Raw genomic sequence first — 53,941 nt, 5'->3', positions numbered from 1 at the left:
TGCTGACCATGATCACCTGCATCGTGCTCGGCATGGGCATTCCGACCATTCCGAACTACATCATCACCTCGTCGATCGCCGGCCCGGCGCTTCTGGCGCTTGGTGTGCCGCTGATCGTCAGCCACATGTTCGTCTTTTATTTCGGCATTCTGGCAGACCTGACGCCGCCCGTTGCGCTTGCATGCTTCGCAGCCGGTCCCATCGCCAAGGAGAACGGCCTCAAGATTTCCATGGAAGCGATCAAGGTGGCTGCCGCCGGCTTCGTGATCCCTTTCATGGCGGTCTACACGCCGGCGCTGATGCTGCAGGATGGCGGGCCGCTGGCGGAGGCCTGGGGCTATTATCCGGCAGTCGTCTATATCGTCTTCAAGGCGCTGCTCGCCATTGCGCTCTGGGGCGCGGCGGTGATCGGCTTCCTGCGCTCGAAGCTTGCCGTCTGGGAGCGCATTCTTGCAGCCGCAGCGGCCTTTACGCTGATTGCCGCGCTGCCGATAACCGATGAACTCGGCTTCGCGCTTGCCGCCCTGTTCCTCGGCCAGCACTGGTATCGCACGCGCACGGCGCACGCTTCGGAAGAAACAAAGGCCGACGCATGAGCATATGCGTTCTGGCAGGCGGAAAAGCACTGACCCTCGGGGCAGCGCTTTTCACCCTGTCATGGACGCACTCGGTGGAGAAAATCCGCTGGGAGGAAGACTGGCGGGCGACGCCCGCCGGGCTGGAGATTGTCGAGGCGCGCGTTCAAGGGTCAGGAGCGGGCATGGAGCCGCCGCCTGACGCGCACTTTGAAGATGGCTGGTGGCGCTATCGCCCGCCCCTGCCACCGCAGAGCGAACTCGCCCTTGCCGCTTCAGGCGCAACAGGCTCCGGCTGGCAATTGTGCGCAGCAGATGAATGCCACGAACTGGGCGCGTCAGCCGGAAAGCCGGTGATCGTCAGATATTGTGAGTGAGCGCTGCCGTCAGGCTGCCGTGGCCGAACCGCCGCCACGCTTCTGGCAGGCAGGGCCGGGGCCACGCATATAGTGACGCTCGGGGTGATAGCGCGGGGCGAAGAAATCGCGAAGAACGGCAACGAGGCGAATAATCAGAGCCATGGGTCATGTCCAACCGGTGGCGGCTCCTCCAAAACCGCCTGTGTGAAGTATCGGGCCAAAAGTACACGCACGAAGTGAACGCTCCGTGAATGCCGGTCGGATTTCGCCGGGATTTGCGCCGCTTTGATGGCGTAAATCGGGTCTTGTTGCGGAAGAGCGCGCAGTGTGGCCGCCGCGCCACAGTTTTATGCAGCGCGGCGGCGCTTCAGCTTTACAGCGCCGCGCGTCTTATAAGACGCGCGGCGCTGTAACACTTTCAAATGATGCATGTTCGTTGTCTTTCAAATGAATTCATTTGAAAGCGACATGCATTAGTTTTCGCCGAGATAGGCGACGATGATGTCGAGCGCGGCCTGAAGGTCGTTGCGGTCGATCATTTCGGTCACGGTGTGGATGTAGCGGGTGCCCACCACGATGCCCACGGCGCGCGCGCCGGCGGCCGCCTGCTGGGCTGCCGCGCCATCCTGCCCGCCACGGGCCAGAATCGTGCGCTGATAGGGGATCGCCTTTTTCTTTGCCAGTTGCTCGACCTCGCGCACCAGCGCCTGATCGGCGATGAAGGAAGAGTCCTTCACATGAAGACCGAAGCCTTCTCCCTGCTTCGTCACCGCCTCGTGCTCGCCGATGCCCGGCGTGTCGCATGAGAGCGTCGTGTCGATGCCGAGGCCGATGTCGGGCTTCACCGCATAGGCGGCCGTGCGCGCACCGCGCAGCCCCACCTCTTCCTGAGCGGTAAACGCCACATGGATCTCGCACGCATGCTTTTCGCCCGCTTCTTCCAGCGCGCGGATCGCCTCGATGCCGAGCCAGCAGGCGACGCGATTGTCGAGCGCCTTGGAGACGAATTTTTCTCCCATTTCCAGGAACGGCTCGTCCATGACCACGAAGTCGCCAACCTGCACCAGATCGCGCGCTTTCTCTCCAAGCCCCATATCGACGATGAATTCGCCGGGCTCGGGCACCTTCTTGCGCTCTTCCGCGCTTTGAATGTGGATGGGCTTGCCGGCGGGATTCATCACGCCCTTGTAGTCGCCACTCTCGGTGCAGACGAGCACGCGGCGGGAGAACAGGTTCCGCGGGTCGAAGCCGCCCACCGGGTCGAGATGGAGGAAACCCTTCTCTGTCACATGGGTGACGAGAAAGGCGATCTCGTCCATATGGCACAGAAGCATGATCCTGAGCGGATCGCCCTTGGCCTTCTTCCGCGGCTTGCGCACGCACAGGAGCGAGCCCATCGGATCGGTCCGCACCTCATCGAAAAGACCCTCGATCTCCTTTTCGATCAGGGCGCGGACGCGTGTTTCGTGGCCCGGCGCACCCGGCGTCTCGCAGAGCCTGCGCAGCAGTTCGGTGTTCATCAGAGTCCCCGGCAGAGCTTAGTTGGAATCATTCGTGAAGCGCGACCATGGCGCAAAGCAGCGCGGAAAGAAATGGCCACGCCACTGCTTCGGACTGGCTCACACTCCCGCCGGGCCATGATCGGCGCGTAGCAACTTTTCGAAGGCGGCGCGCCCGGGCGGCGTGAAGCGGATGACGCGGCTGTTCTTTTCCCGCCGTGCCCATTTCAGCGCAATGAACCGGTCGAGCACGCCAGCGCCCAGGCTGCCCGCCAGATGCGAGCGCCGCACGCTCCAGTCAAGGCAGGAGCGGCATACCGGGCGGCGCTTCCCGCGCATCGCCTCAATGTCGAGACCGAAATCGCTGAAGAATCCGGCCCCTTTGTCCGTGAGGGTCACGTCGTCTCCATCGATGGCGATCAACCCGCGCCCGGCAAAGGCATCGAACATGGCGACGCCTGCCTCGCCCGCCAGATGGTCGTAGCAGATTCTGGCTTCGCGCATGGCCGTGTCGCGCGGGCCGGGCAACACCTTTCGCGGCCCCAGCGCCGCCGCCACGCCCATGATGGATTCGAGCATGGCGGCCACCTGATGATCCGCCAGTGCGTAATAGCGGTGGCGGCCCTGCCGCGTCATGCGCAGCAATCCGCCATCTGACAGCCTGGCAAGATGCGCACTGGCTGTGGGCAGGGTGACACCGGCCTCCATCGCCAGTTCACTGGCCGTGAGGGCCGTGCCCCCCATCAATGCCGCCAGCATATTGGCGCGCGCCGGGTCGCCGACGAGGCTTGCGATCTGGGCGAGGTCCGTTCCTGCTTTCATAGTTCGATGCTAACCAAAGTATGAATGTTCGACAAGCGCTATTCTCGGATCATCGAACAGGGAGAGAAGCGATGCGGGCATATGAGAGATCGATCATTCCCCCCGTGGGAAAGGCCAAAAACCGCCGAACCTCGATCCTGTCGTGGTTCTACCGGCTCGCGCTTGCTTCGGAGCGATACCGCCAGCGGCGCGACCTCGCCGATCTCACCGACGAGCAACTCCGCGATGTCGGCCTCACCCGCCGTGACGTGGAACGCGAATGCGCAAAGCCCTTCTGGGACGTCTGACACAGAAAACAGGAAAACGCTTCCATGCTCATCGAAGCATGCCAGCAGAAAGGGATCATACCCGTGACCATCACATGCTTCATCCGCTACGAGATCGACCCGTTCAAACGGGATGCCTTTGAAGAGTATTCCCGCAACTGGGGGCAGGCGATCCCACGCGCCGGCGTCGACCTCATCGGCTATTTCGCGCCATATGAGGGGTCGGCAACGACCGCCTATGGCGTCTATAATGTCGACAGTCTCGCAGCCTACGAGGCTTATCGGACACGGCTTGCGGCGAGCCCCGAAGGTCGCGCGAATTACGCGTTCGCAAAGCGCGAGCGTTTTATTCTCAAGGAGGATCGCTTGTTCCTGAAACGCGCTTCCGCGCCCCATGCCGAATGGGTGCGGCCATGATCGCAGTCATCTTTGAAGTTCAACCTGCAGAGGGCAGGCGTGATGCCTATCTTGGCATCGCCGCCGACCTGCGCCCGCTGCTCGACGGGATCGACGGCTTCATTTCCATCGAACGCTTCCAGAGCCTCAACGATGAAAGCCGCATTCTTTCACTGTCGTTCTGGCGCGACGAGGAAGCGGTCAAAGCCTGGCGCAACACGGAGGAACACAGGCAGGCCCAGCGCGCGGGTCGCGGCGGGATATTTGCCGGCTATCGTCTGCGCATCGCCCATGTCCTGCGCGACTATGGCATGGCCGAGCGCGCGGAAGCGCCGGAAGACAGCCGCGCGCTGCATGACGCATGAGCGGCGTCAGGCATTGCCGATGAGCATGCCCGCGGCAAACACGAGAGCGCCGCCAAGCACCACCTGAAAGGTGGCGCGGCTCCACGGGGTCTCCATGTAGCGGTTCTGGATCCAGGCGATCGCCCACAGCTCGATGAAAACGATGACGAATGCAATGACCGTCGCGGTCCAGAAATGCGGGATCAGATAGGGCAGCGCGTGGCCAAGGCCGCCGACGGTCGTCATGATACCCGTGGCAAGACCGCGCTTGATCGGAGAGCCACGCCCCGAGATCACACCATCGTCGGAGGCCACTTCCGTGAAACCCATGGAGATGCCGGCGCCGATGGACGCGGCCAGACCGACGAGAAAGGTCTGCCATGTATCGCCTGTGGCAAATGCGGCAGCGAAAATGGGCGCAAGCGTCGAGACCGAGCCGTCCATCAGACCGGCAAGGCCAGGCTGCACATAGGTGAGGATGAACTGCTTGCGCTCGGTCTGCTCTTCCTCGGCGCGTTCGTCTTCGCCCAGATGCTTCTCGGAAAGCCGGTGCGCCAGAGATTCATGTGTCTTTTCGGCTATGGCCAGATCGCCAAGCAGTTTGCGGATGCCGGCGTCCTCGGTCCGCTTGGCCGCTTCCACGTAGAAGCGATGCGCCTGCTCCTCCATCTGCTCGGCCTGCGAACGCACCGTGTCGAGCCCGAGCGGGCGCACCAGCCAGTCGGGCTTGCGGTCGTAATAGCCGCGCACATGCTCGCGGCGGATCAGGGGGATGCGCTCGCCGAAGCGCTCCCTGTGCGCCTCGATCAGCGCCGCACGGTGTCCGTCCTCTTCCTCTGCCATGTCATCGAACACGGCCGCCGAATGCGGGTATTCGTCGCGCAGCCCGTCCGCATAGGCGCGATAGATGCGCGCGTCGTCCTCTTCCGAAGAGATGGCAAGAGCGAGAATCTCCTGTTCATCGAGTGAGGAGAATGGACGGCGGTGGGAACCGAAAAAGCGAGAAAACATGACAGAGGCAATCCGTTATTTAGAATAATTCTAAGATAAGAGTCGACTCGATCGCCGTCAATAGATTAGAACCATTCTAAAATGTGAATTCACACATGGCTCCAACCGGCGATCTCAATCCAGCGTCCGGCGGAAGCGCAGCAGCGCAAACCCGGCATAGACGAAGATGAACAGTACCAGAATGCCTGTCTCGAAGGCGACTGCCGGCAGGTCCGCCCCCTTCAGCATGACGGCGCGGATGACGCGCAGGAAATGGGTGAGCGGAAAGATCTCTCCCAGCCATTGCGCCCAGTCGGGCATGCCGCGAAACGGAAACATGAAACCGGAGAGAAGCAGCGATGGCAGGAAGAAAAAGAAGGTGAGCTGCATCGCCTGCATCTGCGTGCGCGCCACGGTGGAGATCGTATAGCCGAGCAGAACCAGCGACAGCACGAAGATGAGCACCGCCGCAAGCAGCAGCCACAGGCTGCCAACGAAGGGCACACCGAAAAGCAGCTTCGCCGCACCGAGGATGACGGCAACCTGCACGGCGCCCACGACGAGATAGGGCAGCACCTTGCCCAGCATGATCTCCAGCGGGCTGGCGGGCATGGCGAGCAGGTTTTCCATCGTGCCACGCTCGCGCTCGCGCGTCAGCGCGATGGAGGTCATCATCACCATGGTCATCTGCAGGATGACGCCAAGCAGCCCCGGCACGATGTTGTATTGCGAAAGCCCTTCGGGATTGTAGCGGCGGTGGACGATAACCTCCAGCCGGTCTGTCGGATTTGCCTCCGAAGCCGGCACGCCGCGCTCACGCAAAAGCGCCTCCGAAGCAACCGTTCCGAGTGTGGAAATCGCTCCTGATGCGACGGACGGATCGGTCGCATCCGCCTCGATCAGGATCTGCGGCCGCTGCCCCCGGTCGACACGGCGGGCGAAATCCGAGGGGATGGTGACGACAAAGACCACCTCACCGCTCGCCATGAGCTTCTCGGCCTCCGCCGCGCTCTCCACCACATGATCGAAGCGGTAATAATCGGTGTTTTCGAGCGCCGAGACCATCGCCCGGCTGTAGTGATCCTGGCTCAGCGAAACGAGCGCCGCCGGCAACGCCTTCGGGTCGCTGTTGATCGCGTAGCCGAACAGCACGAGCTGCATGAGCGGAACGCCGAGCATCATGCCGAAGGTGATGCGGTCGCGCCGCATCTGGATGAACTCCTTGATAAGCAGCGCCATGAGCCGGCCAAGAGAAAAGATGCGGTTCATTGCATGTTGTCCGTGGAATTGGCCATGAACTGGATGAACACATCCTCGAGGCTCGTTTCGCCGCGTGATACGCTCACGCCCTCGCGCCCGTCGAGATCCTGTAGCGCCGCCTTGAGCGCTTCTTCATCCGATCCCACCACATGAAGGCTTGCGCCGAAGGGTGCCACCTGCTCCACGCCAGGCCGCTCCCGCAACTCGGCGGCGAGCTTCTCCAGCTTCGGCCCGTCAACGAGATAGGTGACGAGCCCGGCGTCGCGCACCACATCGGCCACGGATCCCGTGGCCAGCATGGTGCCGTAGGAAATGTAGGAGATGCGGTGGCAGCGTTCGGCCTCATCCATGTAGTGGGTGGAAACCAGAACCGTCAGCCCGTCGGCAGCAAGACGGTGGATCTCGTCCCAGAAATCGCGCCGCGCCTTCGGGTCGACACCCGCCGTCGGCTCATCAAGCAGGAGAAGCCTGGGCTGATGCATGATGCAGGCCGCCAGCGCCAGCCGCTGCTTCCAGCCGCCCGAAAGCGTGCCCGCCAGCTGGTTCCGGCGCGAAGAGAGGCCGAGATCCTCAAGCGTCCGGTCCACATGCGCGCCTACCGGTTTGAGATCATAGAGCCTTGCGACGAAGGCCAGATTCTCCGCGATGGTCAGGTCTTCATAAAAGGAGAAGCGCTGGGTCATGTAGCCGACTTCGCGCTTGATCTTCAGCCCCTCAGTTCGCAGGTTGAAGCCCAGAACCGTGCCATCGCCCTCATCCGGCGTCAGAAGCCCGCACATGATGCGGATCGTCGTCGTCTTGCCGGAACCGTTCGGGCCGAGAAAGCCGACGATTTCCCCCCTGGCCACCTGCATCGTCACATTGTTGACGACCGTCTTGTCGCCGAAGCGTTTCACAAGGCCGTGGACATCGATCGCGTTCATGGCGCGTCGGCTTTCAGGCGTACATCCACGATCTGCCCCGGCTGCAGGCTGCGCGCGTCGCCCTCCGGCCGCGCCTCGACCAGATAGACAAGCTTCTGGCGCGTCTCCAGCGAATAGATCACCGGCGGGGTGAATTCCGGATCGGGAGAAATATAGGTGATGCGCGCTGTCAAACCCGCATCGCAACCATCGCAGTTCACGGCCAGAAGCGCATCGGGTTTCAGGCTGGAGAACGCCGCTTCCGGCACATAGACCTTCAGCTTCACGCCGCCCTCCGGAAGCAGCGAGACGACCGGTGCCGAGGGTCCTGCCACATCGCCCGCATTGCGGATCACATCGTCGATGCGACCGGCGGATGGGGCTGTGATGGCGCGTTCCGAAAGGCGCCAGCGCGCCTGTTCCAGTGCTGCCTCCATCTGGTCGCGGCGCCTGGCGGCAGCCCTGATCGCTTCAGCACGGGCAGGCAGTCTTGCCACCGACAGATTGGCCTCGGCCTGGCCGACCCGCGTGTCGGCCAGTTCCTTTGCCGTGCGCGCCTTGTCGAGCTCGGCCTGCGTGGCAATGCCCCGGCGGGAGAGGCCTTCCGTCCGCGAGAGCACGCGGCCGGCTTCCGCCGCCTCGGCCTTTGCCGATGCAAGGGCAGCCTCCAGAACGGCGATCTCTTCGGGTCGCTTCGGCTCCTTGAGGTCGGCAAGCTGGGCTTCCGCTTCCGCCAGCCCCGCCTCAGCCTGCCGCACGGCGATGCGTGCATCCGTATCATCCATCACGGCAACCGTCGCCCCTGCTTCCACGATCGCACCGCGCCGCACCGGAACGGCACTCAACTGCCCTACTTCCGTGGGTGCAAGCAGCACATAATCGCCTTCTACATAGCCCACGGCCAGTGGCTCCGCGGAACCGCAACCGGAAATCAGCCCGGCGAGAACCGGTATGGCGCAGAGCATGCTCATGATGTTTCCTTTCCACGCGTCCGCGCGGCGAGTATGGCGTCGAGGTTGCCCCCGGCTATGGCCGTGATGGCCGCTGCTTCGCGTGCACCGATTTCGCTCCAGCCCATGCGCCGCTGCACCGCTTCACTGGCGATGCGGAAATAGACGAGCTGGCCGATCAGCGTGAACACGGTCAGCCGCGTCTCGTCGCTCTCCGCCGGTTCCCCGGTCGCCGCCTCCCAGACCGCGCAGAGGCGCTTGTGAACCGGGGCGAATATGCCTTCATAAATGCGGTCGAGTGCGACCGTGGGGTGGGAGAGTTCCCGCAGCACGAATTTGACGATGAGCCCGGCTTCGGGCCGTGCTGCGATGAAGCCGGTCATCGTATCGAGCACCTGCATCAAGACGGCGCGGGCCTCGGATGGCGTCAGGGTTGCGCCGTCATCCGGCTTGAGATTGAGGGCACTGCCGGCAATCCTGCCGATCAGTTCGACGATGTAATCGGCACAAGCCGCGCGCAGGCCTTCCTTGCCGCCGAAATGATAGGAGATCGAGCCTATATTCGCACGAGCCGCGCGCGCGATCTCGCGCGTTGTCGTGCCGTCGAACCCTTTCTCGCCGAAAAGCTTAAGCCCCGCCCGGATAAGCGAAAGTCGCGTGTGATCCGCCGATGAAAGCCGCGTTTCGGCATTCTGTGTATTGCCATTGTCATGCGTCATATTCTTGATTTAATCAAACGTTTGAATTAAGTCAAGCCAATCTCTGTTTGCCTCGAGCCACATCAGGCCGTTTGCCCGACGCGATAAAACCTCTAAGTTCCACCTGCCATGGATCGAAGAATCGCGGACGGGAGCGAATGAGCGAACAACCCAGCACCCTGCTCGACCGGTTCGGCCGCTTTCTGGCACGGCGGCTGCAAAGCGAATCCTCAGGGTATCAACCCTACACGCCGTCCGACCCCGAAACGCTGCATCGCACCCTGCAGCCCGGCGATATTCTGCTGATCGAAGGCAATCAGCGCATTTCGGCGGCGATCAAATATCTGACCCAGTCCACCTGGAGCCATGCAGCGCTCTATGTGGGCGATGCGCTGCCGGAGCCTGAAGACGGCTCCGAACGCCCCCGTCTCGTCGAGGTCATTCTGGGCGATGGCTGCATTGCCGTGCCGCTTTCCAAGTACAAGACCTACAACACGCGCATCTGCCGGGCGAACGGCCTTACGCCTGACGATCGGGATTTGATCGTCGGCTTCATGATCGAAAAGCTCGGTCTGCACTACGATATGCGCAACATCTTCGACCTGCTGCGCTATTTCCTGCCGACGCCCCCCGTTCCCGTACGCTGGCGCCGGCGCATGATCGCCATCGGCTCGGGCGATCCGACGCGCGCCATCTGCTCTTCGCTCATCGCCCAGGCGTTTCAGAAAGTCGGCTACCCGATCCTGCCCGAAATCACCAAGGCCAAGGGGCACGCCTCGGCCGAATCCACCTATTCGCGGCGGGAAATCCTGCACATCCGCCACCACAGCCTCTTCACGCCGCGCGATTTCGATCTCTCGCCCTATTTCGCCATCGTCAAGCCGACCCTGGCTTTCGGCTTCGACTACAAGACGCTGAACTGGGGCAAACCGCAAAGCGGCGATGCGGCTGTGGAAGACAGGGGATCACACTGATGGACGTTCACGTGGCGCTGGTTCTTCTTTTCATCGCTTTCACCGCCTACTCACTGGTCTCTCGAAAGCTTGAAGCCTCGGTTCTCTCCGGCCCCATGCTCTTCACCGCGCTGGGCTATGGCTTCCATCTCACGGATGCAACGCTGACCTCCCCGCTCGACAATTCGGTCGTCGAGTTCCTCGCAACGGCGACGCTCGCGATCATTCTCTATCGCGATGCTGCGAACATCCGAATTTCAAGCGTGATGGCCGAGCGCGCGACCGCCCTTCTTTCCGCACGACTCCTCTTCATCGGCATTCCGCTCACCATCCTTGCCGGCACTGCCGCGGGGATGTTTCTCTTTCCCGCGCTTGGCCTCTTTGGCGCGCTTGCGCTCGCCATCGTTCTGACCCCGACCGACGCGGCGCTTGCGCAGCCGGTTTTCGGCAATGACGGGCTGCCCGAAGTCGAGCGCGAGGCCCTGGACGTGGAAAGCGGGCTCAATGACGGGCTGTGCCTGCCCCTGCTCCTCATTGCACTGGCGCTCGCCGCCGACACCGGTGGCGGCGAAGGCATGGCCGGGCACGCCGCCTTCTTTCTGAAACAGGTGGTTTTCGGACCGCTCGTCGGGCTTGCCGTCGGCTATTTCGGCGCCGTCGCCGCAGACTTTGCCTTTAGACGCGCCTTTTCCAACCCGGCCGGGCGCACGCCCATCATGGTCGGGCTTGCCGGGCTTGCCTATCTCGGCGCAGAACTGGCGGGCGGCAACGGGTTTCTTGCCGCCTTTGCAGCGGGGCTCGCCTTTGGCTGGCGGCTGCCTGCCGAAACGGTGGAGAAGGCGAGCAATTTTGCCATGACCGAGGGATCGATCCTCACCAATCTCACCTTTCTCCTGTTCGGCGCGGCCATGCTGCCGCAGGCGCTGGAAGCGCCCGCCTTGCCGGCTCTGTTCTATGCAGTGCTCAGCCTCACCGTCATTCGCATCGTTCCCGTTTTCATCGCCATGCTGGGAACCGGAACAGGCACACGGGCACGGCTTTTCGTCGGCTGGTTCGGCCCGCGCGGCCTCGCCTCCGTGCTCTATCTCATTCTCGTGGTCGACCAGTCCGGCTTCGACGTGGCGGACGCAATCACCAACATTGCCGTCTTCACGATCCTTCTGTCCGTCATCCTGCACGGCGCCACCGCACCCTTCGCCAAAAGGACATTCTTCCCCGCGCGGTCCTGATGCCGCTCACTGCCCGCTCCAGAAGATGTGACCGACGCCTCTCTCGCCGCGATGCCGCTCAGGCCCTATAATCCGGGCTTGGTTTGCCGTCGGGGTGCGGTCTGCGTCCCGGCAGATCCGGGAGGTCTGAAATGGCGGATTTTCATGTCATGGCCGGAACCGACAGGACCCTGTCCTTGCCGGCTGTTCGCAAGATCAGCACGTCCGATGTCATCGATGCGCTGGGGCGCGGGCTCGATGATTTCTGGCAGAAACCTTCACACTACGCGTTCCTGTGCCTCATCTACCCGCTTGTCGGGGTGGTGCTGATCTACTGGGCTTCGGACGCAAACGCGCTTCCGCTACTCTTCCCCCTGGCCTCCGGCTTTGCCCTGCTCGGGCCTTTTGCAGCCATCGGCCTCTACGAAATCAGCCGAAGACGCGAAGCCGGGCTCGATACGTCCTGGAGGCACGCGCTGGCAGTGCGCAAGTCCCCTGCGATACCATCCATCATCGCCGTTGGGGCAATGCTGTTCGCCATCTTCGTGACATGGCTTCTTGTTGCCCAGGGGCTTTATATGCGCCTGTTCGGTCCAGAACCGCCGGCATCGATCTCGCAATTCCTTGAAAGCCTGTTCACCACCGACGCCGGCTTCATGCTGCTCACGCTCGGCAATGCGATTGGCTTCATTTTTGCCCTCGTGGTGCTGATTACCACGGCCATCGCCTTCCCCATGCTGCTTGACCGCGACTGCGGTGCCGTCGCCGCAATCGTCACCTCGGTGCGCGCCGCCAGCGTCAATCCGCTACCCATCGCGCTCTGGGGCGTGCTGGTAGCCGGTGCGCTCCTTATCGGGTCGCTTCCGCTCTTTGCCGGTCTTGCCGTGGTCATGCCAATTCTCGGCCACGCCACATGGCACCTCTACCGCAAGGTGGTCGCCGATTGAAACCCGCGACGGCAGGGCGCGGTCACGCCCTGTCTGCGGCTTCAGGTCCGTAGAGGTTCTGCGCCATCTTGCCCAACGCCCCGAAAAGAACCCGGCGCTCATCGTCAGCCAGGCCAGAAAGGGCCTCTTCGTGAACCGTCGCGGTGATTTCGCGGATTCCGGAGCATGCTTCCCTGGCCTTGCGTGTGGCGTAGATCATGCGGACGCGCCGATCCGTTCTGGCAAGACGCCGTTCCACCCAGCCGCTCTCAGCCAGCCGGTCGACCATTCGCGAAACGCTGATTGGCTCCACTTCCAGTAGCTCTGCCAGCCGCGCCTGCGGCACGCCGTCTTCCTTCAACAGCCGGAAAAGCAGCCGCCACTGGGCGGATGAAAGTCCGAATTCATTGTCGATCTCCTGAAAACGCTTGCGCATGAGGCGTGCAACGTCGTGGATCAGGAAGCCCAGCTTGGTTTGATCAGGATCGTTCATGCGCGGGATATATGGTCGCCCGATCGCATGCGCAATGTTGCTGTTTTTTCCTCCTGACACGGCACGCTGCTCCTTCGCTGCAGCAATCTGCTTGTCGAAGAACGGGCCGCCTGCTAAGGCCAGCGGCATGACGAACACGCCACTTTCCCATATTCGCAACTTTTCCATCGTCGCGCATATCGACCATGGCAAGTCGACGCTCGCCGACCGGCTGATCCAGATGACCGGCTCGCTGGAAGACCGCGAGATGAAGGATCAGATCCTCGACTCGATGGACATCGAGCGCGAGCGCGGCATCACCATCAAGGCGCAGACCGTGCGGCTGGAGTACGACGCGCGCAACGGCGAGCACTATGTGCTGAACCTGATCGACACGCCCGGCCACGTAGACTTTGCCTATGAGGTTTCTCGCTCGCTCTCGGCCTGCGAGGGCTCGCTTCTGGTGGTCGATGCCAGCCAGGGTGTGGAAGCCCAGACGCTCGCCAATGTCTACCAGGCCATCGACAACGATCATGAGATCGTGACCGTCTTGAACAAGGTGGACCTGCCGGCTGCCGACACAGACCGCGTCAAGGAGCAGATCGAGGAGGTGATCGGCCTCGACGCTTCCGATGCAATTCCGATTTCAGCCAAGACCGGCGTTGGCATCGACGAGGTTCTGGAAGCCATTGTCACCCGCCTGCCTGCACCCAAGGACGGCGACCGGGAAGCGCCGCTCAAGGCATTGCTGGTCGATAGCTGGTACGATGCCTATCTGGGCGTTATCGTGCTGGTCCGCGTGATCGACGGCAAGCTCAGGAAGGGTCAGACCATCCGCATGATGGGCACGGACGCCAAGTACCCGGTTGACCGGGTCGGCGTCATGACCCCGAAGATGGTCATGGTTGAAGAGCTCGGTCCCGGTGAGATCGGCTTCATCACCGCCTCGATCAAGGAAGTGGCAGACACCCGCGTCGGCGACACGATCACCGAAGACAAGCGCCAGACGGCCAAGCCCCTGCCGGGCTTCAAGCCGGCGCAGCCGGTTGTCTTCTGCGGCCTCTTTCCCGTCGACGCAGCGGACTTTGAAGACCTGCGCGCCGCCATGGGCAAGCTGCGCCTCAACGACGCCTCTTTCTCTTTCGAGATGGAGACGTCGGCCGCCCTCGGCTTCGGCTTCCGCTGCGGCTTCCTCGGCCTCCTGCATCTGGAGATCATCCAGGAGCGGCTTGAGCGCGAGTTCAATCTCGACCTCATCGCCACCGCGCCATCCGTGGTTTACCGCATGAACCTCACCTCCGGTGAGCAGGTGGAGCTTCACAACCCCGCCGACATGCCGGATGTGGTGAAGATCGCCTCCATCGAGGAACCCTGGATCAAGGCCACGATTCTCACACCGGACGATTATCTCGGTCCCATCCTCAAGCTCTGTCAGGAGCGACGCGGCGTCCAGACGGATCTTTCCTATGTCGGCAAGCGCGCCATGGTCACCTATGAGCTGCCACTCAACGAGGTGGTGTTCGATTTCTACGACCGGCTGAAGTCCATCACCAAGGGCTATGCCAGCTTCGACTATCAGCTCACCGGCTACCGCGAAGGCGATCTCGTCAAGATGTCGATCCTCGTCAATGAGGAGCCGGTGGATGCGCTCTCCATGCTGGTACACCGGCAGGCGGCGGAAAAGCGCGGGCGCGTCATGTGCGAGAAGCTCAAGGAGCTGATCCCCCGCCACATGTTCAAGATCCCGATCCAGGCGGCCATTGGCGGCAAGGTCATCGCCCGCGAGACCATTTCGGCCATGCGCAAGGATGTGACAGCCAAGTGTTACGGCGGCGACGTGACCCGCAAGCGCAAGCTGCTCGAGAAGCAGAAAGAGGGCAAGAAGCGCATGCGCCAGTTCGGCAAGGTCGAGATTCCGCAGGAAGCCTTCATCCAGGCCCTGAAGATGAGCGACTGAGACGCATGGAATGCGAATCGGGTGGGCTTGCTGCCACGGCAGACAAACCCACCCTCGATGCCGCTGATACGGGCTGCCCCGCCACCCGGGCCCGGCGACATCGTCTCTTGTCCAGCTCAGCGGTAGTGCTGACTCTGGCTACTGGTGCAGCGCGTGCGCTCTGGCGGGTGTTGGTCAAGGATCGGCGGTTCAGCGCGCTTTCAGCTTGAAACCGCCGCCACTACATTCGACGATCTGTTTGCCGGCCATCTGGTAGGCTGAGTCCCACGAGACCTTTACCGACTTCGGACAGCTGCGATACGTCTTGTTGACGAGGTTCACGCTTCCCTGCGGCGTGTTGGCGGTGATCTTCACCAGCTTCAGACCCTTCGTGCTGCTGATGGTGCAGACCACATGGTTGGGCACCGAGCAGTTCATCGAGGGGCCCGCCATCTGCGGGGCGAGCGCGAACTGGCCGGCGACGCCGGCGGTCGGTATGGCCGTCGCCGAAAGCATCACGAGCGAGGCTGCGGCCACGGCGATCCGGTTTGTCTTGAACGAGTAGGGCATTGTCATCTCCAGTACGGGTTTCAGGATGGGGCAATCGCGCCCCGGCATCCGTCAGTCGCCGCGGTCTGGAGAAAGGTTCATGAAAAAATTCAGATCGACGCTGGGCTCTCAATCCGGATTGAGATGATAACCCGGACCGATGGTGAGCGGTTTGTCCGGCACCACCCGGTCGCTGATCTGGCTCGTGAAATCCATCTCGGTCTGCCAGAGCAGAGAGGTCTTCTGCCGGTCGTAGACACGGATTGACACATGATAGGGCTTCCTGGCCTCGACCCCGCGAACGGGTGGAGTGCGCAGCGCGTAGCGGTCGGTCATCGTGCTCACCCGCTCCGATACCACGAGCGGCGCACCGCCGGCCGGATCGTCGAACGTCGCTTCGATGATCGAGCCGCTGGCCAGCGGCCGCACCACCTGGGCGGTAAACCCGTAGAAGACCTCCGCCTCGCGATAGTTGAACATGAAGCCGCCACCGAGGATCTTGACATAAGGCTCCTGCGAAGGGTCGTTGCGGGTGAACCAGCCGATGGCGAAAAGCACGGCGCAGAGCGCCAGCGCGGCAAGGATTATGCTTCGCAAAGAGATGGATTTCACGCCCGTTTCTCCCTTACACGGGCGGCATGCCGGCGCGCTTTTGCCGTGCCGCCGCAATGATCCATGCTGCACCAGCGGCGCGACGCATTCTTTGTTTCGTCAAAGAAGAGCCATCCGCAGCCTTCCGGTCCCGGACATGCCTTCAGCCGCCCAAGATCGTCGCCGGTGAGCATCGCTTCGGCACAAAGCGCGACGGCATGGAGCGGCGCATCGAGGTCGAGGCGGCTCTCGTCCCAGTTCCAGACAAAGCCGGCCGGTTCCCGTGCAAGCCGCTGTCGCTGCCGGGCTTCGCCTGCAAGCCGGCTCAGCTCTTCCAGCCCGCCTTCCGGCGGATCGCAGCCCTCGATCACGCTCCGAAAAAGGGCGAAGAGCGTTTCACGAAACCGGATCGCCCTGACATGGGCTGCTTCTGCCCCGCCCCCGTCCGCCTCCGCCAGCGCACGCAGACGCACAAGCGACGGCGCGTCAAAGAGGTCTACCTGCGCGGACCAGCCGAGCAGAGCAGCATAGTCGGACAGGTAATCCTTCGTTGCCGGCCGCGAGCGGCTGTTGACCGTGTTGACGAAGTCCAGGCAGGTCCGGCCACCAAAGAAGAACGGAACCGGCCACGCGGCAATTCGGGCATCCTGCATCGCACGCTCCTTCGATCTAACCAGCTAAAGCAGTTTTGCCGGTTAGTCAACAGAAGCGCGAAGACGGGAAAACCGGCGCACCCGGGTGTCGCCGGTCCTGTAACCCTGCGGCTGCGACTGTTCGCTCAGACCAGCGTCCGACGTCGTTCGATTTCGGCATCTGATGGGGGCTTTACCGCGAAGGTTCCCGTCTTCACTTCGCCCGCGCGGGTGTATCGGTTGACCAGCGTGCCGGCCTCGGTGGTTCTGGAGCCCGTTAGCCGAAACGTGCCTGGAGCCACTTCTGTGCCGGTCCTGAACAGCCGCTTTCCCTTGCCCAGCACCACCGGAAATGTGGTGATGCTCATCTCGTCGACCAGGTCCTGCGCAAAAAGGGTCTGCAGGAAATCCGTGGACCCCTGTGTGAGCAAAGCCGGACCATCTTCGCCCTTGAGCGCCTTTACCGCAGCCACCGCATCCGCGCCGAGGGTCCGGCTGTTCTGCCAGTCGAGCTTCAGGTCGGGATTGCGGGTGGCGACATATTTTGTGACGCGGTCGAAAATACTCCCGATCGGGTCGCCTTCGTCCTGATAGGGCCAGTAGGCGGCAAAAATGTCGTAGGTCTTGCGCCCGAGCAGCAGGTCGAAGGGCTTTGAGAACATCTCGCCGAGGGCCTCACCCAGCCCTTCATCGGCGAGCGGTTCAACCCACCCGCCATAGGGGAAGCCGCCCGTCGGATCTTCCTCGGGTCCGCCCGGCGCCTGCATGACACCATCGAGGCTGACCATCGCACTCACGATGACTTTTCGCATGTCTTCTCTCCCGTTCCGGGCCGGACAATTCCGGCTTCCCCTCAAGGACGTGGATCGGGCACGCAACCCGACAAGACACTGGAATTCCCTGCCGGAAACGAAAGACGGCGCCGGTTTCCCGGCGCCGCTCGATAATTTTCTCTATGGAAAACAGTTAGATGTCGAGGTTTGCCACCGACAGCGCATTGTCCTGAATGAATTCGCGGCGCGGCTCCACCTCGTCGCCCATAAGACGCGAGAAGAGCGAATCCGCGTCCGTTGCGTCCGTCACCTTCACCTGAAGCAGCGAGCGGGCATCCGGGTCGAGCGTCGTCTCCCAGAGCTGTTCGGCATTCATCTCGCCAAGGCCTTTGTAGCGCTGCATGGTAAGGCCCTTGCGGCCGGTCGCGAAGACCTGGTCGAGCAGCGCCATCGGCCCGGAAATGACTTCGGACTTGTCCTTGCGGCGCAGTACGGGCGATTTGGTGTAAATCTCCTGAAGGCGGGCCGTGTAGCGGTCGATCGCGCGGGCATCGGCAGAAGCGACCAGTGCCGAGTCGAGCACCACCACCTCGCGCACGCCACGCACCGTGCGCTCAAAAAGATAGCCGCCCGCGCCCTCGTTCGAGGGGTTCACGCGCCCTTCCCAGCCACGCTCCGTGTCCTCGGCGATCATGTCGAGCCGCTCCGCCACGTGCTTCACAGCTTCGGCCGCCCGGCCCGGGTCAGCCAGCACCGCCGCGTTGAGCGCGCCGGCAATCGCCGCCTGCTCCACCACCGAACGGTCGTAGCGGGTGTGCAGGCCGTTGATCAGCGAACGCACGCCGCGCGCATCGTCGATCACCTGTTTCAGATCCTGTCCGCCGCGAACTTCACCGTTGGAAAGCTCCAGCGTTGCTTCTTCAAGGCCGGAATCGATCAGGAATTCCTCGAACGCCGCCTCATCCTTGATGTACTGGACCGACTTGCCGCGCGTCACCTTGTAGAGCGGCGGCTGGGCGATATAGAGATGCCCGCGCTCGATCAGTTCCGGCATCTGCCGGAAGAAGAAGGTGAGAAGCAGCGTGCGAATGTGGGCGCCGTCGACGTCGGCGTCCGTCATGATGATGATCTTGTGATAGCGCAGCTTCTCGGCGTTGAACTCGTCCTTGCCGATACCCGTGCCAAGCGCCGTGATCAGAGTGCCGATCATGTCGGAGGAAAGCATGCGGTCGAAGCGGGCGCGCTCCACGTTCAGGATCTTGCCGCGCAGCGGCAGGATCGCCTGGTTCTTGCGCGAACGGCCGGATTTGGCGGAACCGCCAGCGGAATCACCCTCGACGATGAAGAGTTCGGACTTGGCCGGATCGCGTTCTTGACAGTCGGCGAGCTTGCCCGGAAGAGACGTGATGTCGAGCACGCCCTTGCGCCGCGTCAGCTCGCGCGCCTTGCGGGCAGCCTCGCGTGCGGCGGCGGCTTCCACCACCTTGCCGATCAGCGTCTTGGCTTCTGCCGGATGCTCCTCGAACCAGGTGCCGAGCGCCTCGTTGACGAGGCTCTCCACCACCGGGCGCACCTCGGAGGAAACCAGCTTGTCCTTGGTCTGGGAGGAGAATTTCGGGTCCGGCACCTTCACCGAGAGAACCGCTGTCAGGCCCTCGCGGCAATCGTCACCGGTGAGCGAAACCTTTTCCTTTTTGGTCAGGCCTGACTTTTCTGCATAACCCGTAACCTGCCGCGTCAGCGCACCGCGGAAACCGGCCATATGCGTACCGCCGTCGCGCTGTGGGATGTTGTTTGTGAAGGCCAGCACATTCTCGTGGTAGGAATCGTTCCACCACATGGCCACTTCCACCGTGATGCCATCCTTTTCGCCGCCAATGGAAATTGGCGCGTCGATCAGCGGTTTCTTGGCGCGATCCAGATATTTCACGAACTCGACAATGCCGCCATCGAACAGGAATTCCTGCTTTCTCTCGTCGGCATGGCGTTTGTCGGTCAGAAGAATGCGCACGCCCGAATTCAGGAAAGCGAGCTCACGCAGGCGGTGCTCCAGAGTGCCGTAGTCGAAATCCGTCATGGTGAAGGTGTCGGGTGAAGGCAGGAAGCTCACTTCCGTTCCCGTCTCGTCACCGGCCTCGCCCGTCACGGCAAGGGGCTCATCCGCTACACCATGGGTAAAGCTCATCTCATGGATCTTGCCCTTGCGGCGGATCTTGAGTTTGAGCCAGATGGACAGCGCGTTCACCACCGACACACCAACGCCGTGCAGGCCGCCGGAAACCTTGTAGGAGTTCTGGTCGAACTTACCGCCGGCATGAAGCTGCGTCATAATGACCTCGGCCGCAGACACGCCCTCTTCGGCGTGCATGTCGGTCGGGATGCCGCGGCCATTGTCGGTCACGGTGCAGGAGCCATCGGGATTGAGCGTTACCGTCACCAGCGTCGCATGGCCGGCCAGCGCCTCGTCGATCGCGTTGTCGACCACCTCGTAGACCATGTGATGCAGGCCGGACCCGTCATCCGTATCGCCGATATACATGCCGGGGCGCTTGCGAACAGCGTCCAATCCCTTCAAAACCTTGATGGATTCTGCGCCGTATTCGGCCGGTTCGCCTGGGAGAGTTTCGGGCGTGTCGCTCATCAAATTCTTTCGCTCAGGAGCCCTGGGGGAACCCCCTTTAGGGCATGGGAAATCCACGCCGCGAATCATCCGGCGCCTATCCCCCAAGATATAGGCGTTTCAGGGCTTTTTTCCAAGTTTTGCGCCGATTTCGACCTGGGGACGAAAACTATGACTGGGCACCCTTTGCCTTTGGCGCGAAACCGATTATGAAGCCGTTGAGAAATCGGAGACCGAGGCAAATGGCCACCATCAGCCAGAAACCTAAGCTCATCACCATTTTCGGCGGCAACGGCTTTGTCGGCCGCCATCTGGTGCAGGCCCTCACCAAGCGCGGCCACCGGGTGCGCGTCGCCTGCCGCAATCCCAATACAGCGATACATCTGCAGCCGCTCGGCAATGTCGGCCAGGTGCAGGCGGTGCAGGCGAACCTGCGCAACCGCGCCTCTGTCGACCGGGCCGTGGAAGGGGCTGACCATGTGATCAATCTGGTCGGTATCCTCTATGAATCCGGCCGCCAGTCCTTTGATGCCATTCAACATTTCGGCGCCCGCGCCGTGGCGGAAGCCGCCCGCGCCGCCGACGCGAAGCTGACCCACGGCTCGGCGATCGGCGCCGATCCGGAGTCCGACTCCGACTATGCCCGCACCAAGGCTCTCGGCGAACAGGCAGTGCTGGAAACCGTCAAGGATGCTGTGATCATCCGCCCCTCCATCGTGTTCGGCCCGGAAGACGACTTTTTCAACCGCTTTGCCAACATGGCGCGCTTCTCGCCCTTCCTGCCGCTTATCGGCGGCGGCAAGACGAAGTTCCAGCCAGTCTATGTGGGCGATGTGGCCGAGGCCTATGCCCGCTCCGTTGACGGCGATCTCGAAGGTGGCCAGATCTACGAGCTCGGCGGGCCGGAAGTGCTCTCCTTCCGGGAATGCCTCGAGGAGATGCTCGAAGCGACCTATCGCAAGCGCTGGTTCGTTTCCCTGCCCTGGTTCGTCGCACGCATTCAGGCCCGCATTCTTGGCCTCTTGCCCAAGCCCATGCTGACCCTCGATCAGGTGAAGCTGCTGAAGACCGACAATGTCGTTTCCGAGGAAGCGAAGGCAGCCGGGCGCACGCTCGACGGTCTTGGCATCCAGAAACACTCGCTGGCGGCCATTCTGCCCACCTATCTGTGGCGCTACCGCCCGGCAGGTCAGTTTACCCGCAAGCAGTTCCTTTAAGGCGGGTCCTTGGGCGGCTTCGAGACGCTCCTGCCGGAAACGCTGGGCGCGATCCCGGCGCTTCTTCTCGTCATCGCCAGCTTTTTCACCTCGGCACTGACCGCTGCCTTCGGCGTGGGTGGCGGGGTGGCCATGCTGGCGCTGCTCGGCCTTTTTATTCCGGTCGCAGCCCTCATCCCGGTCCATGGCGCCGTCCAGCTCGGCTCCAACACCGGTCGCGCCTGGCATCAGCGCCCGCACATCCGCTTTTCCATCGCCACGCCGTTCATTCTCGGCAGCCTGATCGGCGCTGCCGTGGGTGCCTATGTCGTGGTGCAGCTTCCCGACGCGCTGTTGAAACTCGTTCTGGGCGTCTTCGTCATCGCCGTCACCTGGACGAAAATTCCCGGCGCGGCGCGGCTCAGCCATGCAGGCCTTGCAGCCGGCAGCGCGGTTCTCGCGCTTGCAACCATGTTTGTCGGCGCCACCGGACCGCTGCTCTCGGCCTTCTTCGCGCAGCTCATTCCCGACGACCGCAAGGCGCTCATCGCCACCCATGCCGCCGGCATGACGGTGCAGCACGCCCTCAAGGTGATCGCATTCGCGCTTGCCGGCTTCGCCTTCTGGCGCTGGCTTCCCTTCATCGCGCTGATGATCGCTTCGGGCTATCTGGGAACCATTTACGGCAGCAGGCTTCTTGAAAAACTCCCGGAAGAGACGTTCCGGCGCTGGTTCAGGATCGGCCTCACGCTGCTCGCGCTCGATCTCATCCGCCGAGGCCTTGCGGGGATGGTGTAGAGCCGTAACTTCCCGCGCTTAAATACCGAAAGCGCGAAACCGCACACCTTTAGGCCTGATCCGAAATACGGCAGGAATGGATGCAGGTATGCGGTGCCACCTCAGCGAAGCCCCTCCGTAATCACCACGAGCGCCAGTTGTCCTGGATCAGGAAGGCCTACGGATTTCTCGGCAAAGATGCGCGCGCGTCCAGCCTGGTTGGGCTTTTGCTTGAACTTCTCGACTGTATCCGTGGCGGCCGTCACAGCGGCTTCGATCAAGACGCCGGACCGTTCGGCCTCAAGGGCGCGAACCTGGGCGTCCAGCCCGTCCAGAACGGTTTTCTCGCCCAGAGATGACTTACCCCGGGCCAGCATGGCATCACGCGCCTGCGCCAGGAGCCCGGCAATTTCATCAGGCCTGAACTCCGTTCTGTCCTTCAGGGCCTTCGCTGCCGCCATCAACCCGGTGGCCACCAGCGTACCGAATGAAGATGAAGACGCCTGCTGGAAGGTTTTGGCCATCTCAAAGAAGGCCCGGCCAACGTCATCGCTCAGGTCGAGCTTTGCGCAGGCCGAAAAGCCCTCGGCAACGGTGATTCCAAGATCTCCGTCGCCCAGTTGCGCATCGGCCTGGCACAGAAACTCGCGATTCTCGCGCGCATGCTCGGCAATGCGGGCGACTGCCGCCTTCAGCTCATTGGAGGTGATCTCCATTTCAGACTCTCCAGAAAGCACAGTTGGCGGGTGCCGCAAGCAGGTCTTCAAGCTCTTCGTCGAGCCTGAGAATGCTCAATGAGGCGCCCGTCATCTCCATGGAGGTCGCATAGCGTCCGACCAGGGGCATGACGACATCCACACCGATCTCCGAGAGACGCCCGGCGAGGCGGCGGTAGAGAATGTACAGTTCCTCATGGGGCGTCGCGCCCAGAGAATTGACCAGCACGGAGACGCGGTCACCCTTGCCGAGCGGACGGTCTGCCTGCAAAGTGTCGAACATCTCATCAAGGATTTCGTCTGCGGGCTTGATCGGACCGCGCCAGGTGCCGGGCTCTCCGTGGATGCCCATGCCCATCTCCATCTCGTCATCGCCGATGACGGAGCTCGGCTTTCCAAGCTGCGGGATGATGCAGGGCGTCATCGCCATACCCATCGACACGACGTTGTCGGAAGCCTTTCTGGCAAGCCGCGCAACCTCGTCGAGATCTGCCATGCGTTCGGCGGCTGCGCCGGCGATCTTGAAGGCATAGATCATGCCGGCAACGCCCCTGCGCTTCTCCATCTCGCCGCGCGGCGCGGAGGCGACATCGTCGCTGACCGCGTGGGAGACCGTGCGGATGTCATCCTCGAAGGACACCATCTCCGCCGCCATGTCGAAATTCATGACATCGCCGCCGTAATTGCCGTAGAGACAGAGAACCCCTGCCCCGGCATCGACCGCGCGGATGGTTTCCGCCATCTGGTCCGCTGACGGGCTGGCGAAGACGTTGCCGATGGCACAGCCATCCAGCAGACCCTTACCGACATAACCGGTAAAGACCGGCAGATGTCCGGAGCCGCCTCCGGTCACGATACCGACCTTGCCTTTGGTCTTTTCACCGGAGCGCACGATGATCCGATGCGCCGGTTTCGCATAGATTTCAGGATGCGCCGCGACGAGCCCGTCGAGCATTTCATCGACATAGTTCTGTGGATCGTTCAGGATCTTCTTCATGACATTCCTCAATAGGTCAGGCTGGGAGAAACGGCTTTGGCACCCGGCGAAAGTTCGGCCAGCATTTCCTGGTGAGCCTGGCGCGCGGCACCGAACAGAAGGCCCACATCGCTCGGCCCGACAATGAACTGGTAACCGGCTTCGCGCAGTTCGGCATAGCTGCGGCCGCCACCGGTGATCGTGCCAAGACGCAGATTGACTTCACGCGCGGTCTGTTCAATCTGCTGCTTCAGCTTCTTCAGTTCGGGGTGTTCAAGCTGCTCCAGAAGGCCAATGGAGCCCGACAGATCGTTGGGGCCCACAAACGCCATGTCGATCCCGTCAACGGCGGCGATGTCCTTCAGATGCGCCACAGCATCAACATGCTCGCATTGCACCATTACCAGCAGATCTTCATGAGCCTTCTGCGCATAATCGGCCTTGCGCCCGTAAAGCGAACCGCGCACGATGGGAGCTGCATAACCGCGCGCACCTCTCGGCGGATAAAGGCAGGACCGGGCAATGGCCTTGGCCTGCGCGACGGAATTGACCATCGGCACGATGATCGACTGTGCACCGCGATCCAGCGCACGCTTCAGCGTGGTGTCGGAGGAATCCGGCACACGCAGCACGGCCTGACCGCCCGCCGCCTGCACGACACGGATCAGGCTGAGACCGTCTTCCAGCGGCGCGGCGCCATGTTCGCAGTCGATGACCACGACATCCCAACCCGCATTGACGACGATGTCGCAGGCTTCCGATGATCCGGTATTAATCCAGGTGGCGGCGATGGTTTCGCCGGCCATGAGGCGTTGCTTCAGAAGGTTGGTCATGCGTCGTTTTCCATGGTTCGCGGAGTTTTTTCCGGTCGGATGATCGCCCGGATTGCACGGTAGAGGCACAGGCCCCAGATCAGGATCGCCGCGACGCCGAGAACCAGCGAGATATCGCGCGAGAAGAAGGGCAGAAACTCGCCCTGGGATTTAATCATCGAGGTCATGAAGTTCCGCTCCAGCACCTTGCCCAGCACGACGCCGAGAATTGCCGGCGCAAGGGGGATGCCGCCCAGCGTCATGGCAAAGCCGACGATGCCGAGCGTGATGATGATCCAAATCGAGAAAGCGGAGTTCATCACCGCGAAACCGCCGATCAGGGACAGGCCTAGAATTAGCGGCATGAGCAGGCTTTTTGACATGCGCATGAGTTGGCTGGCGAGCAGGATGGCCAAAGCACCAGTGAAAACCATCGCAATGTTTGCCAGCAGGAACGCACCGAAAAGCGTGTAGACGAGATCGCCACTGCGCTCGAATATGTCGGGTCCGGGGTTCAGCCCCTTCATCATCAGAACGCCGATGGCGATGGCCGTTACGCTGTCGCCCGGAATGCCGAAGATGAGCGCCGGCGTCCATGCGCCGCTGACGGCGGCATTGTTGGAAGCACCGCCATCGACGATCCCCTCATAATGCCCCTTGCCGTATTTCTCCGGCGTTTTGGAGAAGCGGCGCGAGACCGCATAGGCGATCCACGCCGCGACATCGGAACCCGCGCCCGGCAAAACGCCGATGAAAACGCCCAGCGGCCCGGACCGGATCACGCTGACCCAGCGCTGGCGCACCACTTTCAACGCATCGCCGATGGCCTGCCGGAGAGGCTCCATCTTTGGCGATTTCGCATCCGCGCGTGGGGCTTTGGGCTCAAGCGCCGCGCGGAACAGCTCTGTCAGCGCGAAAAAGCCGATCATTGCGGAGATGAAATTGACGCCGTCATAAAGATCGTAGAGGCCGAATGTGTAGCGCGGCATGCCGACCGCGACATCGATGCCGACGCATGCGATCGCCAGACCAATGAAGAGACTGGCGAAGGTTTTCGCCGGCGGCGCGTCCGATACGAAAACGGCGCAGCTCAGGCCCAGGGCTGCGAGCCAGAACATCTCGTAGCTTGAGAAATTGGTCGCGAAACCAGCCAGCATCGGCGCGGCGAGGCTGAGAGCGATGACGCCGATCACCCCGCCGGCCGCGCCAGAAAACAGCGAGACAAAAAGAACGGTTCGCGGCCTGCCCGAATGGGCGATGGTGGAGCTGTCGGCGACATAGGCCGCAGAGGCTGGCGTTCCGGGAATGCGCAGCAATGCGCCGCTTATGTCGCCGGCGAAAATCCCCGTCGATGTGGTCGCTACGATTGCGGCGATGGCCGGCACAGGGTCCATGAAGAAGGTGAACGGCACAAGCAGCGCCACCGCCATGGTTGCCGAGAGACCAGGCAGCGCGCCAACCAGAGCACCGTAAAGCGTGCAAAGCACGATCGTCAGCAAAAGTGCCGGGTCTGCGAGCTGGGAAAGGATTGCTGCAAAGTCCATGGATCAAACTCCCTCCCTTTCGCCTTACCAGGCGACTGGCAGGAGAAGGCCCCAGGGCAGCGCGACCTTCATGATCGAATAGAAAATGAAGTGGAACACGGCCGTCGCCAGCACCGAAAGCAAAAGTGCTGAAGGCAGCGAACCGCCGAAAAACAGGGTCGCGGCGAAAAGCAGAGCGACGGTGGAAATGTGAAATCCGACCGGGTCCAGCGCCAGAGCGTAAAGAACGATCATGGCGACGAGCAACGCCACGCGGGCAACGCCCCGGGCGTCGATCCGCATCACCTCCGTGAGGCTGTGCCTTTCACGCCCGAGCAGTATGAGCAGGCCGGATAGAGCCATTCCGGAAGAAACGATCTTTGGAAAGAAGCCGGCTCCGAATGCAGTGCCCGCGGGGGGATCAAACCCCCACGCGCCTGCAAACATGGCCGCGCCGGCGGCGATCAGGACAAAGCCTGTCACCGCATCGCGGGTGAACTGCATGTTACTGACCCTTGGCCATCCCGATTGCCTTGACGGTGTTGCCGAGGCCCTCGTCATACTGGGTCATGAGGTCGAGCAGTTCCTTGCTGCCGCCCCAGACAACCGGTGCGCCGAGGCTGCTGCGAAACTCAGCCCATTCCTTCGTTTCCACGATCTCTTTGAGCGCTGCCTCATAGCTGCATACAATGTCTTCCGGCATGTTGGCCGGCGCCGAGATGGTCGTGTAGGCCGACAGGGTCCAGCCGCTCGGCAGTTCCCTGGCAGTGAGCGGCACATCGGGATACGCCTCGCTCGGCTTGTCGCTCATATAGGCAAGCGCCTTGATCTCACCGGCATCGATAAGCGTCTTTCCTTCCAGAAGCGAGGGCGTGACCATGTCGACACCACCGGCAAGAAGCTCCTGCAACGCGCTCGCCGACCCTTCGGAGGGGACCCAGCGGATGGTCTCGGCTTCGAGCCCTTCGGCATTGAGCATGCCGGCAAGCGCCAGATGCCAGATGCCGCCGAGCGCCGTTCCCGATGCCGTCAACTCACCGGGGTTTTCGCGTGCGTGATCCAGCAGTTCCTTGAGCGAGCCGAACGGGCTGTCCTTGGAAACAAGCACGCTGGCCGAAGGCTGGTTGATGAGCGCGATGGGCGTGATGTCCTTATAGGTCAGGTTGGTGAGACCAAACCAGTGCATCGTGTTGATCTCGACCGTGGCGGCCCCGATCGTATAGCCGTCCGGTCTGGCGCGGGAGATGGCCGAATGCCCCACCACGCCGTTGCCGCCGGTGCGGTTGACGACATTGAAAGGAACGTCAAACTTCTGCTGAAGCATCGTTGCGAGCTGACGCGTGTTGGTGTCCGTGGTACCGCCCGCTCCCCACGGGACGATAACGCTTACCGGCCGCTCCGGCTTCCAGTCGCAGGCCGCGTAAGCCGCAGAAGCCCATGCCGTCGCAGCAAGCGCGACCGCAGACACAATTGTCCTTTTCATGATTTCTCTCTCCCAAGATTTGCGGGCCTAAACCCTCTCCTTCAAACGGAAGCATGACATAGGGATTGAAGCTAGGTCAATCGTTTTATTAAAACGATTGACCTAGCTGGATAAACGATTGACGTGCGCCCCGGATCGGGCAACAAGCTGACAGGCAGGGGAACAAACAACAAAGACACTCGGATGATGGCACGCGTAACGCTAAAAGACATCGCGACGGCGACGGGGCTCTCCGTCTCAAGCGTCTCGCTTGCGCTGCGAGGCGACAAGCGCTTTCCCAAGGAGACGCTCGACCGGGTGCGGGCGGCAGCAGACAACCTTGGTTATATATACAACCAGGGCGCAGCCGATCTGCGCATGTCGCGCAACAATACGATCGCTGTCTGTCTCGGAGAGCTTTCGAACCCGATTTTCAACGACATGCTGATTTCCGCGGAACGTGAGATTCATCGCCGCGGCAGAAGGCTTCTTCTGGGCATCACGCGTGAATCGCGCGAGCGGCAGGCCGATTTTTTGCGCCAGGCATTGCAGATCGGCTGTGAGGCTCTGCTTCTCTGCCCCGCCTATGGGACCACGCGCTCCGATCTGGACGAGATTCTTGTGAGAAACGGCCAGCCGCTCCTGCCAACGGTGCTATTCTTCCGTTCAATCGAGGGCTTTGCCGCCCCCCAGGTGGTGAGCGACGAGTTTCATGCCGGGCAATTGTCGGCCCGTGCGGCGATGGATGCGGGGCATCGGCGTATGTACTGGATCGGTGGCGGACAGGAAACAAGCGCTTCCCGACTGCGCGAGGCAGGCGCAGTGTCCGCGTTTCGTCGCGCTGGGCTCGAACCCGTACGCATCCTTCATGGCCCCACCTCGCGCGCTTTCGGCTTCGAGGCAGCAACCCGCATTCTGTCGGAGGACGGGGCCGACGACATCGCCCTGCTCTGCTTCAGCGATCTGATCGCGCTCGGGGTCATCTCTGCCTGCCACAAGATGGGCCGGCGTCCGGGTGAAGACGTCTCGGTAATCGGTTGCGATGACATGAACGAGGTGCAGTTTGCGGTTCCGCCGCTGACCACGATCCGCACCGACATTGAGCACATCATAGAACGCGCGATGCAGGCTGCGGTCGACCGCGAGGAGGCCGGCCTAACCACGTTCGAGCCGAAGCTGGTTTTGCGAGAGAGCCTGCGCGTAGCCCCGCGAACCTGATTGCGACAAAGAAGAGCAGGGTATGGCCGCCTTCAATCAGCAACCGGCCAATGCTGCTATGCTGTCTTTACGGCCAGCAGCTTCTGCCAAAACACTCCCACAAATATCTGAATTCCTTCCCCGGGGATCCGACACTGAGGCAAGTTGCCGTTCCGGTGCCGTGGCGCTTGATACGGTTGTCGTCAGACCACCATGCACGGGGCGGTTTGTTCGAGCGGGCGACCGGGGCGTGCGCCAGTTTTTTCGCCATCGACCCAGACCTCACGCCCGTTGACGAAGACCCGGTCGATGCCCACGGCCGGGCGGATCGGCGTCTCGAAGGTTGCGCCTTCGGCGATGGTGTCGGGATCGAAGATGACGAGGTCAGCAAAGCCGCCGACGGCGATCCGCCCGCGACCGCCAAGTCCGAAGCGATCGGCAGGCATGGAGGTCATGCGGCGCACGGCTTCTTCCAGCGAGAACAGCGACAGGTCGCGGGCATAGTGACCAAGCACGCGCGGGAAGGTGCCCCAGACGCGCGGGTGGGGATGCTTGCCGCTCGGGATGCCGTCCGAACAGATGATCGTGTGTTCGTAGGACAGGATGCGCTGAACATCGTCTTCGCTCATGATGAAGAAAATGCCGGTCGCAGGCAGAAGCTTCTGGAGCGCGGTGTCGATGTCGGTGCCCCATTCCTCGGCGATGTCGGACAGATCGCGGCCCGCCATTTGCGGGTAGGGAATGCTTTCAGCAACGATCACGCGGGTCGCCTGCCTGTGCCTGCCGGAATCGAGGATGGTCGACGACGCAATCCACGGTGTGGTGTCGAGGCCCACATCCTGCTTCTGCATCGCATCGTCGATCATCTTCAGCGTGGTGACCGACATGCCGTGGTTGGCAAGCCCTGCGCATTTGTGATGGGAGACATGCACACCGCAGCAGGATTCACGCCCCACGGTGAAGGTCTCTTCAAGCCCCTGAACCACGCGGTCGCCCTCGTCACGCATATGGGTGACATAGAGCTTGCCATGGGCCTGCGTGATCTTTGCCACCTCGATCAGCTCTTCGGTTGTGGAGGCTCGGGCGGGCGGGTAGAAAGGTCCGGTGGAAAGGCCGATTGCGCCTTCGCCCAGCGCACGGTCGAGCTTGCGGCACATTTCTTTCAGCTGTGCTGCATCGGCGGCTTTGTTCAGGTCGGGCAGTTCGTTCACGCGAAGCGTGGAATGTCCGATCAGACAGGCTGCATTGACTGCTGCCGGTTCCGCCAGAAGCCGGTCGCGATAGGCGGCGTAAGTTTCAAACCGCAGCGCTTCATCTTCAATGATCATGCGCAGAGGGGCCGGGATCTCGCCCTTCGGCACCAGTGGTGCGATGGAGAAACCGCAATTGCCGTTGATAACGGAGGTGACGCCCTGCGACGTCATGAACTCCATGTCGGGCTGGGTGAGCATCGCGGCATCATGGTGCACATGCGGGTCGATGAAGCCGGGCGCGACGGCGCGGCCCTTTGCTTCGATCTCGCGTCCGGCGGTCCAGTGTTTCAGGTCGCCGGTGGCGACAATGCGGTCGTCGGAGACGGCCACATCACCCCTGCGACGGGGGGCTCCTGTACCGTCGATGATGTCTGCGCCGCGGATGATGAGATCAGCGTGCATGGGAGGCTCCTGTATTGTTGCGTCGAGGGTCAGGTGGCGTCGCTGTCCGCAGGCGGCACGCCGTCATCGCCGCACCAGCGGGCGGCGAGATGAACGAGAATGAAGACGATCATGATCGGCACGGCCACGGCGACCCAGAAGGTGCTGAAGGGCAGCGCGTCGGCCATGGTGCGGCTGTGGCGCAGCAGGAAACCGCGCGCCGGGTTCATGTTGGGACCGTAGAAAACGTACCAGAGGATCGGCAGAAGGTAGATCAGAACCACGGCCGACCGCATCAGCGCGGCGGCGAACCCGAGAAGGGCATTGCGTGAACCCTCGCCGGTGAAGAGCGCCGGATCGAACCGGCGCTTGAACGATATCGTGGCCCCCATGAGGCCGGCCCAGATCATTGCGTATCGGGCCAGTTCCTCGGTATAGGCCGGCGGCTGGTTGAACACGTAGCGCGCCAGGACCTGCAGTATGACGGCCCCCACGAGGATCACCAGTGCCACGCCGGCCATCACTGTGGCCAGACGGTTGAGCCCGTTGCTGATGTGGATGACGGATCTGGCGATGTGTTTCATGGGGGCGACCATTGCTTAGTCTGCGACGGAGTCGCGGGCTTTAATCCAGATGCTCAACTGGTCGTCGGGCAGAGACGTTGCCCAGGTGGCACGCGCCAGCTCGGCCATCTTTTCGCGTTCGCCTTCGGCCAGCTCGGTGATGGTCACGCCTGCGGCTTCATGCTTCGCGCGCACTTCGCTGGCCCAGTTGTTGACCCAGTCCCGGTTCGCTTTTTTGCCGGCTTCGAAGGCGGCGTCGATTTGGCCTTTTTCCTCGTCACCCAGAGAGGCGTACCAGTCTTCCGAGATCAGAACGATGCGCGAGGACGGCGTGATGTCGGCTGGCGTGAAGTGCTTCAGAAACTCGGTGTGGCCGGTGCGGATGGCCGAGTTCGGCGGGTTGAAATAGCCATCGGCAACACCGGTCTGGATGGCGTTTGCCACTTCCGACCAGGAGACGATCGTGCCAGTTGCGCCCAGCGCTTCCTGCAGTGCGATCTGCTCGCTGTTGAGCGCGCGGAAGCGCAGGTCGGACATGTCCTCGACCTTGGCGATCGGCTTCTTGGAATTGTGAATGCCGATGTCCATGCCGATGTAATTGACGTCCACGAAACGCACGCCATTGTCGAGAAGCGGACCGTTCATCTGCTCAAGCATGTCCGTTTCAGAAAGCACGGCGTCGATCTGTTCGCGGTTCTCGAAGAAGAACGGGAGCTGGACGCCCTTCATCAGCGGGGACATGCCGAAACCGGTGGAAAGGGCGGCGAGATTGACCTCCAGAAGGCCCTGGGCAACCTGGTCGAAACGCTCTTTTTCCGAGCCCAGCGTGCCGGACGGGAAAATGGAGACCTCGAATTCGGTTCCCTTGAGCGCATCGGCGAAGCCGTGGGCGAAGGCTGCTTCCGGGTTGGTCGCCGTATCGTCGGCGCCGTTCATGGCGATCTTGATGTCAGCCGCCTGTGCGGCAGCGGTCATGAGCGCAAGCGCCGAGATGGCGAGGGCTTTGGGTAGGAATTTCATTTTTTTCTCCTCCGTTTGGTTTCGGTTTCCGTCAGGCGAGCCCCAACAGGCGTGGAATGGCCAGAGAAATCTCCGGGAAGTAAGTCAGCACCAGCAGCAGCGCGACTTCGGCAAAGAAGAAGGGCAGGGTGGCGCGTATCAGCCGCCAGTAGTTCATGCGCACCGTGGTTGCGAGGATCAGCAGAACCCCTCCCAGCGGCGGCGAAAGAAGGCCGGTGGTGATGTTGAAACAGATCACGATGCCGAGATGCACGGGGTCGACGCCCATGGCGATCGCCACAGGCGCGAAGATCGGTGCGAACAGCGCCACAGCGGCCTTCACATCCATCGCCATGCCGGCCACCAGAAAGATCAGGTTGATCAGCATCAGATATTGCAGCGGGCTGAGGTTCCAGTCTTCCACCGTCGCCTTGATGGCCTGCGGCCATTGCAGAAGCGCGGCGATGTAGGAAAAGGTCGAGATCGCGCACAGGATGATGAACAGCCCGCCGAGCATCACCGCCGTGCGGTGCAGGCTCGCACTCACCTGACTCCAGGTGAGATTGCCATGGGTAAAACCGACCACCAGAGCCGCAATCACGGCCACTGCAGCCGCTTCAGCCGGCGTCATGAAGCCGAACAGCGTGCCGCCGAGAATGATCACCGGCAGGGTCATGGCGGGCAGAGCCCTCAGGAGCGAGGGGAAGAATGCAGGCACGTCTTCACCCGGGCCGCCGGGATGGTTGTCGCGATGGGCATAATAGGCGTTTATCGCCATCAGAACGCCGGCCAGGAGCAGGCCGGGCAGAATGCCTGCGGCGAAGAGCGCGGTGACGTTCGTTTCCATCAGTGCGCCATAGAAGATCAGGATGGACGAGGGCGGGATGATCGGGCCGATGATCGACGATGCGCCGGTGATTGCCGCTGCATAGTCGAGCGAATAACCGCGTCGACGCATTTCGGGCACCAGCGAATTGCCAAGTGCGGCGGCGTCGGAGACAGCCGATCCCGATACGCCGGCAAAGAACACCGAGGTCATCACGTTGACATGGCCCAGGCCACCCTTGAGGCGTCCGAGGAAGGACATGCAGAAATCGATCAGCGCGGTTGCCAGACCACCACGGTTCATCAGGTCGCCCGCGAAGATGAACAGCGGCATGGCGAGGAAGGCGAACACATCGAGCTGGCTGAAAAGCCGCTGGGGCAGCACCGCCATATACATCTGACGGTCGGCCGCAATGAAGGTCAGAATCGCGGAAGCGCCAATGACATAGGCAATGGCGGCGCCGGCCATAAGGCCGAAAACGGTGAATGCGATGATAAGCGGCGCCTGCATGGCTCTTGGGTTCCCCTCCCCGATGGCTCACACAAATCTGGCGAAAGCGCTTGCGTTAGAAAATAGAAAAGTTTTCACTATTCCATAGTATATCTCTATGGAATAGTGAAAAGAGGGAGAGGCCGCGCGGCCATGAAACCACTGACTTTGCAGCGTTTGCAGGTTTTCTGCGCGGTCTACGAGCGGCAGTCGATCACGGCGGCGGCGCGGCAGATGAACCTGTCGCAACCCACAGTCAGCCGCCATCTGCGTGACCTCGAAGCGGCCATCGGCCTGACGCTTTTCGTGCTCGACAAGGGGCGCGTGATCCCGACTGTCGAGGCGGACGCCATCTACAATGAGAGCCGTTTTCTCTATGACGGGATCAGCCGGCTGGAGCGACGCATCGACTCGCTGCGAAAGGGCGTCGGCACCCGTCTTCTGGTAATGTCGGTCGGACTTTTCGCGCCCTATTTCGTGCCCACCGCGCTGCGCAGGGTGCTGGACGCGATGCCGGGCCTGCGCGTGGCCGTGGATGTGGGCACTGCACAGCAGCAGGTTCAGGCGATACGCGCTGGCATGGTCGATGTCGGGCTCGTCATTGGCAGGTTTCAGGCTGACGACATACTGGCAGAGCCTTTGGGGCTTGGCCGTCTGGTTGTGCTTAGCCCGAAGGATGGCCCGCTGACGCGGCTGGACCGTGTCAGGCTGGAAGATCTGAGTTCCGTACCGATGCTGGGGCTGACCCCGCGCGGCCCCATTGGGCGTGTGCTGAACGAGGCGCTTCTGGAGCGCGGGTTGCCTTTCGACAATACAGTAACGGGCAACACGCTGGTTTCCGTACCCCATCTCGTGCTGGCAATGCAGCGTTCTGCGGTGGTCGACGAGTTCACCGCCGCCTTTCACGGTCTCGACGGACTGGTGACGCTGCCGCTGGAGCCAGACCTGCCACTCGATATCCAGTCGATCTCCATGGGGGCGACGGCAAGCAAGGTCGCCAGCCAGCTCTTTCTCAAGGAAATGCGCGGAATGCTCGCCGACTGGCAGGCAGGCAAGATGCAGTTCTAGCGTTGAGACTCTTAGCTCCACCCGAAGGTGGTGGTTCGGAAATTTTGAGACCGGTACCGGAGACGAGATTGCCTTCGCTGACAGCCGCTTTCAGAAGCCGCATGTCCCAGCAGACTTGCGAGCCTCAACCCCAGACCAGTGGCGTTGACAGAATGGACCGGCCCAGACCGGCATCTTGCTTTCCACCTTCCCACCAGGTGCGGTTATCTGGCAGATCGGCACCGAGCTGGTCGACCGGACATCCCGGAAAGGTGCTGTCTTGTCTACAGGCCTCATCAAAACTGGAATGCTATTCCAATTTGGAATCAAATGTTGTATAAACTGTTCTAGACTGGGGAGGAATGATTGACCGTTGCCGCTGTAGACCGCTGTCTAACGATACTGGAGGCCCTTGCGGGCGAGCGTGAACCGATCGAATTGACGGACCTCGCCAATCGGCTGGACATGCCGGCAAGTGCAGTTCACCGCACGCTGACGACACTCGTCTCGCATGGGTGGGTGCTGCAGCACAGTGGAACCCAGCGCTATGCGCTTTCGCTTCGTATGAGCACACTCGCCTTTCGCAATCTCGATGTCCGCGCGGTGCCCGATGTGGTTCAGTCCGTTCTGGACAAGCTGGCGCGCGAGACACGTGAATACTGCCGGCTGGCAATTGTCGAGGGCGAGGATCTCGTCTGGGTCGCCCGCGCGCAGGGTGCCGTCACGGGCCTTCGCTACGATCCCGAGATGGGGCAGGAGATCGTTCTGCATGCCACGGCCAACGGCAAGGCCTGGCTCTCCACACTTCCCGAATCCGAGGCGTTGCGCATTGTATGCGCCCGCGGCTTCGGCGCGCGGCGGCCTCTGGGCCCCAACAGCGCGACCAATGTCGATGAGTTCCGTGCTCGGCTCGTCGAAACGCGCGAGCGCGGATACGGAACTTCCGTCGAGGAGGCCGAGGCAGGAACGGGCGCTGTGGCGGTGCCCTTCTTCAACGGAGTTGGGCCGGAAGCGCCTGTCGCCGGTACGATAAGCGTTGCCGGCCCCCTCGTGCGGATCACGCCCGATCGCTACGATGAGCTGGCGACCGCCCTGAAGAAGGCTGCCGCCGAAGTTGCTGAAATCTGGTCTCTGCGAAGCCGCCAGCGCGGCTATAAACCTGCCGTGGCAGCAACGCGCCCGCATGCGCCAGCGGAAGTTTGAGATACAAGATGATGCAGCGCAGTTCGATATTGCAGCGTTCTCTGGAGCCGATCCTCTGGTTCGCCGGCCTGCTGCTCATCTGGGAGGTGCTGGTTCGGGCGCTGCATGTGCCGGTTTACGTGTTGCCGGCACCGTCGCAATTCCTGTCGCGCCTTGTCGAGGATTATCAGAGGCTCGGCTATCACGCGCTGGTGACGACACGGCTGATTATCTACGGCTTCGTCGCGGGGGCGATTCCCGGTGTCGTGCTCGGTTATCTGATTGCGAAATTCCGGCTCGCGGAGCAAGTGCTCTATCCGCTCGTCGTGTTCATTCAGGGCCTGCCGAAGATCACGCTCGCACCGCTCATGCTGGTCTGGTTCGGGTTCGCGGATTTCCCGAAGATAATGCTTACCGCGCTGATCACCTTCTTTCCGATTCTGGTCGACAGCGTCACCGGGTTCAAGTCCATCGATCCCCGGCAGTATTATCTCAGCCGCTCGGTCGGTGCGTCGTGGTGGCAGACATTCCGGCTCTTCGAACTGCCGTCCGCCGCGCCCAGCATCTTTTCCGGGTTCAAGATCACTGTCGTTATCGCGGTCACGGTGGTGATCGTCGTCGAGTGGATGAATTCGCAGAACGGGCTCGGGTATCTGGTCCTCAGGGGGATGGACGATTCCGACACGTCGCTGATCTTCGCCGTACTCGTGGTCGGCTCGATGATCGGCGTTTTGCTCAGTTGGGGGATGGAACTGGCCGAAAGGACATTGCTGCCCTGGCGGCGGCGCTGACCGGTTCATAATCGAGGAACAGGCATCAAGATAAACAAAGGGAGGAAGGAATGCAGTTCAAATTGAGGCATGTGGCGGCGGGGGCAATGCTCGCATTGCTCGCAGGAAGCATTCCCGCGCTGGCGCAGGACAAGCTCCAGATGCAAATGAACTGGACGGCCGATTCCGCGCATCTTGGATTCGCGGTGGCCCAGGCCAGGGGCATCTACAAGGACCATGATCTCGAAGTCACCCTGACCGAGGGGCGCGGATCGGCCGTGGCCGCACAGCTCGTGGCGACCGGACAGACGGAGCTCGGCTACGCCGACACCGGCGCAACGCTCAATGTTGCTGCGCAGGGCGCGCCGATCAGGATCATCGCAACCATCTGGAAATCCGGCCAGTTCGGCATACAGTATCTGGCCGATTCCGGTATCAGGGAACCAAAGGATCTTATCGGCAAGAAGCTGGCGGTCTCTCCGGGATCGGCCATGCTGCCGCTCATTCCGGTTTTCCTGCGTGCCAACGGCATCGAAGAATCCCAGGTGGAAATCGTCTCGGCGGCGGAAAGCGCTTTTATCGGCCTTCTGACATCCAAGCAGGTCGATGCGGTGTCGCAGACGCCGGAAAACATCGTCGTGCCGCTGGCTGCTCAGGGCATCGAGGCCGGCAATATGTACTTCTACAACAACGGCGTTCCCATCGCGAGCCTCGCCCTGGTGGCGCGTGAGGACAAGCTCCAGGCCAATCCGGATGTCTACAGGCGCTTTGTCGAAGCGACGGCTCTGGGCTGGCAGGAAGCGATGAAGGAGCCCGAAGCAGCAGTCGATGCCCTGCTCGAGATTTTCCCGGAGACGGCGCATTCGAAGGAGAACCTCCTTCAGTCGGCAAAGTTCAGCTTTGCATCGGTCTGTCCCGGCGGCTCTGGTGACGCCATTGGCGTGACGGACGCTGAAACCTGGGAGAAGATGTACAGCGTCATGACGTCGGCGATGAACCTTCCCAGCACCAAGCCCGTGACGGATTACTACACGCTCGACTATCTGCCGGGCACGTCGGTGACCTGCCCCTGAGGCTGGTTGGTCGCAGGATCCTGTCCGGGCGCACAGGGCGCCCGGACATCAATCTCACGCGGAAAGTTTCGTAGGCATGTCGCAAACAGCTTCTGCCATGACGCCAGCACAAACGGGAACGCGTGCGCGTCTCATGGCGGCATTCGGCGGTTCGTATTTTTCTTCCGTCCTGATCGGGACGGTGGCGGTGCTGTTGCTGCTTGGATTGTGGGAGGCCGCGCTTCGCTTCTTCGAAGTGCCCATATGGCTTGCGCCCAAACCATCGGATTTCCTGGCACGGCTTTATACGGACAGGGCATTGATCGCCGGCCACGCATTCTGGACCTCCCTCACAATCGTGGAAGGCTTCGCCCTTGGCGTGCTCGTGGCCATCCCGCTGGCGCTGGCAATCGTTTCGGTCGGCGCCCTGGAGCGGGGGCTCTATCCGGTAATCGTGTTTCTCAACATCATGCCAAAGACGGTGATCGGACCCATCCTGATCATCTGGTTCGGCATAGGCCCGCTGGTTGCCGCGCTGATCGTTTTCCTGATGAGCTTCTTTCCGGTTCTGGTCGATTCCATGTCGGGCTTCCGACTGGTTGATCGAAGGCTCTTCTACATTTCGCGGTCCATGGGAGCGAACCCGTGGCAGACCTTCTGGAAGGTCCGGCTGCCGGCCGCGATGCCGCATATTTTCTCGGGGATGAGGATCGGCGTGGTGAAGGCGGTCGAGGGCGTCATCATCGCCGAATTCATCGCCTCCAACAAAGGGCTGGGCTTCATGATCGTGCGTGCCTCGGCGTTCATGGACATGACACTGATGTTCTCCGGGCTTGTGGCTGCGGCGATCGTCGCACTGATCTTCAACGGCGCGATGAGCATCATCGGGCAATGGCTGATGCCGTGGTCCAGACACTGAACCCGGACAAGGCACCAATGACGGACATGACGAAGGCAGACATGAAAACCCGAACTCCTTCCGGTCTGGCGCATCCAGCCGGCAACGCAGGCGCTGCGGGCGCCTCGATCAATGCGCGCGGGCTGACAAAGGTCTTCGGCAGTGGAGACACGGCATTCCACGCGCTGGGGCCCATCGATCTGGATATCAAGCCGGGAGAGTTCGTTTCCATCATCGGCCCGTCAGGGTGCGGCAAGAGCACGACCATGCTCCTGGTGACAGGACTGGAGCCGCCGAGCGCCGGCTCGGTGGAGATTGACGGGAAGCCGCTCACCGCCCCGATTTCGGAGATCGGCATCGTCTTTCAGGATCACCTGCTCCTGGATTTTCGCACCGCCATCAACAATGTCATGCTGCAGCAGGAGATCCGGGGTCTCGACAAGGCCACGCTCAGGGGGCGGGCCGACGCTCTCTTCGAGCGGCTCGGCCTTTCGGGGGCGGAAAACCGCTATCCGTGGCAGCTCTCCGGCGGCATGCGCCAGCGCGTTTCGATTGCGCGCGCTCTGGTTCACGATCCCTCAATGCTGTTGATGGACGAGCCATTTGGCGCGCTCGACGCGATCACACGAACGCAGATCCGGCACGATCTGGAAATGCTCTGGCTTGAAACGCGCAAGACGGTGCTGTTCATCACCCATTCCATCGAGGAGGCGGTCGGCCTGTCGGATCGTGTTCTGGTGATGTCGAAGAGCCCTGGCACGATTGTCGAGGAGATCGTCATCGACCTGCCGCGCCCGCGCCCGGCCCATCTGGGCGAGTATCCCGAGTTCTCGAAATATGCCGAAAGAATCTATCGGATATTCGAGAAACTTGGCGTCTACAAATTCTAGAGTCATGGTTGAAACGTCGCAATTGCCTGAATTCGTGTTCAATGAAGCGACCGTTCGCGAGAGGTGGGGTCTTGAACCCTTCCTTGAAGGATGCGCCGCTCGTGGTCTGTCACGCGCGTCCCTGTGGGGCGATGAGATCGACAAGGTCGGCCTTGAAGAAGCCCGCCGGATACTGGCCCGCACGGGCATTTCCACATTCGGCTTCAATCGGGCGGGACCGCTTCTGGGTGCGGGAGCTGCGGCGCGAACGGAATGTCTCGACCGCGCGCGGCGCGCGGTGGACATGGCTGCCGAACTTGCAGCGGACCACGTTCTGGTTTTTTCCGGTGGGCTCATGGAGGGCAGCCGCGATCTCTCCGGCGCGCGGGCACAAACCGAAGACGCACTCGGCGAGCTTCTCGACCATGCGCGCGCGGTCGGAATGACGCTGGCTTTGGAGCCGCTGCATCCCATGGTCGCTGGCGACCGCGCGGTGATCCTGAGCCTCAGTCACGCCAACACTCTCTGCGAGCGGCTGGGCGGAGGGATAGGCATCGTGGCCGACGCCTATCACATTTGGTGGGACGAACGCCTGGAGGCAGAACTCGCCCGCGCCGGCGTAGCCAGCAGGATACTGGGCTTCCATGTCAGCGACTGGCTGGTGCCGACGCGGCATGTCCTGCGTGATCGCGGCATGATGGGGGATGGTATCATCGACCTGACCGGAATGTGGCGCCAGGTGCAGACTGCCGGCTATGCCGGCCCTGTCGAGATAGAGATATTCTCGGATCGATGGTGGGCAGAAGACCCCGATCTTGTCCTCGACACGGCTCTCGCGCGGTGCCGGAGCATCTTTTCTTGAGGATGACCAGACCATGAGCGACAGTATTCCAAATCTGGGAGGCGCCTCGCGCATCTATGCGGTGTTCGGCGACCCGGTGGCTCAGGTCCAAACCCCCACCCTCATCAATCCGATGTTCGCGGCAAAGGGGATCGATCTCTATGCCGTTCCGTTCCATGTGACCGGCGAAACCCTGGAGGCCGCCTGGCGCGTTTTTGCGGCGATGGACAATGTCGCGGGCATTGGCGTGACGGTGCCGCACAAGATCGCGGCCGCGCGCCTTTGCGACGAGCTGACCCCCGCCGCCGCCGCTGTCGGCGCGGTGAACTCCATCCAGCGCCGGGGCGACGGCTCCATGCATGGCGCGCTTTTCGACGGGCTGGGCTTCGTGCGCGGACTTGCCGTTAATCGCGGCCGTCTCGCCGGCGCGTCGGTTATGCTCGTCGGCGCCGGTGGCGCGGGGCGCGCCATCGCGCACACACTCGCTGGCGAGCAGATCGGCCGGCTGGCGGTGATCGATGTTGATGACGACGCGCTTGAATTCACCGTCGACATGGTCAACCGCGTGATGGGCGCACCGGTCGCGCAGCGGGGTTCTTGCGATCTGGCGGGCATCGACGTACTGATCAACGCAACGCCGGTCGGTTTGAAATCCGCAGAGGCTTTCCCTGTCGATCTCAATGATCTGGGGCCGGAAATGCTGGTAGCCGATATCGCGGCGCTGGCGCGCGATACGGAATTGTTGACGCTGGCCCGCCAGCGTGGCGCGGCAACAAGCGATGGCCGCGATATGCTTGAGGCCCAGATCGCACTGATCGCCGGCTTCGCGGCCGGGCTAGAGGCCGGTACACCGCTCTGAAGTCAAACCTTCGCCTCTGCCTCGGCCATGTGGGCGGCAATGAGGTCCACCTGCCCGCGGATCATGTGAATGCCTGAATGGATTTGCGCCCCGCGCGCTCGGGCAGCTTCCAGCAAGGGGGTCACTTCAGGCTTGGCGATCACCTCCGCAATCAGCATTGTCCCGTCGATAAGGCTTGCATCGAAGGGCAGGGGATCGCTAGCTGAAAGACCGAGCGACGTTGCGTTGATGACGATCTGCCCGGACTTTGGCCGGGGTTCCCCGGCTCGCGCGAAGGAGCGGCCTATTTTTCGATTCACGGCCTCTGCCAACTCCTCGGCTTTGGCACGGGTACGGTTGGCGATGATCAGCGATGCGGCCCCTTCCTCGGCGAGCGCGAAGGCTATCGCTATCGCGGCCCCGCCGGCGCCGACCATGAGGCAGCGGCTTCCAGAGGGCGTGTGGCCCTGCCCTTTCAGACCGCGAACGAAGCCCTTGCCGTCGAACTGATAGCCTCTGAAGGAACCGTCGGCCTCCCGCCGCACGAGATTGACGGCCCCAACCCGCTCGGCGAGTGGTTCAAGACTGTCGCAAAGCATCATTGCCGCCTGCTTGTGCGGCAGGGTGATGCCGAAGCCAATCAGGTTTCCAAATGCCTTGAGCCCCTTCCAGGCCGTGTCGAGCTCATGAGCGCTTATGTGCAGCGGTACGCACACGATGTTGACGTTGCGGGCCGCGAAGATCGGGTTGATCGTCGTCGGTGTCATCACCTGTGCAATGGGATCGCCGATGACGCCCATGATCTTCGTCGATCCATCGACTGTCATGGCCGGGGTTACCATGATAGGTCCTCCCGCTTCAGCCACACCAGGCTGCCGTCTTCAACGCCGACCAGCAGGCCAGGCTTGCCGCTTCCGTCCCAGTCGACGGCTTCGGGCGAAGCGACGTGCATGGCCATCTGAATCGTTTCACCGCGAAACCTGAAAGCTTTCGGGAAGGCGAAAACCGGTTCGGTATTGGAGCCGATGTTCTCGAGCAGGAAGATACCGGCCTGGCCGGTCGTGTTGCGCGGCTGGCCGGTGGGGCCGGGCGGCACAGAGGCGCGCGCATGCGTACCGATAACGAGATCGATCCGGCCATCGCCGGTCCAGTCCACGGCGCAGAGTTTCACCCGTCCGCGACCGCCACCGACATCCTGCGTGAAACGCATTTTTGAGCCGTCTTCCCATCGCAGATGCCGCTTGTCGGCAAGCTCGGTGTCTGACGCACGGCGGAAGTCCGACAACATGCCGTCCTCGTCCAGCGCGAGATAATGGAGCTGGCCGTTGCCCAGCCAGTCGATCACGGCAGGACGCACACGCCAGACCGTCTTCAGCGGCCTGCCCTGCCATGTCAGCGGGCGCGGCGCTTCAAAACGGGGCGGTACCGTTCCCCCGTCATTACGGTAGAAATTGTGGTGGCCGTTGACGTCGCTGACGAGAAGGTCGGGATGGCCGTCGCCGTCCCAGTCGGCGATCGCAGGACAGGAATAACCAAACATTTTTTCAGATGGCCCCTGAATGGAGCCCGTTAGCCCGGCAGCAATGCGCACCGGCTTTCCGCCCGCCTCGATCATGACTTCCCGTGCAAGCGCCGGGGCCTCCCGGGGGCCAAGGTTCTCGTAGAACAGAAGCTCACCCGTGCTGTTGCCGACCACGAGGTCGGGCAGGCCATTGCCGGAAAAATCGTGCGCGGCGGGCGAGGGTAGGACGCCGGCATGTATCGAAGGTTCAACGCCTTCCACGCGTCCGATCTTCTCAAAAGCCGGCTGCCCATCGGGACCGGTGCCCGTGTTGCGGAGGAACGTCACATAGCCGTCCTCAGCGCCAACCAGAATATCAAGCCGCCCGTCGCCGTCCCAGTCGACGGCGCAGGGCAGGTGAATGCACTGATCCAGAAGCACGGGGGCGCCGGCGGCATCGCCAACCAGCCTCGGCTGCTCGAAGGCGAAAGGCCCGGTCTGGCGCGCGAAGTGCAGGATGTTCCAGAACTCGCCGCAAACCACGGCGTCGCGCCCGCCGCCGGTAAAATCTCCAAAGGCCGGCGCGCATTGACCATAGACTTCCAGCGGGGTTTCGCCCCCAAGAACCGGTCTTCCGCGGCCGAGCTCCGGTGCGCTCAGTGTTCCCGTGTTCTTGAATGCATAGAGGAAACCGCGCAACGGCCCGCCAAGCCACCGGCCCGCTGCATCATAGGCGCGATAGCCGACATCGTTCCATTCCAGGCCGTTCGGCCAGTAATCGTCCCATGAATCGGTGCCGACAACGAGCTCGGGAACGCCGTCGCCGTCGATGTCGTGGAAGCGGGCCATATGGAAATATTCGTTGCCCTTGACCCAGTCTGCCTCAAGGTCGAGCGCCACCGGATCGCCGAAGCGCGGTTCGCGAGCGGTGCCAATGTTGGGGAACAGGTAAATCTGCCGGCGCATCCGCGACACGGAGAGGAGGTGGAAGCGGTCGCCATCGCGCACGGCGGTGACGTACCCACGGACACCCTCGACAATCCGTTCGCGGCCCAGCAACGGTGTGCCGTCCGGTTTCGTGCCGATCTGTGGATAGAGAAAGACGCGGCCCTCATAGCATGTGTCCCAGCTGGACAGAAGCAGATCGCGACCGCCGTCGCCATCCCAGTCAACCACATCGACACAGGTGATGATGCGCCCTGCGACCGGGGCCGAACCGACATCGGGGTGATAGCCGATTCTCTGATCCACATAGGACGGGCCGGTCCAGACCGACGCGTCATCCTCCCACCGAGTCACGCTCAAGATGCCTCTCCTCCGTTTTTGGAATCCTATTCCAATTTCATTTCGTATCATAGTGCGCGGCAAATGAAACCTGCTGATGGATACGAAACGAAGATCGCGACTGCCGGCTGCGTGCTGGTGATGCCTGCGCCAGTCACGCTGGCCGGCCGCATCGACGACGATGGGCTCTCACGACTGCCAGACTGGCATTCAAAAGTGGCGATGTGCAGATATTGCTAGCCGCGCGCCAGTGGGGCGAGCCGCGCCTCGACCCGTCCTTTACCGCCTTCTAGCATGGCGAAGGCGGCATGGACGTTCATGAGGCTTCTTCACCGCGGCGGGGTGCCGTTTTCGGCAAGAACCGCGCCGATCAGATAGAGCGAGCCGCAAATCAGGATGCGGGGCGGGGGTTCGGTGCCGTCGCGGCCGGCGTCCAGCGTATCGCGCAGAAGCTTCAGCGCATTGGCGACCGAATGAACCGGCTCGGCCGAAAGGCCCGCTTCCATGGCGCGCGCCGCCAGCTCTGCGTTGGGCACACCGGCATCGCTCGATTCCACCGGAACCGTATAAACATGGCGGGCCATGCCCTCGAAGGCGCGGAAATAACCGGTCTGGTCCTTGGTGTTGATCATGCCGGCGATCAGGAAAAGCGGGCGCGGCGATCGGTCTTCCTCCGAAGCCAGTGCCTCGGCAATCGCCTCGCCGGCACCGGGGTTGTGCCCGCCATCGATCCAGATCTCCGCCCCTTCGGGCCCGAGTTCCGAAAGCGCGCCCTTTGGCAGGCGCTGCAGACGGCCGGGCCAGACAACGCGCTCCATCGCCGCCTCGGCCGAACGCAGGCCAACGGGAAAGCCCGCCGCCTTGACCGTGGCGATGGCCGCCGCCGCATTGGCGATCTGATGCCGGCCGGCAAGCTGCGGCAGCGACATGTCGAACAGGCCGTCATTGTCCTGATAGATCATCCGGCCGTTTTCCTCGAACGCCAGGAAATCCTCGCCATAGACGGTGAGCGGGCAGGCCAGTCGTTCCGCGGTGTCGACAAGCACCTCGCGCGCCGCATCGAACGGCTGCTGGCCAACGACGACCGGACAGCCCCGCTTGATGATGCCGGCCTTCTCGACAGCAATCAGCTCCACCCGATCGCCAAGATAGGCTTCGTGGTCAAACGAGATCGGCATGATCAGGCTGGCGGCAGGACGGGGTATGACATTGGTGGCGTCGAAACGGCCGCCAAGCCCGACCTCGACAATCGCGGCATCCGCCGGATGCTCGGAGAAAAGCACGAACATCACCGCCGTCAATATCTCGAAGACGGTGATCTTTTCGCCCGCATTCGCCTCTGCCACCCGCGCCACGGCATCGGCCAGAACGGCATCCTCAACCAGTTTTCCGCCGCCTTCCGCACCCAGCCGGTAGCGCTCGTGCCAGTTGACCAGATGCGGCGAGGTATGGACATGGACGATGCGGCCCGACGCCTCCAGCACGGCGCGCGCGAAGGCCGTGGCCGAGCCCTTGCCGTTCGTGCCCGCCACATGGATGACCGGCGGCATGTTCAGATGCGGATTGCCCAGCCGCTCGAGCAGGCGCGTGATGCGCTCAAGCGAAAGGTCGAAGCCCTTGGGATGGAGCGACAGAAGGCGCTCGATTTCCCGCTCGGCGGAGAGAGTGGTCATCAGGGTCCTGCCCGAAGGGTGGGGTTTTCAGCCGGCAAACTTTTAAGCGCTCATGCCTTCGGCTGTTCGGCTGGCGCTTCCGCAGCCTCGACGGGCACCGGCACCGTTTCGGCGTCGTCCGACGTTTCATCTTCCACCATATCGGGCGCGGCGTCTGCCTTTTCCTTCAAGAGGATTTTCAGCAGACGGGCGATGGTTTCCTTCATCTCCAGCCGTGAAACGACCATGTCGACCATACCGTGGTCGCGCAGGTATTCGGCGCGCTGGAACCCCTCCGGCAGCTTCTCGCGGATGGTCTGCTCGATCACGCGCGGGCCGGCGAAGCCGATCAGCGCACCGGGCTCGGCGATGTGGACATCGCCCAGCATGGCGTAGGATGCCGTCACGCCACCGGTCGTGGGGTTGGTGAGCACGACGATGTAGGGCAGGCCCGCCTCCTTCAGCCGGTCGAGCGCGACCGTGGTGCGCGGCAGCTGCATCAGCGAGAGGATGCCTTCCTGCATGCGCGCGCCGCCCGAGGCCGCATAGAGCACCAGCGGGAGCCTGCGTTCGACCGCCGTCTCGAAAGCGCGAACGATGGCCTCGCCGGCGGCCATGCCGAGCGAGCCGCCCATGAAGGCGAAATCCTGAACCGTGGCAAGCAGCTCCAGCCCCTGAACACGGCCAACGCCGCTCAGCACGGCATCTTCCATGTTGGTCTTGGCCTTCGCATCGCGCAGGCGCTCGGTATACCGGCGCTCGTCGCGGAATTTCAGCGGGTCGGTGACGACCTTCGGGCTTTCCAGCGCCTCATATTCGCCACCGTCGAAGAAGCTTCTCAGCCGCTCCCGGGCGGAAATCTTCATGTGATGACCGGAGGAGGGAATGACCCAGAGATTGTCTTCCAGATCCTTGTGAAAGACCATCTCGCCGGTCTCGGGATCCTTGATCCAGAGGTTCTCCGGCATATCCCGGCGGCCGAGCATCGAGTTGATCTTCGGCCTCACATAGCTGGTGATCCAGTTCATTCCATATGCCTTTTTTCTTACCGCATTCCGAGGATGCGCCAATTATCGGGCAGCAGCAAGGCGCGCTTCCCGCACCCCGTCTGCCAGCCCCTTCACAAGGGTTGCCACCGCCTCTGCGGGGTCTTCGATCCGCTTGCCGTCGGCGTCGTAGCACTGGGCGATGGCCGCAACGATGGCGCTGCCGACCACAACACCGTCCGCCGCCTCGCCAATCGCCTTGGCCTGACGCGCCGTCTTCACGCCGAAGCCGACGCAGATCGGCAGGTCCGTGTGTTCCTTGATGCGCGAAACCGCCGCTGAAACATTGTTCGTGTCCGGCAGCGCCGAGCCCGTCACACCCGTCATCGACACGTAATAGACGAAGCCCGACGTGTTCTCCAGCACCTTTGGGAGGCGCTCTTCATCCGTCGTCGGTGTTGCCAGGCGAATGAAGTTCAGCCCCGCCTTGATCGCCGGAACGCAGAGTTCCTGATCCATCTCCGGCGGCAGGTCGACGATGATCAGCCCGTCAATGCCCGCTTCCTTGGCATCGGTCAGAAAGCGGTCCACGCCATAGATGTAGATCGGGTTGTAATAGCCCATCATCACGATGGGCGTGTCGTCGTCACCTTCACGAAAGTCACGCGCCATCTGGAGCGTCTTGGAAAGCGTCTGCCCGCCCTTCAGCGCGCGCAGGCCGGCGGCCTGGATGGCCGGGCCATCGGCCATGGGATCGGAGAAGGGCATGCCCAGTTCGATCACGTCGCTGCCGGCCGCAGGCAGCGCCTTCATGATCGAGAGCGAGGTCTCATAATCCGGGTCGCCACCCATGAAATAGGTCACGAGTGCCGGGCGGTTTTCTTCCTTCAGCCGCGCAAAGCGGCGGTCGATGCGGGTGGTCATGATGGTTCCGGGTCCTCGTACGTCCAGCGCGGCGCCCCCACGCCGTCTTGCAGTCCTTGCGGTTGCAGCGGCCTCTACGCTCGATCACGAACGCGGCAATGCAATGCGACCAGCTTATCCCTCAGCGTGTTCGCGGATTTCAATGGTGACGGCGAAGGCGTAGAAGCCATCGCGCTCGATCCGGCTTTTCGCCTCTTCAGGGTCGAAGGCGATGCGTGGCGCGCCGTCATCGGCCACATGGGTCAGGAAAGCAAGGTTCTGGCTTGCCCTTATCCCCTTCGGATTTTCCCTATCGTCGTCCTGGCGAATGGCCACATAGTGGTGCAGGTTTTGCTTGGAGCGATAGATTTCGAACATGCTTACATCTCCATGCCGAGCATCTTTCCAACGGTATGCACGTCCTTGTCTCCGCGCCCGGAGAAATTGACGATCATGATCTGGTCCTTGCCCATGGTCGGCGCAAGCTTGATCGCATGGGCAATCGCATGGGCCGATTCCAGCGCCGGGATGATGCCCTCAAGCCGCGTCGTCATCTGGAACGCCTCGATCGCCTCATCATCCAGAATGGGCGAATAGATCACACGGCCCGAATCCTTCAGCCAGCTGTGCTCCGGCCCGACGCCGGGATAGTCGAGCCCGGCAGAGACCGAATGCCCGTCGAGGATCTGCCCGTCGTCATTCTGCAGAAGATAAGTGCGGTTGCCATGCAGCACGCCCGGACGGCCAGCCGTCATGGAGGCGCAGTGCTCGTCACCCGCCAGCCCGTGCCCGCCAGCCTCGACGCCGTGGATCGCCACCTGGCGATCATCGAGGAAGGGATGGAACAGTCCGATGGCGTTCGAGCCGCCGCCCACCGCCGCCACGATGGCGTCGGGCAGCCGGCCTTCCAGTTCCTGGATCTGTTCGCGCGCTTCCGTGCCGATCACCGCCTGAAGATCGCGCACCAGCTCGGGATAAGGATGCGGGCCTGCTGCGGTGCCGATCAGGTAATAGGTGTCTTCAACATTGGTCACCCAGTCGCGCAGCGCCTCGTTCATGGCGTCTTTCAGCGTGCCATGACCCGAAGAGACCGGCTTCACCTCGGCGCCCAGAAGATGCATGCGGAAGACATTCGGCTTCTGCCGCTCCACATCGGTCGCACCCATATAGACCACGCAGGGCAGGCCGAAGCGGGCGGCCACGGTGGCCGAGGCCACGCCATGCTGACCGGCCCCGGTCTCGGCGATGATGCGGGTCTTGCCCATGCGCTTGGCGAGCAGGATCTGGCCGAGGCAGTTGTTAATCTTGTGCGAGCCGGTGTGGTTCAAATCCTCGCGCTTGAAGTAGATCTTCGCGCCGCCCAGATGTTCGGTGAGCCGTTCTGCGAAATAGAGCGGCGAGGGACGGCCCGTATAGTGGCGGCCCAGATGCTCGAGCTCGGCGCGAAACGCCGGATCGTCCTTCGCCTCGTTCCAGTGCTTCTCCAGATCGAGGATCAGCGGCATCAGCGTCTCGGCCACAAACCGGCCGCCGAAGATCCCATACATGCCCTCATCGTCAGGGCCGATCCGGAAGGAATTGGGTTCTGCCGGTTTGTTCAAGGCGTTCTCCTCATGCCGGAACCGTGTCGGTTTCAAGCGCCAGCCGGACGGCGGCGAAGAACGCGCGTATCAGTTCCGGATCTTTCTCGCCGGGCGCGCTTTCAACGCCAGACGAAATGTCTATTCCGCGCGGCGACACGGCATTCAGGGCCGCGCCGATATTGGCCGCGTTCAGGCCACCGGAAAGCATGTAATCCACGTTATCGTCAAGGCCCGCCAGAAGCTGCCAATCGAAGGAGACCCCATTGCCGCCGGGAAGCTCGGATCCTTTCGGCGGCTTGGCATCGAAAAGGAACCGGTCGGCGATGCCGCGATAGGACCCGATCCGCTCCAGATCGGTCGCCTCGCGGATGGCGAACGCCTTCATCACCGGCAGGCCGTAGCGCGCTTTCACCTCGGCGACACGCTCCGGGCTTTCGCCGCCATGAAGCTGCAGAATATCAGGATTGACCGCGCTCACAATGGCATCCAGTCCCGCATCATCGGCATTGACCGTGACGGCAACAGCCTTTGCGCGGCCAAGGGCTGCTTTTCGCAGGCTTGCAGCCGTATCGGCCTCCACATGGCGAGGGCTTTTCTCGAAGAAAATAAAGCCGATATGGCTCGCACCGCCATCGAGTGCTGCCGCCATGGCATCTTCGGTCTTCAGCCCGCAGATTTTCACGTCGAGTGTCATAACACGGAAGTGGCACGAAATGGCGGCGGAGTCGAGGCTGGAGGCGGTCGCGCCAGGCGCCCTCGCCCTTCGACAAGCTCAGGATGAGGGCTACTTCAGCGTAGCCGCACAAAACGACTGAAGAAACACGCCAGTATCTCAACAGCCCTCATCCTGAGCTTGTCGAAGGGCGAGGGCGCTTGACTCAGTGGTTCGAATGAAATGCAATTTGTAAGTGCATTTAACGTTCTAGCGGAAAGCGCAATGGAAGCCACGGTCTACATCCTGCGTTGCGCGGATGGCTCTTACTACACCGGATTGACCAAGCAGCCGGTTGAAGCGCGTGTGTGGGAGCACAATGCGGGGGTTCTTGAAAGTTATACAAAGTCTCGCCGCCCGGTAAAACTGGTCTTTACCGAAACCTATGACCGCATGCTCGATGCAATTGCCCGGGAACGGCAGATCAAGGGCTGGTCTCGGGCCAAGAAAGAAGCGCTGATTGCGCTTGACTATGAAGCGTTGCCGGAACTGTCGCGGAGCGGGCGGGGAGATGTCAGTGCCAGGCGCCCTCGCCCTTCGACAAGCTCAGGATGAGGGCTACTTCAGCATCGCCGCACGAAGCGACTGAAGAAGCACGCCAGCATCTCAACAGCCCTCATCCTGAGCCTGTCGAAGGGCGAGGGCGCCTGGCACTGACATCTCAATAGCAATCAGGCAAACCTGCCCTCAGAGACAGACCCGGCAAAGCCCGCCCGTCACTCAAACCCGATGGCCTGCAGGGCGGTGCCGTTGCGCTTCAGCCAGTCCCTGCAGCGATCCGTTTCGGGGCACAGCTCCCGGCAGAGTTTCCAGAAGCGGGCGCTGTGGTTCATCTCTTTCAGATGCGCGACCTCATGGGCGACCAGATAGTCGATTACCAGCGGCGGAGCCATCATGATGCGCCAGGAGAAGGAGAGCGCACCGTCGGAGGTGCATGACCCCCAGCGGCTCTTCGTATCGCGAAAACGGATGGCGCGGGCGCGTTTGCCGATTGATGCGGTATGCTTTGCCACCAGCGCCTCGATGTCGCGCTTGGCCTCGCGCTTCAGGAGGTCGGCGACCCGGCGCGGCAGGCGCTCCCCATCACCCGGTACAATGAGCACAGGGGCACCTTCCTCAGTGGCAAGCCGCGCAGCACCCCGACCAGCAGGATCGTGCACGATGAGATGCGGCACGCCGCGCACAGGGATCTTGATGCCCGGCCGGACCAGAGGACGCTCAGGCAGTTTTTTCAGCTTTTCCTCAAGCCAGCCGGTGTGGCGGTCGAGAAACTCTTCAACCTCGCGGGAGCGGGAGAGGCCCGGCGGCACGGTAACGCGAAGCCCACGCCCACCCGGCTCGATGCGCAGGGTGAGACGCCTTGCTCTGGCATTTTCGACAATGCGCAGCGGCAGTTCGCGCCCGGCAACGCGGTGCATGCGCTCGGCCGGGGGAGCCGCCACTTTCAGCCCGATCATCTTGTTGAGGAAACCAAGCGCCATTGGGAAAGAATAAGCGATTCGTGGAGAAAAACGCGCAAAGAAAACGGCACCTCAATGAGATGCCGTTTCAACCGTTTACCTGTTGTCCACCGGATCAGGCCTCGTCGGTCACATCCGGGACGGACTTGCCGCGGCCCGATTTGCGACCCTTGTTGCGTTCGTTCATGAAACGATCGAACTCTTCCTGATCCTTGGCCCGACGCAGCTCGCGCATATAATCGTCGAACTCGTCGCGCATCTCGTCGAGCTTGCGGCGTTCCTCGGAGAGGCGCTCCAGCTCTTTCGTGCGCCAGTCGTCAAAGGCAACGTTGCCTGTAAACGCATGGCGTTTTGATGCACGCCGGCAGCCGGCAAAGACTTCATCGGTTTTTCGGTTTACGTCCTTCTTGAACTCCCCGAGCCGGTCACCCCACAGAATGTAGGCGAGCATGGCGAGGCCGAGCGGCCAGAACACCATGAAACCCACCACCATCAGAGCAATCGTCGCAGGCGTCCAGGCGGGACGGATAAGCGCAGAATTTGTCATGTTCACCCGTTCCTTTCCTTGAGCATGCAACCCCCGGGAAGCTGCATGATTTCGAGATGGGGGCTGTTTTCCCAGATTCAAGGAATTGATAAACGAGAATCGCGCAAATCATTGTTTTTTCGGTATTTATTTGCGGAATTCTGCGACACCCCGGCAACGGATCTAAACGACGCGGTCGGTCAAACCTTCCAGTGACCGCAGGATCAGGGCGATGTCCTGCGGCCTGGAAAGCCGGTGGTCGCCGTCGCCAATGAGCGACAGTGTGACGTCGTCTGCCGGCAGATGCTCGGTCAGCCGCATGGCATGGGTGAAGGGGACGTCGGGATCTGCCTTGCCCTGAAGGATATGGACGGGGCAGTGAGTATCGAGAATGCCATTGAGCACCAGATTGCGTTTGCCGTCTTCAAACAGCGCGCGCGTATAGATGTAGGGCTCGTCGGAATATTCGGAAGGTTCTTCCATATAGCCCTTCTCCTCAAGCTCCCGCCGATTTGCGTCAGACAGTTTGGGCTCGACCAGTTCGCTGGTGAAATCGGGAGCGGGAGCCAGAAGCAGAAGACCGGCGAGACGGTCGCCCTCACCTGCCCGGTTCAGTTCCTGCGCCATGCGGAGCGCGATCCACGCCCCCATGGACGATCCGACAAGGATCTGCGGCCCTTCGGTAAAAGCCCGGAAGACACCGAGGCTCTGCTCCAGCCAAAGCGAAATCGTGCCATCCTTGAATGCGCCGCCGGATTCGCCATGACCGGAGTAATCATGCCGCAGGAAGGCGTGGCCCCTTTCAGCGGCCCATCCATCCAGCGCCTCGGCCTTGGTGCCGAGCATGTCGGATTTGTAGCCGCCCAGCCAGACGACGCCCGGTGCGCGGCCCTCCCGACGCCGGTATGCGATCTGCGTATCGCCGATCGTCAGAAAGCTCGCCCTGCCCTCACTCATCTACTGTCTCCCATGCCGGAACCAACCATCGATCACACGCATTCCCATTCAGGCAAAACGAGAAACGTGATTCTTTTGCCCTTATATGCTATTGACACTTCGCCTGCCGAGACGACATACGCCTCGGCCTGAAGACAATGCCGTAACCAGTGATTTAACAATTCGAGGAGATCACGACCATTCGCAGACCATTCAAAGCGCCGCCTCAGAAAGTAGAAGGCCCGCGCGCAAACCGCGACATCCGGGTTCCCCAGATTCAGCTCATCGACGACGAGGGCAACAACCGCGGCGTTCTCGACACGGAAGATGCCCTGCGTCTTGCCGAGGAAGCCGGCCTTGACCTGGTCGAGGTGGCGTCCAACGCCAAGCCGCCCGTGTGCAAGATCACCGATCTTGGCAAGATGAAGTATCAGAGCCAGAAGAAGGCTGCCGAGGCGCGCAAGAAGCAGAAGACCATCGAGATCAAGGAGATCAAGATGCGTCCGAACATCGACACCCATGACTATGAGGTGAAGATGAAGGCCGTGCGCCGCTTCTTCGAGGCGGGCGACAAGGTCAAGCTGACGCTGCGCTTCCGCGGCCGCGAAATGGCGCATATGGAACTCGGCATGCAGCTCCTCAACCGGGTCAAGGAAGAGGTCGAGCCAATTGCCAAGGTGGAAGCCGAGCCGAAGCTCGAAGGCCGCCAGATGATGATGGTTCTGGCGCCGCGCACGACCTGATTGGCACTGCGCCCGTAAAGACGCACACCAACACGACAACAAGCCGGGGCTCGCTCCGGCTTTTTCTTTCGCAAATGCGCCGCATTCTGTCCCTACGCATTGTACCCCGTGCGCCCAAGAGCATGCACGGCGCTGTAGCAAACCATCATCGAGGGATATGAGAATGTCGATCCATCAAATTGCGCTGGGGCAGTTCCAGCGCCTGCGCATCGCGAGTTTCTGGCTTATCGCGGCGCTGCTTTGTGGCTTCGTTCTCTTCTTCCACTCGGGCTGGGCGCACTATCAGCCTCTCGGCATAGATATCGAGGAAATCATCGAGATAGCGGGGCTCGGCCTGATCGGCATCGCCATCGCGGGCAGGCTCTGGTGCACGCTTTATATTGGCGGGCGCAAGGCAGCAGAACTCGTGCAGGACGGCCCCTATTCCATGACGCGCAATCCGCTCTATCTTTTCTCCACCATCGGAGCGATGGGGGTAGGTGCCCAGACCGGAAGCATGGTGGTTGCGGCTATCTGCGGCGTTCTGGCGGCCTTTATTCTCAGCATCACCACGCACCGGGAAGAACACCACCTGCGCGAAACCTTCGGCGAGGCCTATGACGCGTACCTGGTACGCGTGCCGGCCTTCATCCCGAACCCGAAGCTCTTCCACGATCCAAAGACGCTGACCATTCTGCCCGAGCGGCTTTATGGCACGCTGCGGGACGGGCTGATCTTCTTCCTGGCCATGCCGGCCTTCGAGCTGGTGGAGTATGTCCAGGATCTCGGACTGCTGCCCATTCTGTTCCGTCTCTACTGAGCCGGCGCCGCAACGCGGTCAAATCAGGAGTTGCGCAAACCGCCCGCCGCCGCTATAAGGCCGCGTTCCTGGACCGGCCGGCAGGGCATGCCGTGGCGGTCCTTAATGCTGAAATGCGCATGCGCGACACTGTGGGAAGCCGATGCCAACTGGCGCGCTTTTCCGCAGACCGGCGCAGGCGAAAGAACGGAGAAGCAAAATGCCCAAGATGAAGACGAAGTCTTCTGTCAAGAAGCGGTTCAAGGTAACCGCCACCGGCAAGGTGAAAGTCGCAGCCGCTGGCAAGCGCCACGGCATGATCAAGCGTTCCAACAAGTTCATCCGCGACGCCCGCGGCACGATGGTTCTTTCCGATCCCGATACGAAGATCGTGAAGAAGTTCATGCCCTACGGCCTGTGATCGCAGGAACCCGGAACAGATTTAAGGAGATCATGTCATGGCACGCGTAAAGAGGGGCGTTACCGCCC

General features: G+C 62.0%; 61 protein-coding genes (2 of these 61 running past the window's edge). 26 read left to right on the top strand and 35 right to left on the bottom strand.

Annotated elements, in window-relative coordinates; genetic code table 11:
- Together KUG85_RS14880 and KUG85_RS14875 are read left to right on the top strand one after the other, a co-directional pair.
- Nucleotides 1–596: the 3' end of a TRAP transporter permease gene (locus tag KUG85_RS14880; protein WP_223005750.1), read on the top strand. It extends 1,522 nt beyond the left edge of the window; the window shows 596 of its 2,118 coding nt (coding positions 1,523–2,118); its start codon lies off the left edge, out of view; its stop codon occupies nt 594–596.
- Nucleotides 593–952, top strand: a complete 360-nt coding sequence (locus KUG85_RS14875; RefSeq protein WP_223005749.1) for a DUF1850 domain-containing protein — start codon at nt 593–595, stop codon at nt 950–952. The genes KUG85_RS14880 and KUG85_RS14875 overlap by 4 nt, the downstream gene beginning before the upstream one ends.
- A 9-nt stretch (nt 953–961) precedes the next feature.
- Here KUG85_RS14875 and KUG85_RS21115 read toward each other — a convergent pair whose 3' ends face one another.
- From KUG85_RS21115 to KUG85_RS14865, 3 genes are all read right to left on the bottom strand, one after another.
- Nucleotides 962–1,096: a hypothetical protein gene (locus tag KUG85_RS21115; protein ID WP_255606418.1), complete on the bottom strand. Its 135-nt coding sequence runs from the start codon at nt 1,094–1,096 to the stop codon at nt 962–964.
- A gap of 311 nt (nt 1,097–1,407) precedes the next feature.
- Complete coding sequence (locus KUG85_RS14870) at nt 1,408–2,454, bottom strand: M42 family metallopeptidase (protein WP_065816660.1); 1,047 nt, start codon at nt 2,452–2,454, stop codon at nt 1,408–1,410.
- A 99-nt stretch (nt 2,455–2,553) separates the two neighbouring features.
- Entirely contained in the window at nt 2,554–3,255 is a 702-nt protein-coding gene (locus tag KUG85_RS14865; RefSeq protein WP_223005748.1) for an ArsR/SmtB family transcription factor, read from the bottom strand.
- 71 nt (nt 3,256–3,326) lie between these two features.
- Between KUG85_RS14865 and KUG85_RS14860 the strand changes: the two genes are divergently transcribed.
- From KUG85_RS14860 to KUG85_RS14850, 3 genes are read left to right on the top strand one after another with little or no spacing between them, the layout of a single operon-like run.
- Nucleotides 3,327–3,542, top strand: a complete 216-nt coding sequence (locus tag KUG85_RS14860; RefSeq protein WP_065816662.1) for a DUF1127 domain-containing protein — start codon at nt 3,327–3,329, stop codon at nt 3,540–3,542.
- 24 nt (nt 3,543–3,566) lie between these two features.
- Nucleotides 3,567–3,938, top strand: coding sequence for an NIPSNAP family protein (locus tag KUG85_RS14855; protein ID WP_223005747.1), 372 nt, complete (start codon nt 3,567–3,569; stop codon nt 3,936–3,938).
- On the top strand, nt 3,935–4,282 hold the full coding sequence (locus KUG85_RS14850) for an antibiotic biosynthesis monooxygenase family protein (protein ID WP_223005746.1): 348 nt from the start codon (nt 3,935–3,937) through the stop codon (nt 4,280–4,282). Before KUG85_RS14855 ends, KUG85_RS14850 begins: the two co-directional genes overlap by 4 nt.
- A gap of 6 nt (nt 4,283–4,288) precedes the next feature.
- On the opposite strand, the gene mbfA is transcribed toward KUG85_RS14850, so the two are convergent.
- The 5 genes from mbfA to KUG85_RS14825 all read right to left on the bottom strand — a co-directional run bounded on the left by mbfA (nt 4,289) and on the right by KUG85_RS14825 (nt 9,082).
- A complete protein-coding gene (gene mbfA / locus KUG85_RS14845) occupies nt 4,289–5,272 on the bottom strand; it encodes an iron exporter MbfA (RefSeq protein WP_223005745.1) in 984 nt (327 codons plus the stop codon).
- Between the two features lie 114 nt (nt 5,273–5,386).
- Nucleotides 5,387–6,520 carry an ABC transporter permease gene (locus KUG85_RS14840; protein WP_223005744.1) on the bottom strand — a complete coding sequence of 378 codons (1,134 nt, stop codon included), beginning with the start codon at nt 6,518–6,520 and terminating at the stop codon, nt 5,387–5,389.
- Entirely contained in the window at nt 6,517–7,434 is a 918-nt protein-coding gene (locus KUG85_RS14835; RefSeq protein ID WP_223005743.1) for an ABC transporter ATP-binding protein, read from the bottom strand. The genes KUG85_RS14840 and KUG85_RS14835 overlap by 4 nt, the downstream gene beginning before the upstream one ends.
- Nucleotides 7,431–8,384 carry an HlyD family secretion protein gene (locus tag KUG85_RS14830; protein ID WP_223005742.1) on the bottom strand — a complete coding sequence of 318 codons (954 nt, stop codon included), beginning with the start codon at nt 8,382–8,384 and terminating at the stop codon, nt 7,431–7,433. The genes KUG85_RS14835 and KUG85_RS14830 overlap by 4 nt, the downstream gene beginning before the upstream one ends.
- Nucleotides 8,381–9,082 (bottom strand): CerR family C-terminal domain-containing protein, encoded by a 702-nt coding sequence (locus KUG85_RS14825; RefSeq protein ID WP_223005741.1) that lies wholly within the window; start codon nt 9,080–9,082, stop codon nt 8,381–8,383. Before KUG85_RS14825 ends, KUG85_RS14830 begins: the two co-directional genes overlap by 4 nt.
- 137 nt (nt 9,083–9,219) lie before the next feature.
- Between KUG85_RS14825 and KUG85_RS14820 the strand changes: the two genes are divergently transcribed.
- From KUG85_RS14820 to KUG85_RS14810, 3 genes are all read left to right on the top strand, one after another.
- Complete coding sequence (locus tag KUG85_RS14820; RefSeq protein WP_223005740.1) at nt 9,220–10,035, top strand: YiiX/YebB-like N1pC/P60 family cysteine hydrolase; 816 nt, start codon at nt 9,220–9,222, stop codon at nt 10,033–10,035.
- The gene (locus KUG85_RS14815) at nt 10,035–11,243 is read left to right on the top strand and encodes a cation:proton antiporter domain-containing protein (RefSeq protein WP_223005739.1); all 1,209 of its coding nucleotides are present in this window, start codon (nt 10,035–10,037) and stop codon (nt 11,241–11,243) included. Before KUG85_RS14820 ends, KUG85_RS14815 begins: the two co-directional genes overlap by 1 nt.
- 131 nt (nt 11,244–11,374) lie before the next feature.
- On the top strand, nt 11,375–12,169 hold the full coding sequence (locus KUG85_RS14810; protein ID WP_223005738.1) for a DUF2189 domain-containing protein: 795 nt from the start codon (nt 11,375–11,377) through the stop codon (nt 12,167–12,169).
- 22 nt (nt 12,170–12,191) lie between these two features.
- Here KUG85_RS14810 and KUG85_RS14805 read toward each other — a convergent pair whose 3' ends face one another.
- Nucleotides 12,192–12,770 carry a MarR family winged helix-turn-helix transcriptional regulator gene (locus tag KUG85_RS14805; protein ID WP_322098567.1) on the bottom strand — a complete coding sequence of 193 codons (579 nt, stop codon included), beginning with the start codon at nt 12,768–12,770 and terminating at the stop codon, nt 12,192–12,194.
- On the opposite strand from KUG85_RS14805, the gene lepA reads away from it, so the two are divergent.
- Nucleotides 12,769–14,577, top strand: a complete 1,809-nt coding sequence (gene lepA / locus KUG85_RS14800; RefSeq protein WP_223005737.1) for a translation elongation factor 4 — start codon at nt 12,769–12,771, stop codon at nt 14,575–14,577. The genes KUG85_RS14805 and lepA overlap by 2 nt on opposite strands.
- 189 nt (nt 14,578–14,766) lie before the next feature.
- Here lepA and KUG85_RS14795 read toward each other — a convergent pair whose 3' ends face one another.
- The 5 genes from KUG85_RS14795 to gyrB all read right to left on the bottom strand — a co-directional run bounded on the left by KUG85_RS14795 (nt 14,767) and on the right by gyrB (nt 19,742).
- On the bottom strand, nt 14,767–15,174 hold the full coding sequence (locus KUG85_RS14795; RefSeq protein WP_255606417.1) for a hypothetical protein: 408 nt from the start codon (nt 15,172–15,174) through the stop codon (nt 14,767–14,769).
- Between the two features lie 60 nt (nt 15,175–15,234).
- Nucleotides 15,235–15,717, bottom strand: a complete 483-nt coding sequence (locus KUG85_RS14790; RefSeq protein WP_065816673.1) for a hypothetical protein — start codon at nt 15,715–15,717, stop codon at nt 15,235–15,237.
- Entirely contained in the window at nt 15,714–16,349 is a 636-nt protein-coding gene (locus KUG85_RS14785; RefSeq protein ID WP_223005736.1) for a CGNR zinc finger domain-containing protein, read from the bottom strand. Before KUG85_RS14785 ends, KUG85_RS14790 begins: the two co-directional genes overlap by 4 nt.
- A gap of 125 nt (nt 16,350–16,474) precedes the next feature.
- Nucleotides 16,475–17,140 carry a dihydrofolate reductase family protein gene (locus KUG85_RS14780; protein ID WP_223005735.1) on the bottom strand — a complete coding sequence of 222 codons (666 nt, stop codon included), beginning with the start codon at nt 17,138–17,140 and terminating at the stop codon, nt 16,475–16,477.
- Between the two features lie 154 nt (nt 17,141–17,294).
- On the bottom strand, nt 17,295–19,742 hold the full coding sequence (gene gyrB, locus KUG85_RS14775) for a DNA topoisomerase (ATP-hydrolyzing) subunit B (protein ID WP_223005734.1): 2,448 nt from the start codon (nt 19,740–19,742) through the stop codon (nt 17,295–17,297).
- 221 nt (nt 19,743–19,963) lie between these two features.
- Between gyrB and KUG85_RS14770 the strand changes: the two genes are divergently transcribed.
- Nucleotides 19,964–20,938: a complex I NDUFA9 subunit family protein gene (locus tag KUG85_RS14770; protein ID WP_223005733.1), complete on the top strand. Its 975-nt coding sequence runs from the start codon at nt 19,964–19,966 to the stop codon at nt 20,936–20,938.
- Between the two features lie 9 nt (nt 20,939–20,947).
- Nucleotides 20,948–21,715: a sulfite exporter TauE/SafE family protein gene (locus KUG85_RS14765; protein ID WP_223005732.1), complete on the top strand. Its 768-nt coding sequence runs from the start codon at nt 20,948–20,950 to the stop codon at nt 21,713–21,715.
- 101 nt (nt 21,716–21,816) lie between these two features.
- Here KUG85_RS14765 and KUG85_RS14760 read toward each other — a convergent pair whose 3' ends face one another.
- From KUG85_RS14760 to KUG85_RS14735, 6 genes are read right to left on the bottom strand one after another with little or no spacing between them, the layout of a single operon-like run.
- Nucleotides 21,817–22,410, bottom strand: coding sequence for a dihydroxyacetone kinase subunit L (locus KUG85_RS14760; protein WP_223005731.1), 594 nt, complete (start codon nt 22,408–22,410; stop codon nt 21,817–21,819).
- 1 nt (nt 22,411) lies between these two features.
- Nucleotides 22,412–23,407 carry a dihydroxyacetone kinase subunit DhaK gene (locus tag KUG85_RS14755; protein WP_223005730.1) on the bottom strand — a complete coding sequence of 332 codons (996 nt, stop codon included), beginning with the start codon at nt 23,405–23,407 and terminating at the stop codon, nt 22,412–22,414.
- 8 nt (nt 23,408–23,415) lie between these two features.
- Nucleotides 23,416–24,219 (bottom strand): HpcH/HpaI aldolase family protein, encoded by an 804-nt coding sequence (locus KUG85_RS14750; protein ID WP_223005729.1) that lies wholly within the window; start codon nt 24,217–24,219, stop codon nt 23,416–23,418.
- Nucleotides 24,216–25,742 (bottom strand): tripartite tricarboxylate transporter permease, encoded by a 1,527-nt coding sequence (locus KUG85_RS14745; protein ID WP_223005728.1) that lies wholly within the window; start codon nt 25,740–25,742, stop codon nt 24,216–24,218. Before KUG85_RS14745 ends, KUG85_RS14750 begins: the two co-directional genes overlap by 4 nt.
- Nucleotides 25,743–25,766: 24 nt before the next feature.
- A complete protein-coding gene (locus KUG85_RS14740) occupies nt 25,767–26,225 on the bottom strand; it encodes a tripartite tricarboxylate transporter TctB family protein (RefSeq protein WP_223005727.1) in 459 nt (152 codons plus the stop codon).
- A gap of 1 nt (nt 26,226) precedes the next feature.
- Entirely contained in the window at nt 26,227–27,204 is a 978-nt protein-coding gene (locus tag KUG85_RS14735) for a tripartite tricarboxylate transporter substrate binding protein (RefSeq protein ID WP_223005726.1), read from the bottom strand.
- A 183-nt stretch (nt 27,205–27,387) separates the two neighbouring features.
- On the opposite strand from KUG85_RS14735, the gene KUG85_RS14730 reads away from it, so the two are divergent.
- On the top strand, nt 27,388–28,401 hold the full coding sequence (locus KUG85_RS14730) for a LacI family DNA-binding transcriptional regulator (protein WP_223005725.1): 1,014 nt from the start codon (nt 27,388–27,390) through the stop codon (nt 28,399–28,401).
- Between the two features lie 182 nt (nt 28,402–28,583).
- On the opposite strand, the gene KUG85_RS14725 is transcribed toward KUG85_RS14730, so the two are convergent.
- From KUG85_RS14725 to KUG85_RS14710, 4 genes are read right to left on the bottom strand one after another with little or no spacing between them, the layout of a single operon-like run.
- Nucleotides 28,584–30,035: an N-acyl-D-amino-acid deacylase family protein gene (locus tag KUG85_RS14725; protein WP_223005724.1), complete on the bottom strand. Its 1,452-nt coding sequence runs from the start codon at nt 30,033–30,035 to the stop codon at nt 28,584–28,586.
- 29 nt (nt 30,036–30,064) lie between these two features.
- The gene (locus KUG85_RS14720) at nt 30,065–30,598 is read right to left on the bottom strand and encodes a TRAP transporter small permease (RefSeq protein WP_255606415.1); all 534 of its coding nucleotides are present in this window, start codon (nt 30,596–30,598) and stop codon (nt 30,065–30,067) included.
- A 15-nt stretch (nt 30,599–30,613) separates the two neighbouring features.
- Nucleotides 30,614–31,597 (bottom strand): TRAP transporter substrate-binding protein, encoded by a 984-nt coding sequence (locus KUG85_RS14715; protein WP_223005722.1) that lies wholly within the window; start codon nt 31,595–31,597, stop codon nt 30,614–30,616.
- A gap of 31 nt (nt 31,598–31,628) precedes the next feature.
- The gene (locus KUG85_RS14710) at nt 31,629–32,912 is read right to left on the bottom strand and encodes a TRAP transporter large permease (protein WP_223005721.1); all 1,284 of its coding nucleotides are present in this window, start codon (nt 32,910–32,912) and stop codon (nt 31,629–31,631) included.
- Nucleotides 32,913–33,044: 132 nt separating this feature from the next.
- Between KUG85_RS14710 and KUG85_RS14705 the strand changes: the two genes are divergently transcribed.
- From KUG85_RS14705 to KUG85_RS14670, 8 genes are all read left to right on the top strand, one after another.
- Nucleotides 33,045–33,959, top strand: a complete 915-nt coding sequence (locus KUG85_RS14705; RefSeq protein ID WP_223005720.1) for a LysR family transcriptional regulator — start codon at nt 33,045–33,047, stop codon at nt 33,957–33,959.
- 345 nt (nt 33,960–34,304) lie between these two features.
- Nucleotides 34,305–35,141 carry an IclR family transcriptional regulator gene (locus KUG85_RS14700; RefSeq protein ID WP_223005719.1) on the top strand — a complete coding sequence of 279 codons (837 nt, stop codon included), beginning with the start codon at nt 34,305–34,307 and terminating at the stop codon, nt 35,139–35,141.
- Nucleotides 35,142–35,149: 8 nt separating this feature from the next.
- Nucleotides 35,150–35,911, top strand: coding sequence for an ABC transporter permease (locus KUG85_RS14695; protein ID WP_223005718.1), 762 nt, complete (start codon nt 35,150–35,152; stop codon nt 35,909–35,911).
- 50 nt (nt 35,912–35,961) lie between these two features.
- Entirely contained in the window at nt 35,962–36,963 is a 1,002-nt protein-coding gene (locus tag KUG85_RS14690; RefSeq protein ID WP_223005717.1) for an ABC transporter substrate-binding protein, read from the top strand.
- Nucleotides 36,964–37,060: 97 nt separating this feature from the next.
- Nucleotides 37,061–37,861, top strand: coding sequence for an ABC transporter permease (locus KUG85_RS14685; RefSeq protein WP_171900089.1), 801 nt, complete (start codon nt 37,061–37,063; stop codon nt 37,859–37,861).
- A complete protein-coding gene (locus tag KUG85_RS14680; RefSeq protein ID WP_223005716.1) occupies nt 37,834–38,730 on the top strand; it encodes an ABC transporter ATP-binding protein in 897 nt (298 codons plus the stop codon). Before KUG85_RS14685 ends, KUG85_RS14680 begins: the two co-directional genes overlap by 28 nt.
- A 4-nt stretch (nt 38,731–38,734) precedes the next feature.
- Nucleotides 38,735–39,571 carry a sugar phosphate isomerase/epimerase family protein gene (locus KUG85_RS14675; RefSeq protein ID WP_223005715.1) on the top strand — a complete coding sequence of 279 codons (837 nt, stop codon included), beginning with the start codon at nt 38,735–38,737 and terminating at the stop codon, nt 39,569–39,571.
- Between the two features lie 13 nt (nt 39,572–39,584).
- Nucleotides 39,585–40,409 carry a shikimate dehydrogenase family protein gene (locus KUG85_RS14670; protein ID WP_223005714.1) on the top strand — a complete coding sequence of 275 codons (825 nt, stop codon included), beginning with the start codon at nt 39,585–39,587 and terminating at the stop codon, nt 40,407–40,409.
- Nucleotides 40,410–40,411: 2 nt separating this feature from the next.
- Here KUG85_RS14670 and KUG85_RS14665 read toward each other — a convergent pair whose 3' ends face one another.
- On the bottom strand, nt 40,412–41,230 hold the full coding sequence (locus tag KUG85_RS14665) for a shikimate dehydrogenase family protein (RefSeq protein ID WP_223005713.1): 819 nt from the start codon (nt 41,228–41,230) through the stop codon (nt 40,412–40,414).
- Complete coding sequence (locus KUG85_RS14660; RefSeq protein WP_255606438.1) at nt 41,224–43,188, bottom strand: FG-GAP repeat domain-containing protein; 1,965 nt, start codon at nt 43,186–43,188, stop codon at nt 41,224–41,226. The genes KUG85_RS14665 and KUG85_RS14660 overlap by 7 nt, the downstream gene beginning before the upstream one ends.
- Nucleotides 43,189–43,257: 69 nt before the next feature.
- On the opposite strand from KUG85_RS14660, the gene KUG85_RS14655 reads away from it, so the two are divergent.
- The gene (locus KUG85_RS14655) at nt 43,258–43,413 is read left to right on the top strand and encodes a hypothetical protein (protein ID WP_223005711.1); all 156 of its coding nucleotides are present in this window, start codon (nt 43,258–43,260) and stop codon (nt 43,411–43,413) included.
- An 89-nt stretch (nt 43,414–43,502) separates the two neighbouring features.
- Here KUG85_RS14655 and KUG85_RS14650 read toward each other — a convergent pair whose 3' ends face one another.
- The 6 genes from KUG85_RS14650 to KUG85_RS14625 all read right to left on the bottom strand — a co-directional run bounded on the left by KUG85_RS14650 (nt 43,503) and on the right by KUG85_RS14625 (nt 48,991).
- Nucleotides 43,503–44,846 carry a bifunctional folylpolyglutamate synthase/dihydrofolate synthase gene (locus KUG85_RS14650; RefSeq protein WP_223005710.1) on the bottom strand — a complete coding sequence of 448 codons (1,344 nt, stop codon included), beginning with the start codon at nt 44,844–44,846 and terminating at the stop codon, nt 43,503–43,505.
- 50 nt (nt 44,847–44,896) lie between these two features.
- Complete coding sequence (gene accD / locus KUG85_RS14645) at nt 44,897–45,853, bottom strand: acetyl-CoA carboxylase, carboxyltransferase subunit beta (protein WP_223005709.1); 957 nt, start codon at nt 45,851–45,853, stop codon at nt 44,897–44,899.
- 42 nt (nt 45,854–45,895) lie between these two features.
- Nucleotides 45,896–46,735 carry a tryptophan synthase subunit alpha gene (gene trpA / locus KUG85_RS14640; RefSeq protein WP_223005708.1) on the bottom strand — a complete coding sequence of 280 codons (840 nt, stop codon included), beginning with the start codon at nt 46,733–46,735 and terminating at the stop codon, nt 45,896–45,898.
- A 114-nt stretch (nt 46,736–46,849) separates the two neighbouring features.
- Nucleotides 46,850–47,092 (bottom strand): hypothetical protein, encoded by a 243-nt coding sequence (locus KUG85_RS14635; protein ID WP_065816700.1) that lies wholly within the window; start codon nt 47,090–47,092, stop codon nt 46,850–46,852.
- A gap of 2 nt (nt 47,093–47,094) precedes the next feature.
- On the bottom strand, nt 47,095–48,315 hold the full coding sequence (gene trpB, locus KUG85_RS14630) for a tryptophan synthase subunit beta (protein WP_223005707.1): 1,221 nt from the start codon (nt 48,313–48,315) through the stop codon (nt 47,095–47,097).
- A gap of 10 nt (nt 48,316–48,325) precedes the next feature.
- Nucleotides 48,326–48,991 (bottom strand): phosphoribosylanthranilate isomerase, encoded by a 666-nt coding sequence (locus KUG85_RS14625; protein ID WP_223005706.1) that lies wholly within the window; start codon nt 48,989–48,991, stop codon nt 48,326–48,328.
- Nucleotides 48,992–49,234: 243 nt separating this feature from the next.
- Between KUG85_RS14625 and KUG85_RS14620 the strand changes: the two genes are divergently transcribed.
- The gene (locus tag KUG85_RS14620; protein WP_223005705.1) at nt 49,235–49,564 is read left to right on the top strand and encodes a GIY-YIG nuclease family protein; all 330 of its coding nucleotides are present in this window, start codon (nt 49,235–49,237) and stop codon (nt 49,562–49,564) included.
- A 161-nt stretch (nt 49,565–49,725) separates the two neighbouring features.
- Here KUG85_RS14620 and KUG85_RS14615 read toward each other — a convergent pair whose 3' ends face one another.
- The 3 genes from KUG85_RS14615 to KUG85_RS14605 all read right to left on the bottom strand — a co-directional run bounded on the left by KUG85_RS14615 (nt 49,726) and on the right by KUG85_RS14605 (nt 51,952).
- Nucleotides 49,726–50,490, bottom strand: coding sequence for a M48 family metallopeptidase (locus KUG85_RS14615; protein WP_065816703.1), 765 nt, complete (start codon nt 50,488–50,490; stop codon nt 49,726–49,728).
- Between the two features lie 94 nt (nt 50,491–50,584).
- Nucleotides 50,585–51,016, bottom strand: coding sequence for a DUF2852 domain-containing protein (locus KUG85_RS14610; protein ID WP_223005704.1), 432 nt, complete (start codon nt 51,014–51,016; stop codon nt 50,585–50,587).
- A gap of 162 nt (nt 51,017–51,178) precedes the next feature.
- Nucleotides 51,179–51,952 (bottom strand): alpha/beta hydrolase, encoded by a 774-nt coding sequence (locus KUG85_RS14605; RefSeq protein WP_223005703.1) that lies wholly within the window; start codon nt 51,950–51,952, stop codon nt 51,179–51,181.
- Nucleotides 51,953–52,131: 179 nt separating this feature from the next.
- Here KUG85_RS14605 and infC point away from each other — a divergent pair, with 179 nt between their 5' ends.
- From infC to rplT, 4 genes are all read left to right on the top strand, one after another.
- A complete protein-coding gene (gene infC, locus KUG85_RS14600; protein WP_081487733.1) occupies nt 52,132–52,674 on the top strand; it encodes a translation initiation factor IF-3 in 543 nt (180 codons plus the stop codon).
- A gap of 163 nt (nt 52,675–52,837) precedes the next feature.
- Complete coding sequence (locus KUG85_RS14595) at nt 52,838–53,473, top strand: methyltransferase family protein (protein ID WP_223005702.1); 636 nt, start codon at nt 52,838–52,840, stop codon at nt 53,471–53,473.
- Between the two features lie 199 nt (nt 53,474–53,672).
- Nucleotides 53,673–53,873 carry a 50S ribosomal protein L35 gene (gene rpmI / locus KUG85_RS14590; protein WP_007009054.1) on the top strand — a complete coding sequence of 67 codons (201 nt, stop codon included), beginning with the start codon at nt 53,673–53,675 and terminating at the stop codon, nt 53,871–53,873.
- 37 nt (nt 53,874–53,910) lie between these two features.
- A protein-coding gene (gene rplT / locus KUG85_RS14585) for a 50S ribosomal protein L20 (RefSeq protein ID WP_007009055.1) crosses the window boundary here: on the top strand, nt 53,911–53,941 show its 5' portion. It continues 371 nt past the right edge of the window; the window shows 31 of its 402 coding nt (coding positions 1–31); the start codon lies at nt 53,911–53,913; the stop codon falls past the right edge of the window.

It is taken from the genome of Nitratireductor rhodophyticola (assembly GCF_019891355.1).
GTDB classification, from domain to species: Bacteria; Pseudomonadota; Alphaproteobacteria; order Rhizobiales; family Rhizobiaceae; genus Nitratireductor; species Nitratireductor rhodophyticola.
This window is presented reverse-complemented; position numbering and strand designations above follow the sequence as displayed.

Coding starts and splice junctions, on each gene's coding strand:
- KUG85_RS14875 (WP_223005749.1), top strand. CDS start 593: ATGAGCATATGCGTTCTGGCAGGCGGAAAAGCACTGACCCTCGGGGCA.
- KUG85_RS21115 (WP_255606418.1), bottom strand. CDS start 1,096: ATGGCTCTGATTATTCGCCTCGTTGCCGTTCTTCGCGATTTCTTCGCC.
- KUG85_RS14870 (WP_065816660.1), bottom strand. CDS start 2,454: ATGAACACCGAACTGCTGCGCAGGCTCTGCGAGACGCCGGGTGCGCCG.
- KUG85_RS14865 (WP_223005748.1), bottom strand. CDS start 3,255: ATGAAAGCAGGAACGGACCTCGCCCAGATCGCAAGCCTCGTCGGCGAC.
- KUG85_RS14860 (WP_065816662.1), top strand. CDS start 3,327: ATGCGGGCATATGAGAGATCGATCATTCCCCCCGTGGGAAAGGCCAAA.
- KUG85_RS14855 (WP_223005747.1), top strand. CDS start 3,567: ATGCTCATCGAAGCATGCCAGCAGAAAGGGATCATACCCGTGACCATC.
- KUG85_RS14850 (WP_223005746.1), top strand. CDS start 3,935: ATGATCGCAGTCATCTTTGAAGTTCAACCTGCAGAGGGCAGGCGTGAT.
- mbfA (WP_223005745.1), bottom strand. CDS start 5,272: ATGTTTTCTCGCTTTTTCGGTTCCCACCGCCGTCCATTCTCCTCACTC.
- KUG85_RS14840 (WP_223005744.1), bottom strand. CDS start 6,520: ATGAACCGCATCTTTTCTCTTGGCCGGCTCATGGCGCTGCTTATCAAG.
- KUG85_RS14835 (WP_223005743.1), bottom strand. CDS start 7,434: ATGAACGCGATCGATGTCCACGGCCTTGTGAAACGCTTCGGCGACAAG.
- KUG85_RS14830 (WP_223005742.1), bottom strand. CDS start 8,384: ATGAGCATGCTCTGCGCCATACCGGTTCTCGCCGGGCTGATTTCCGGT.
- KUG85_RS14825 (WP_223005741.1), bottom strand. CDS start 9,082: ATGACGCATGACAATGGCAATACACAGAATGCCGAAACGCGGCTTTCA.
- KUG85_RS14820 (WP_223005740.1), top strand. CDS start 9,220: ATGAGCGAACAACCCAGCACCCTGCTCGACCGGTTCGGCCGCTTTCTG.
- KUG85_RS14815 (WP_223005739.1), top strand. CDS start 10,035: ATGGACGTTCACGTGGCGCTGGTTCTTCTTTTCATCGCTTTCACCGCC.
- KUG85_RS14810 (WP_223005738.1), top strand. CDS start 11,375: ATGGCGGATTTTCATGTCATGGCCGGAACCGACAGGACCCTGTCCTTG.
- lepA (WP_223005737.1), top strand. CDS start 12,769: ATGACGAACACGCCACTTTCCCATATTCGCAACTTTTCCATCGTCGCG.
- KUG85_RS14805 (WP_322098567.1), bottom strand. CDS start 12,770: ATGCCGCTGGCCTTAGCAGGCGGCCCGTTCTTCGACAAGCAGATTGCT.
- KUG85_RS14795 (WP_255606417.1), bottom strand. CDS start 15,174: ATGCCGGGGCGCGATTGCCCCATCCTGAAACCCGTACTGGAGATGACA.
- KUG85_RS14785 (WP_223005736.1), bottom strand. CDS start 16,349: ATGCAGGATGCCCGAATTGCCGCGTGGCCGGTTCCGTTCTTCTTTGGT.
- KUG85_RS14780 (WP_223005735.1), bottom strand. CDS start 17,140: ATGCGAAAAGTCATCGTGAGTGCGATGGTCAGCCTCGATGGTGTCATG.
- gyrB (WP_223005734.1), bottom strand. CDS start 19,742: ATGAGCGACACGCCCGAAACTCTCCCAGGCGAACCGGCCGAATACGGC.
- KUG85_RS14770 (WP_223005733.1), top strand. CDS start 19,964: ATGGCCACCATCAGCCAGAAACCTAAGCTCATCACCATTTTCGGCGGC.
- KUG85_RS14760 (WP_223005731.1), bottom strand. CDS start 22,410: ATGGAGATCACCTCCAATGAGCTGAAGGCGGCAGTCGCCCGCATTGCC.
- KUG85_RS14755 (WP_223005730.1), bottom strand. CDS start 23,407: ATGAAGAAGATCCTGAACGATCCACAGAACTATGTCGATGAAATGCTC.
- KUG85_RS14750 (WP_223005729.1), bottom strand. CDS start 24,219: ATGACCAACCTTCTGAAGCAACGCCTCATGGCCGGCGAAACCATCGCC.
- KUG85_RS14745 (WP_223005728.1), bottom strand. CDS start 25,742: ATGGACTTTGCAGCAATCCTTTCCCAGCTCGCAGACCCGGCACTTTTG.
- KUG85_RS14740 (WP_223005727.1), bottom strand. CDS start 26,225: ATGCAGTTCACCCGCGATGCGGTGACAGGCTTTGTCCTGATCGCCGCC.
- KUG85_RS14735 (WP_223005726.1), bottom strand. CDS start 27,204: ATGAAAAGGACAATTGTGTCTGCGGTCGCGCTTGCTGCGACGGCATGG.
- KUG85_RS14730 (WP_223005725.1), top strand. CDS start 27,388: ATGATGGCACGCGTAACGCTAAAAGACATCGCGACGGCGACGGGGCTC.
- KUG85_RS14725 (WP_223005724.1), bottom strand. CDS start 30,035: ATGCACGCTGATCTCATCATCCGCGGCGCAGACATCATCGACGGTACA.
- KUG85_RS14720 (WP_255606415.1), bottom strand. CDS start 30,598: ATGAAACACATCGCCAGATCCGTCATCCACATCAGCAACGGGCTCAAC.
- KUG85_RS14715 (WP_223005722.1), bottom strand. CDS start 31,597: ATGAAATTCCTACCCAAAGCCCTCGCCATCTCGGCGCTTGCGCTCATG.
- KUG85_RS14710 (WP_223005721.1), bottom strand. CDS start 32,912: ATGCAGGCGCCGCTTATCATCGCATTCACCGTTTTCGGCCTTATGGCC.
- KUG85_RS14705 (WP_223005720.1), top strand. CDS start 33,045: ATGAAACCACTGACTTTGCAGCGTTTGCAGGTTTTCTGCGCGGTCTAC.
- KUG85_RS14695 (WP_223005718.1), top strand. CDS start 35,150: ATGATGCAGCGCAGTTCGATATTGCAGCGTTCTCTGGAGCCGATCCTC.
- KUG85_RS14690 (WP_223005717.1), top strand. CDS start 35,962: ATGCAGTTCAAATTGAGGCATGTGGCGGCGGGGGCAATGCTCGCATTG.
- KUG85_RS14685 (WP_171900089.1), top strand. CDS start 37,061: ATGACGCCAGCACAAACGGGAACGCGTGCGCGTCTCATGGCGGCATTC.
- KUG85_RS14680 (WP_223005716.1), top strand. CDS start 37,834: ATGGCTGATGCCGTGGTCCAGACACTGAACCCGGACAAGGCACCAATG.
- KUG85_RS14675 (WP_223005715.1), top strand. CDS start 38,735: ATGGTTGAAACGTCGCAATTGCCTGAATTCGTGTTCAATGAAGCGACC.
- KUG85_RS14670 (WP_223005714.1), top strand. CDS start 39,585: ATGAGCGACAGTATTCCAAATCTGGGAGGCGCCTCGCGCATCTATGCG.
- KUG85_RS14665 (WP_223005713.1), bottom strand. CDS start 41,230: ATGGTAACCCCGGCCATGACAGTCGATGGATCGACGAAGATCATGGGC.
- KUG85_RS14655 (WP_223005711.1), top strand. CDS start 43,258: ATGAAACCTGCTGATGGATACGAAACGAAGATCGCGACTGCCGGCTGC.
- KUG85_RS14650 (WP_223005710.1), bottom strand. CDS start 44,846: ATGACCACTCTCTCCGCCGAGCGGGAAATCGAGCGCCTTCTGTCGCTC.
- accD (WP_223005709.1), bottom strand. CDS start 45,853: ATGAACTGGATCACCAGCTATGTGAGGCCGAAGATCAACTCGATGCTC.
- trpA (WP_223005708.1), bottom strand. CDS start 46,735: ATGACCACCCGCATCGACCGCCGCTTTGCGCGGCTGAAGGAAGAAAAC.
- KUG85_RS14635 (WP_065816700.1), bottom strand. CDS start 47,092: ATGTTCGAAATCTATCGCTCCAAGCAAAACCTGCACCACTATGTGGCC.
- KUG85_RS14625 (WP_223005706.1), bottom strand. CDS start 48,991: ATGACACTCGACGTGAAAATCTGCGGGCTGAAGACCGAAGATGCCATG.
- KUG85_RS14620 (WP_223005705.1), top strand. CDS start 49,235: ATGGAAGCCACGGTCTACATCCTGCGTTGCGCGGATGGCTCTTACTAC.
- KUG85_RS14615 (WP_065816703.1), bottom strand. CDS start 50,490: ATGGCGCTTGGTTTCCTCAACAAGATGATCGGGCTGAAAGTGGCGGCT.
- KUG85_RS14610 (WP_223005704.1), bottom strand. CDS start 51,016: ATGACAAATTCTGCGCTTATCCGTCCCGCCTGGACGCCTGCGACGATT.
- KUG85_RS14605 (WP_223005703.1), bottom strand. CDS start 51,952: ATGAGTGAGGGCAGGGCGAGCTTTCTGACGATCGGCGATACGCAGATC.
- KUG85_RS14595 (WP_223005702.1), top strand. CDS start 52,838: ATGTCGATCCATCAAATTGCGCTGGGGCAGTTCCAGCGCCTGCGCATC.
- rpmI (WP_007009054.1), top strand. CDS start 53,673: ATGCCCAAGATGAAGACGAAGTCTTCTGTCAAGAAGCGGTTCAAGGTA.